The 57671-nt window shown below is 45.1% G+C and carries 54 protein-coding genes and 2 pseudogenes (1 of these 56 cut by a window edge); 23 read left to right on the top strand and 33 right to left on the bottom strand.

Going from position 1 to position 57671, the window contains the following annotated elements; genetic code table 11:
* Positions 1-410 precede the first annotated feature (410 nt).
* The gene (locus H5T41_00855; GenBank protein MBC7107336.1) at positions 411-812 is read left to right on the top strand and encodes a DUF2111 domain-containing protein; all 402 of its coding nucleotides are present in this window, start codon (positions 411-413) and stop codon (positions 810-812) included.
* Between the two features lie 235 nt (positions 813-1047).
* On the opposite strand, the gene H5T41_00850 is transcribed toward H5T41_00855, so the two are convergent.
* Entirely contained in the window at positions 1048-1983 is a 936-nt protein-coding gene (locus H5T41_00850) for a dihydrodipicolinate synthase family protein (protein MBC7107335.1), read from the bottom strand.
* A gap of 56 nt (positions 1984-2039) precedes the next feature.
* On the opposite strand from H5T41_00850, the gene H5T41_00845 reads away from it, so the two are divergent.
* The 9 genes from H5T41_00845 (at position 2040) to H5T41_00805 (ending at position 10637) form a co-directional block, all read left to right on the top strand.
* Positions 2040-2354: a hypothetical protein gene (locus H5T41_00845; protein ID MBC7107334.1), complete on the top strand. Its 315-nt coding sequence runs from the start codon at positions 2040-2042 to the stop codon at positions 2352-2354.
* Positions 2355-2881: 527 nt separating this feature from the next.
* Positions 2882-5050, top strand: a complete 2169-nt coding sequence (locus H5T41_00840) for a PAS domain S-box protein (protein MBC7107333.1) — start codon at positions 2882-2884, stop codon at positions 5048-5050.
* Positions 5051-5459: 409 nt separating this feature from the next.
* Positions 5460-5678, top strand: a complete 219-nt coding sequence (locus H5T41_00835) for a hypothetical protein (protein ID MBC7107332.1) — start codon at positions 5460-5462, stop codon at positions 5676-5678.
* Positions 5679-5840: 162 nt separating this feature from the next.
* On the top strand, positions 5841-6071 hold the full coding sequence (locus H5T41_00830; GenBank protein MBC7107331.1) for a hypothetical protein: 231 nt from the start codon (positions 5841-5843) through the stop codon (positions 6069-6071).
* Between the two features lie 27 nt (positions 6072-6098).
* Positions 6099-6410, top strand: coding sequence for a hypothetical protein (locus H5T41_00825; protein ID MBC7107330.1), 312 nt, complete (start codon positions 6099-6101; stop codon positions 6408-6410).
* A 715-nt stretch (positions 6411-7125) separates the two neighbouring features.
* Positions 7126-8067: an ABC transporter substrate-binding protein gene (locus H5T41_00820; GenBank protein MBC7107329.1), complete on the top strand. Its 942-nt coding sequence runs from the start codon at positions 7126-7128 to the stop codon at positions 8065-8067.
* Positions 8064-8795, top strand: coding sequence for a radical SAM protein (locus H5T41_00815; GenBank protein ID MBC7107328.1), 732 nt, complete (start codon positions 8064-8066; stop codon positions 8793-8795). The genes H5T41_00820 and H5T41_00815 overlap by 4 nt, the downstream gene beginning before the upstream one ends.
* Before the next feature lie 24 nt (positions 8796-8819).
* Entirely contained in the window at positions 8820-9851 is a 1032-nt protein-coding gene (locus tag H5T41_00810) for an iron chelate uptake ABC transporter family permease subunit (protein ID MBC7107327.1), read from the top strand.
* Positions 9852-9857: 6 nt separating this feature from the next.
* Positions 9858-10637 carry an ABC transporter ATP-binding protein gene (locus H5T41_00805; GenBank protein MBC7107326.1) on the top strand — a complete coding sequence of 260 codons (780 nt, stop codon included), beginning with the start codon at positions 9858-9860 and terminating at the stop codon, positions 10635-10637.
* Between the two features lie 475 nt (positions 10638-11112).
* Here the strand turns inward: H5T41_00805 and H5T41_00800 are convergent, their stop codons facing one another.
* From H5T41_00800 to H5T41_00780, 5 genes are all read right to left on the bottom strand, one after another.
* On the bottom strand, positions 11113-11316 hold the full coding sequence (locus H5T41_00800) for a 4-oxalocrotonate tautomerase family protein (protein MBC7107325.1): 204 nt from the start codon (positions 11314-11316) through the stop codon (positions 11113-11115).
* A gap of 351 nt (positions 11317-11667) precedes the next feature.
* Positions 11668-12684, bottom strand: a complete 1017-nt coding sequence (locus H5T41_00795; protein MBC7107324.1) for a radical SAM protein — start codon at positions 12682-12684, stop codon at positions 11668-11670.
* The gene (locus H5T41_00790) at positions 12681-13571 is read right to left on the bottom strand and encodes an NAD(P)/FAD-dependent oxidoreductase (protein ID MBC7107323.1); all 891 of its coding nucleotides are present in this window, start codon (positions 13569-13571) and stop codon (positions 12681-12683) included. The genes H5T41_00795 and H5T41_00790 overlap by 4 nt, the downstream gene beginning before the upstream one ends.
* Positions 13568-14221, bottom strand: a complete 654-nt coding sequence (locus H5T41_00785; GenBank protein ID MBC7107322.1) for an isochorismatase family protein — start codon at positions 14219-14221, stop codon at positions 13568-13570. Before H5T41_00785 ends, H5T41_00790 begins: the two co-directional genes overlap by 4 nt.
* 410 nt (positions 14222-14631) lie before the next feature.
* Complete coding sequence (locus H5T41_00780; GenBank protein ID MBC7107321.1) at positions 14632-14850, bottom strand: hypothetical protein; 219 nt, start codon at positions 14848-14850, stop codon at positions 14632-14634.
* Between the two features lie 402 nt (positions 14851-15252).
* Here H5T41_00780 and H5T41_00775 point away from each other — a divergent pair, with 402 nt between their 5' ends.
* The 5 genes from H5T41_00775 (at position 15253) to H5T41_00755 (ending at position 19533) form a co-directional block, all read left to right on the top strand.
* Complete coding sequence (locus H5T41_00775) at positions 15253-17088, top strand: DUF262 domain-containing protein (GenBank protein ID MBC7107320.1); 1836 nt, start codon at positions 15253-15255, stop codon at positions 17086-17088.
* A 612-nt stretch (positions 17089-17700) separates the two neighbouring features.
* Positions 17701-17859 (top strand): hypothetical protein, encoded by a 159-nt coding sequence (locus H5T41_00770; GenBank protein ID MBC7107319.1) that lies wholly within the window; start codon positions 17701-17703, stop codon positions 17857-17859.
* A gap of 111 nt (positions 17860-17970) precedes the next feature.
* Positions 17971-18444 carry a hypothetical protein gene (locus tag H5T41_00765; GenBank protein MBC7107318.1) on the top strand — a complete coding sequence of 158 codons (474 nt, stop codon included), beginning with the start codon at positions 17971-17973 and terminating at the stop codon, positions 18442-18444.
* A 344-nt stretch (positions 18445-18788) separates the two neighbouring features.
* Positions 18789-19094 (top strand): hypothetical protein, encoded by a 306-nt coding sequence (locus H5T41_00760; protein ID MBC7107317.1) that lies wholly within the window; start codon positions 18789-18791, stop codon positions 19092-19094.
* 25 nt (positions 19095-19119) lie between these two features.
* Positions 19120-19533 carry a hypothetical protein gene (locus tag H5T41_00755; GenBank protein MBC7107316.1) on the top strand — a complete coding sequence of 138 codons (414 nt, stop codon included), beginning with the start codon at positions 19120-19122 and terminating at the stop codon, positions 19531-19533.
* Positions 19534-20295: 762 nt separating this feature from the next.
* Here H5T41_00755 and H5T41_00750 read toward each other — a convergent pair.
* The 6 genes and pseudogenes from H5T41_00750 to cmr1 all read right to left on the bottom strand — a co-directional run bounded on the left by H5T41_00750 (position 20296) and on the right by cmr1 (position 27439).
* Positions 20296-21318 carry a hypothetical protein gene (locus H5T41_00750; protein ID MBC7107315.1) on the bottom strand — a complete coding sequence of 341 codons (1023 nt, stop codon included), beginning with the start codon at positions 21316-21318 and terminating at the stop codon, positions 20296-20298.
* Positions 21302-21665: pseudogene (locus H5T41_00745) on the bottom strand (hypothetical protein). The gene H5T41_00750 and the pseudogene H5T41_00745 overlap by 17 nt, the downstream one beginning before the upstream one ends.
* A gap of 10 nt (positions 21666-21675) precedes the next feature.
* The gene (cmr4, locus tag H5T41_00740; GenBank protein MBC7107314.1) at positions 21676-22560 is read right to left on the bottom strand and encodes a type III-B CRISPR module RAMP protein Cmr4; all 885 of its coding nucleotides are present in this window, start codon (positions 22558-22560) and stop codon (positions 21676-21678) included.
* A gap of 1 nt (position 22561) precedes the next feature.
* Positions 22562-25456: a CRISPR-associated protein Csx11 gene (locus H5T41_00735; protein MBC7107313.1), complete on the bottom strand. Its 2895-nt coding sequence runs from the start codon at positions 25454-25456 to the stop codon at positions 22562-22564.
* Positions 25457-25458: 2 nt separating this feature from the next.
* The gene (locus H5T41_00730) at positions 25459-26319 is read right to left on the bottom strand and encodes a hypothetical protein (protein ID MBC7107312.1); all 861 of its coding nucleotides are present in this window, start codon (positions 26317-26319) and stop codon (positions 25459-25461) included.
* Positions 26320-26329: 10 nt separating this feature from the next.
* A complete protein-coding gene (gene cmr1 / locus H5T41_00725) occupies positions 26330-27439 on the bottom strand; it encodes a type III-B CRISPR module RAMP protein Cmr1 (protein MBC7107311.1) in 1110 nt (369 codons plus the stop codon).
* A gap of 278 nt (positions 27440-27717) precedes the next feature.
* Here cmr1 and H5T41_00720 point away from each other — a divergent pair, with 278 nt between their 5' ends.
* Positions 27718-28872 carry an ATP-grasp domain-containing protein gene (locus H5T41_00720; protein ID MBC7107310.1) on the top strand — a complete coding sequence of 385 codons (1155 nt, stop codon included), beginning with the start codon at positions 27718-27720 and terminating at the stop codon, positions 28870-28872.
* A gap of 20 nt (positions 28873-28892) precedes the next feature.
* On the top strand, positions 28893-29549 hold the full coding sequence (locus tag H5T41_00715; GenBank protein MBC7107309.1) for a PHP domain-containing protein: 657 nt from the start codon (positions 28893-28895) through the stop codon (positions 29547-29549).
* 101 nt (positions 29550-29650) lie between these two features.
* On the opposite strand, the gene H5T41_00710 is transcribed toward H5T41_00715, so the two are convergent.
* The 4 genes from H5T41_00710 to H5T41_00695 form a co-directional block, all read right to left on the bottom strand.
* Complete coding sequence (locus tag H5T41_00710; protein ID MBC7107308.1) at positions 29651-30304, bottom strand: polysaccharide deacetylase family protein; 654 nt, start codon at positions 30302-30304, stop codon at positions 29651-29653.
* A 20-nt stretch (positions 30305-30324) separates the two neighbouring features.
* Positions 30325-30666 (bottom strand): hypothetical protein, encoded by a 342-nt coding sequence (locus tag H5T41_00705; GenBank protein MBC7107307.1) that lies wholly within the window; start codon positions 30664-30666, stop codon positions 30325-30327.
* A 254-nt stretch (positions 30667-30920) separates the two neighbouring features.
* Complete coding sequence (locus tag H5T41_00700; GenBank protein ID MBC7107306.1) at positions 30921-31661, bottom strand: nucleotidyl transferase AbiEii/AbiGii toxin family protein; 741 nt, start codon at positions 31659-31661, stop codon at positions 30921-30923.
* The gene (locus H5T41_00695; protein ID MBC7107305.1) at positions 31658-32449 is read right to left on the bottom strand and encodes a hypothetical protein; all 792 of its coding nucleotides are present in this window, start codon (positions 32447-32449) and stop codon (positions 31658-31660) included. The genes H5T41_00700 and H5T41_00695 overlap by 4 nt, the downstream gene beginning before the upstream one ends.
* Positions 32450-33257: 808 nt before the next feature.
* Between H5T41_00695 and H5T41_00690 the strand changes: the two are divergent.
* A pseudogene (locus H5T41_00690) lies at positions 33258-33792 on the top strand (hypothetical protein).
* Between the two features lie 72 nt (positions 33793-33864).
* Here the strand turns inward: H5T41_00690 and H5T41_00685 are convergent.
* From H5T41_00685 to H5T41_00675, 3 genes are all read right to left on the bottom strand, one after another.
* A complete protein-coding gene (locus H5T41_00685; GenBank protein MBC7107304.1) occupies positions 33865-34110 on the bottom strand; it encodes a hypothetical protein in 246 nt (81 codons plus the stop codon).
* Between the two features lie 55 nt (positions 34111-34165).
* Entirely contained in the window at positions 34166-34357 is a 192-nt protein-coding gene (locus tag H5T41_00680) for a hypothetical protein (GenBank protein ID MBC7107303.1), read from the bottom strand.
* 128 nt (positions 34358-34485) lie between these two features.
* Positions 34486-34734, bottom strand: coding sequence for a hypothetical protein (locus H5T41_00675; GenBank protein MBC7107302.1), 249 nt, complete (start codon positions 34732-34734; stop codon positions 34486-34488).
* A 502-nt stretch (positions 34735-35236) separates the two neighbouring features.
* On the opposite strand from H5T41_00675, the gene H5T41_00670 reads away from it, so the two are divergent.
* Entirely contained in the window at positions 35237-37084 is a 1848-nt protein-coding gene (locus H5T41_00670) for a hypothetical protein (protein ID MBC7107301.1), read from the top strand.
* 15 nt (positions 37085-37099) lie between these two features.
* Positions 37100-37777: a hypothetical protein gene (locus tag H5T41_00665; GenBank protein ID MBC7107300.1), complete on the top strand. Its 678-nt coding sequence runs from the start codon at positions 37100-37102 to the stop codon at positions 37775-37777.
* Positions 37778-38158: 381 nt separating this feature from the next.
* Here H5T41_00665 and H5T41_00660 read toward each other — a convergent pair whose 3' ends face one another.
* Entirely contained in the window at positions 38159-38740 is a 582-nt protein-coding gene (locus H5T41_00660) for a hypothetical protein (GenBank protein MBC7107299.1), read from the bottom strand.
* Positions 38741-39714: 974 nt separating this feature from the next.
* Between H5T41_00660 and H5T41_00655 the strand changes: the two genes are divergently transcribed.
* On the top strand, positions 39715-40179 hold the full coding sequence (locus H5T41_00655; protein ID MBC7107298.1) for a hypothetical protein: 465 nt from the start codon (positions 39715-39717) through the stop codon (positions 40177-40179).
* A gap of 598 nt (positions 40180-40777) precedes the next feature.
* On the opposite strand, the gene H5T41_00650 is transcribed toward H5T41_00655, so the two are convergent.
* From H5T41_00650 to H5T41_00625, 6 genes are all read right to left on the bottom strand, one after another.
* Positions 40778-41041, bottom strand: coding sequence for a hypothetical protein (locus H5T41_00650; protein ID MBC7107297.1), 264 nt, complete (start codon positions 41039-41041; stop codon positions 40778-40780).
* Between the two features lie 386 nt (positions 41042-41427).
* On the bottom strand, positions 41428-42954 hold the full coding sequence (locus H5T41_00645) for a hypothetical protein (GenBank protein MBC7107296.1): 1527 nt from the start codon (positions 42952-42954) through the stop codon (positions 41428-41430).
* 734 nt (positions 42955-43688) lie between these two features.
* On the bottom strand, positions 43689-44771 hold the full coding sequence (locus H5T41_00640) for a glycosyltransferase family 4 protein (GenBank protein ID MBC7107295.1): 1083 nt from the start codon (positions 44769-44771) through the stop codon (positions 43689-43691).
* Positions 44768-45937: a glycosyltransferase gene (locus tag H5T41_00635; GenBank protein ID MBC7107294.1), complete on the bottom strand. Its 1170-nt coding sequence runs from the start codon at positions 45935-45937 to the stop codon at positions 44768-44770. The genes H5T41_00640 and H5T41_00635 overlap by 4 nt, the downstream gene beginning before the upstream one ends.
* A complete protein-coding gene (locus tag H5T41_00630; GenBank protein MBC7107293.1) occupies positions 45934-47031 on the bottom strand; it encodes a DUF354 domain-containing protein in 1098 nt (365 codons plus the stop codon). The genes H5T41_00635 and H5T41_00630 overlap by 4 nt, the downstream gene beginning before the upstream one ends.
* Complete coding sequence (locus H5T41_00625) at positions 47028-47921, bottom strand: glycosyltransferase (GenBank protein MBC7107292.1); 894 nt, start codon at positions 47919-47921, stop codon at positions 47028-47030. The genes H5T41_00630 and H5T41_00625 overlap by 4 nt, the downstream gene beginning before the upstream one ends.
* A 446-nt stretch (positions 47922-48367) precedes the next feature.
* Between H5T41_00625 and acs the strand changes: the two genes are divergently transcribed.
* Complete coding sequence (gene acs / locus H5T41_00620; GenBank protein MBC7107291.1) at positions 48368-50419, top strand: acetate--CoA ligase; 2052 nt, start codon at positions 48368-48370, stop codon at positions 50417-50419.
* 149 nt (positions 50420-50568) lie between these two features.
* Here acs and H5T41_00615 read toward each other — a convergent pair whose 3' ends face one another.
* The 7 genes from H5T41_00615 to H5T41_00585 form a co-directional block, all read right to left on the bottom strand.
* Entirely contained in the window at positions 50569-50964 is a 396-nt protein-coding gene (locus H5T41_00615) for a response regulator (protein ID MBC7107290.1), read from the bottom strand.
* 435 nt (positions 50965-51399) lie between these two features.
* Complete coding sequence (locus H5T41_00610; protein MBC7107289.1) at positions 51400-51894, bottom strand: hypothetical protein; 495 nt, start codon at positions 51892-51894, stop codon at positions 51400-51402.
* 161 nt (positions 51895-52055) lie between these two features.
* Positions 52056-53000, bottom strand: coding sequence for a dihydrodipicolinate synthase family protein (locus tag H5T41_00605; protein MBC7107288.1), 945 nt, complete (start codon positions 52998-53000; stop codon positions 52056-52058).
* A gap of 218 nt (positions 53001-53218) precedes the next feature.
* Positions 53219-53593, bottom strand: a complete 375-nt coding sequence (locus H5T41_00600) for a DUF3303 family protein (protein ID MBC7107287.1) — start codon at positions 53591-53593, stop codon at positions 53219-53221.
* A 223-nt stretch (positions 53594-53816) separates the two neighbouring features.
* The gene (locus tag H5T41_00595) at positions 53817-54020 is read right to left on the bottom strand and encodes a hypothetical protein (protein ID MBC7107286.1); all 204 of its coding nucleotides are present in this window, start codon (positions 54018-54020) and stop codon (positions 53817-53819) included.
* 262 nt (positions 54021-54282) lie between these two features.
* A complete protein-coding gene (locus H5T41_00590) occupies positions 54283-55683 on the bottom strand; it encodes a cobalamin B12-binding domain-containing protein (protein ID MBC7107285.1) in 1401 nt (466 codons plus the stop codon).
* A gap of 203 nt (positions 55684-55886) precedes the next feature.
* Complete coding sequence (locus tag H5T41_00585; protein ID MBC7107284.1) at positions 55887-56672, bottom strand: CPBP family intramembrane metalloprotease; 786 nt, start codon at positions 56670-56672, stop codon at positions 55887-55889.
* Positions 56673-56937: 265 nt separating this feature from the next.
* Here H5T41_00585 and H5T41_00580 point away from each other — a divergent pair, with 265 nt between their 5' ends.
* Positions 56938-57671: the 5' portion of a DUF1616 domain-containing protein gene (locus tag H5T41_00580; GenBank protein ID MBC7107283.1), read on the top strand. It continues 250 nt past the right edge of the window; 734 of the gene's 984 nt are visible here — the first part of the coding sequence; the start codon lies at positions 56938-56940; its stop codon lies beyond the right edge, outside the window.

Here is a 57671-nt window from a genome sequence, read left to right as displayed (position 1 = left end):
TCGGTATAGGAGTCGGGAGCACAAGGACGATAATCACGCAGATCGTTCGTAAAGGCCATGCAACAACCAGCAGAAAAGGCATACTCCTCACCAGTGAGGGAAAGAAGTACTTTGATAAGACAGGAATTTTGATAGAGCACATTCGGCTCGATGATAAACCTAAAAAATACTGTGCCGCGATAATAAGAGGCCAGAGTCGATCTCCTGCGTCCCCGAGGTTCACGATCGGATCTGTTACAATGAAAGAAAACGAATCAATCTACCATGTTTGGATTGAGAATGATTCATTGCATGTGATAGAAAACGCGCACGACGAATTGATTGAGGCTGGAAATATTCAAAAAATCCTCAATCTCCAACCTGGTGATATATTGATTTTAGCAACGTCGTTGTCGGATCAAAGAGCCGAAATGCTGGCGGTGACGGAGGCCTTATCCATCATTAAATCATCCAATCCTTGTGGAAAAGAAGGAAGGGTGCAAGAAGAGAAAATTGACCTCAGGTGCATGGCCCTCATCATCCACGAGTTGATGGGCAGACTCCCCGTGACGATGAGATATAGAGACCAGCATGGAGTGCGGGTTGAGAGAGGCGAGATCATCGATGACAACTACACAGGTCCGGTACTCGAAGAGGCCTTGCAGCGCGGCTCAATCGTCAAAAAAGTGGCGACATCGGGACCGTATAAGGGCGTGCCTATCATTGCCGTTCCAGTTAGAAGAAATAATGAGATCATTGCAGTATTTGGTGCAGTCGATATCACCAAAGGAGCTGTATTCGAATTGATGAACAGATTGGTGCCAAGTCGGTGAAAGCAAGAAAGTGATCGGTAACCTGCAGAAGCGCTCTTTTTTTCAATTTTGCAAATCACTCAATCTTTTTTCTGGAAATTGTTATTGTGAGTGTAATGTGTCGCGCTCATCCTAGAAAATCTATTTCTCGATAATCACACTCCGGAGTAAAATAGATTGAAAATTGAAAAATAAAAAAAAAGGAAGACGCATCTGCATTCATTCGTTGTCGATCGAGGAGATCGACGCTCCTTCCTCACATGAGACCCATTCTGACGAGCGCCTGCCTCAGCTCCTCAACCTCGTTCTCCCTCAGCGGCTGGGCGGGAGGCCTCATCGGGAGTCCGCATGGTCTTCCGAGAAGCGTGAGCGCATGCTTAATCAGATGGAGATACGCCGGTATTCCCTTTTCCATGATCAGCCTGTTCATCAGCCTGTTGAAGCCTTCGAATTTATCAAGAATCTCCATGGCCTTCTTCGCATCTTTCTCGAGATAGGCCGCTTTCCAAAGTTCGATCGATTCCTTCGGCGCGATGTTGGAAAGAAGGGAAATCGTACCGGGACATCCCAGCAGATAACAGAGCATCGTGTGCTCGGTCTCGGCGTACGGCAGGATGGCAATCTTCTTCCCCACCCTCCGCAACAATTCGAGAACATAAGCTGAATTGCCTGTCACGTCCTTGAGCGCGGTGATGTTTGGGATTTCTTTTGCAAATCGTTCAACGAGGCGATAGCTGTAAATCACGCCGCTCGTCACCCACGGATTGTTATAAGGCATGATGGCGATGTCCACGCTATCGGCTATCATCTTGTAATGCTGGAAAATGCCCTCCTCAACCTCTTTGAAATAATAGGGCGTGACGATCATTGCAGCGTCGCAGCCAACGTCTTCCGCGTACTTTGTCAGTTTGATCGTTTCATGGGTTCCGCTGTGAGCGGTTCCCGCGACCACCATGGTCTTCCCGTTCACTTCATCGACGGTGGCGGAAATCACTTTCTTAATCTCCTCCTCGCTCATCGAAGAAAATTCTCCCGTGCTACCCGCCGGGATCACTGCCGTCACCCGATTTTCGACGAGATACCTCACGTGTTCCCTGAGAGACTCAAGATCCAGTTCGTAATTCTTCTTAAAAGCGGTGGGTACCAAGGTAAGGACACCCTTACACCGTTCTCGGAACTTTTCGGGATCCATATTTTTCACCAATTAAATGATCAAGGTTAACTATATTAGAATTCTCTTAACAATTGATGGAATACGTAATTTTTTTCGGGGCGTTAATGCATTTTTCGAATAATAATTGTGTTTTTTCATTAGTTTGTGAGAGAAATCTACCTGATGGAGAGGAATCTAAAAAAAAGCTTGCTTCAATCAATGCCGAAAGCTATGTTTTCTTAAAGCGGTCAGTACCAATCGATCAGATCACTGGCATGATATGTGATGAAAAGATTTCATTAAAACAAGTCTGCAATTTTTTAAAATACAAAAAGGAGTTTATCTCATTTCCTGATTTCGTGCCAGCGCTTGAATATGTCATGATGGATACATTGGTACTCGAGATTTAGTATGTCTCATTGTTTATATCATTGTAACATCAAGCAGATCTCAAACTGCCTGTAATAATCATTCGAAAACACAGTTTTGTTGATTATAAAAAAAATTGTTGGATTCAGTAAAATGACGGGTTCCTTTTCTTTGAACCCTTGACCGTTATGGTACTTCATTAGAAATCGATGGCCCTTCGTGAATACTGAAATAAGAAATGATGAAATGGTGCCTAAGAGGGAAATTTCCAGGCAGATCATCCATGATTTCGGGATGGACAAGGATTTCTTACAATAGTAGCAGAGAAAGAGGACTATATACATCTAAGAGCAATATTTACACACCAAATATCCAAAAAAGAGGCGGGTTAACCCCGCGTAACGCTCAAGAACAATTGCATTCGTACTCTCCCTCGATTTCACACGATTTTACATTATTATGCCGCCTGAATAATTTTTATCAAAAGAGGTAAATAATACAAGATAAGGGATGATAATAGAACGATAGAAACATATTTTTAAAATGCGAAGGAATATCACGGTAAAAAATGATTGAGAGTGAAACGCTGAAAGGAAATAAACAAATAGAGTCTATTTTCAACAATTTGAAAGAGCACGTTATCTATCAGGACAAAGAAAACCGCATCATCTGGTTGAACAAGGCGGCGGCTGACTCTGTTGGAAAGTCACAAAACGAATTGATCGGGAAATTCTGTTACGAGATCTGGCATCACAGGACAACACCGTGCGAGAACTGTCCTGTAAACAGGGCGATAAAAAGCGGAATATCGTGTAGCGGCGAAATCATGTCCCCCGATGGGCGATGGTGGGCTATCTCGGGATGGCCGATGAAGGATGATAAGGGAAATGTCATCGGCGCCATTGAATTGACACTTGAAATCACGGAGCTGAAGAAGACGGAACTCGCATTGAAGGAGAGTGAAAAGAGATACCGCATGATTACAGAGAATTCCGCCATGGGCATCTATATCTTTCAAGATGGAAAGCTGAAATTCGTTAACGATACGATGTGCAGGATTTCTGGATACTCTGAGGAGGAATTGTTGACATCAGACTACCTCAAATTTGTCCACCCCAAATTTAGGGAAGAGCTGAGAGAATTGACAGAACTAGCCATGAAGGGTAGATTCGGATCGTTGTTGGATCCTTATGATTTCATGTATTTGACGAAGAGTGGGGAGGCGCGGTGGGCTCGACTGTTCCCTCGTGTAATTGAGTATGAAGGGCGCCCAGCGATACTCGGCAATGTACTCCACATCACTGATTATAAGAAAATTGAGGAAGCGCTCCGCGAGAGTAAAGAACGATACCGCACGATCTTTGAAAACAGTGCCACCGCCACGATGATCGTCGATGAGAACATGACGATATTGCTTGTAAACGAAGAGGCTGAACGTCTTACCAGTTATTCGAAGGAAGAGATGGAGGGGCGTTTGACCATCACCGACATCATGGCCGTGGAGGATAGGGAAAGAATTGCGGAGCGTCACGCTCGGGTAGATTGGGATAGAATCAAGGAGTTTCACAGAGTTGCCCCTCGCAGACACGAATTTCATCTTTTAACGAAAAAGGGCGAGATCAAAGAGTGTGAAGCGATAGTCTCTCTGATCCCTGGAACAAAAGAAGCCGTCGTTTCGATCATCGATGTAACCGAGTTGAAGAAGGCAACGAGGGAACTCAAGGAAATGGCTGAGGAACATATGATGCTCCTTGACAACATCGACACGATGGTATGGTATGCAATCGATCCAGAGACCTATGGACTCGTAAACAGGGCTCGTGCGGAATTCTTGGGGCTGAAGAAAGAAGAGATCATCGGGAGAAAGTTGCGCGAAGTCTTACCAAAGGAAATTTGTGAGAGATGCATCGAAGGAAACAGGAGGGCGTTCTCAGGCGAAAGGGTCGCTCAGGAGGAGTGGATGCTCGGGCCAGATGGGAAACCACGGTGTGTATGGATCACCAAGATACCCAGATTTGGCAAGGATGGGGCGGTTGAACGTGTCTTCTGTACTGGGACGGATATCACTCAACTTAAGGATATGGAAAGCGCATTGCGTCTGGCCAATCACAAGCTCAGTCTGTTGTTTAAGGTGACGAGACATGACATTCTAAATCAGTTGGCGGTTATCCAGGGATATCTCGATCTCATGAGAACGCCGTCAAACAAGATTCCATTGGATCACTATCTTGATAAGATCGAATATGCCACGAAACGGATCGGGAAGCATCTGGAATTCACAAGGGAAATGGAGGATTTGGGCAAGGAAGCGCCTGTATGGATGAAACTCTCTGATCCGATTGAGAAAGCGCTCTCCCAGCTCGATTTTGAGGGAATTGAGGTCCATCTTGATGAAAAACTGCAGCACATCCTCATTTTCTCGGACAACATGATCTGGAAAGTCTTTTACAATTTGATGCACAACACACTGGAACACGCTAAGACAGCAACCCGTATTTCGATATCGGCGAACATTTCGGATAGGGGGTTGGATATCGTCTACGAGGACAACGGGCCCGGAATCAAAAAACAGAAGGACGAGGATATCTTTGAGTCCTCCCTTGTCAGGAGCACTGGAAAGGGACTCTATCTGATCAGAGAAATCCTCTCGATTAACAGTATGCGCATCGAGGAAATCGGTGTTGAGGGCGTGAGATTCGTCATTCACGTGCCGCCGCATCGATTCAGAGCTGGATGACTGAGCGCTGAAAATATTAACGCATTGACGAATCATCAGATTCAATTTGAAGTCAGAACGCCATTTGCGTCACGACTCTGATTGCTTCGTTCTCAGTGCTTCGTTCTCAGTAAATGCTCAGTAAATGATAGGAATGTATTCTGTGAGATCCTCGGTGCCCTGCGACATCCGTTTTAGACAAATTATTAACGCGATAAGATGCGACTATCAATAATCTTTGAAACTCGAGAAACACTTCATCTCTCATTAATTTGGATTATTATTGGAATTAGGTACGCTTTCCTGTACCATCAGAATGATGTAACACTTTTGCGTCGCATTTTGTTGTTAATATATCCCTCTTCGTAATAACATAGACTTATTGAAAGTGTGCTATTGGTAATAGCAGACTTTTAGAGATTCACTCATAGTGTCGCCTGTGAATGTCGAAGAGATCAAGAAGGCCATCGGTGATCAAAGGGAAGAGACCGATGAGAAACTCAGGAGAACACAAATTGGCGAGAGGGACGTGCCGAAAGGTGATATTGTCTACCTATCAGCCCCAACATACTGGCAATGCGCGGCGTACGAAGATGCGGAAAGAAGACTTTTTCGGTTCTCCTCATCAAGGAAGAATTTGGACATTTGAATCTTGATGGTGAAAGACTTTACCGCATAGAGGCAAAGGTCTGGACGTTTTTGAATGCGAATTCATTCATGTCAGAATCGTTGAATGGAAAACACAAATTATATAATCGAAAAGATCTGCAAAAAACTAAAGTAAAAAGGAGATGGGGGTTCACTGGTAGCTATGAATCAATTGCCATGCTCCCGTCCTTGCGGGCTGGACTGCACCTGGTGCGTTTACAATAAGATCAAAGAAATCGAGGGATATGGTTACCCGGGATGTTCTGAGAAAGAGAGCTGTGCGATTCGGGACTGTTGCAGGAGAGAGGGAGTGTCGTGCGAGGAGTGCACTTCTTTTCCCTGCATCAATTTCATCAACGGTTTCGAGTGCATGAGGGCTTACGAATGGTACTGATTCTCGAGCACGCGATCGGGTGTTAACTTGACAGAAAAGGACGAAACTTTAGAGAATCTTCGTGTCGGTAGCGATGTTCTGATCGGAGAAAAATTGATGGCAAGGCTCGAGAAAACTATGGAGGAGCACGGTTATCAGAGGAGTGCTTTGCTCGAAGTACTCCAGAAAGCGCAGGAGATCTTCGGATACCTTGACAGGAAGATCTTGATCCTGATCGCCGAGGATATCCGTGACCAGCTATTTCGATTTTTCATGAAGGGGATCGCATACTTCTCATATCGACAATCTGATAGATTTTATCAAACAACGAACTTCCCATCGTTTCACGGCAGGTTTTAATTTCTTGCGTTTCAGGAAAATTGCAGAATCTAAGGGTAAAGGACAATTAGGGAAGGACCAAAGGTTTGAAATCAAGCAGAAAAGCGAATTGTAAGAGAAAAGAGCGATTTAATCAGAACGCTATGTCAGATTCGAAGCTTATCCGAGAAGATTTATGAAATAAGATAGAAAAGGCCAGGGACTCCGCATCCCGACGGCAAAGGGGACAGGAGGAAGCGAAAGCTTGCGACGGGCCGGAGCCGCGATGGCCTGATCCTCGGGTTCATCGCAATCGTTGATCGATGCGTGAATATTGATTGAGAGACTGAATAGTGAATTTTTTCGGAATCGTGTGATCCGTTGACTTCATTTTCGGAACATTCTTATTACTTTTTTTATTTTCGTGTTACGGATAATGTGATTACCCGTAATAAAACTTTAGGTGCCCCCGTCGAATGACAATCGAATCACAAGATTTCGTTTGAGGTGATTCATCTAGAGAAAATTGCAGCGAATTGTTGTAAGAAGATGAATATGAACATCGAAGAATTTCATTTAAGATTGAAAGTGTTCGTCCAATAATTTGCCCGAAGGTCAACAACCGCGATCGACGGTGGCGTATAAAGCAAAGATTTATGAAACGGTGTTACTATTCCGGAAAAGGTGTTATTCATGCCATGGATAACATTCTCATACTGGCAAAAATAACACTCAATCCTTTCATAGGTGGCGATATATGAATAAAAGCAGCGCAAAAATCGTTTATGCCGTCGTCATCGTCGCGGTGATCCTGGGTTCATTCGGTGGCGGATACCTTTTTGCAAAGGTCTTGACCCCTGAGACAGGGCAGGAGAGGACTTCTATCGACCGTATTGTCTCGCTTTCCGCTGCCTGTACCGAAATCATCTACGCCGTTGGCGCTGGTGACAAACTTGTGGGGGTTGATCAATCGAGTGTCGATTATGCCCTTGCGGGCAATGAGACATTTAAGGGGGCACCAGGCCAACTCGAAGATTATCCGGTCGATATTTTCAACAAAACCAATGTCGGAAAGGCTTCGAACCCCAATATGGAGCTCATTGTCAGTCTCCACCCAGACATCGTGTTCGCATGGTGGTATAACACGGATGTGAACAAGAGAATTGGAGACCTGGGAATTCCAGTTGTCACTGTTAACCCGCAAAATGTTTCCGACGTATTCAATCTCATAAAGACGGTCGGCGCGCTCGTTGGAAAATCCGCAGAGGCGGAGGCGGTGATCTCGGAGATGGAGATGAGGATCGACGCCATCGCAGAAAAAGTCTCGAATCTCATGGAAGAAGAGAGACCTCTGGTGTATTATGAATTGGGCACCGCCCTTAAAACGGTCGGCCCCGGTACGTTCACCAATGAACTGATTTCGATGGCGGGAGGCATCAACATCGCCGCCAACGAGTCCGTCAGATATCCCCTGCTCAGCAATGAATATATCATGGAGAAGAATCCCGATGTCATTGTCGTGGTGAGCTACGGCGCCTCCGTCGATGAAATCAAGAACAGGGAGGGTTGGCAGAACATCGACGCGGTGAAGAACGACCGTGTTTATGCGATCGAAAGTGGATGGGTCACGGCGAGTCCGAGGCTTGTGTTAGGGCTAGAACAGTTCGCCCAATGGTTCCACCCTGAGCTTTTCGGTTGACAGAGGATCGCCGTATGGCCATTTACAGGATCACGTACTCCCGGGAGTTCAAGAGAGTAAGCCTCTATAACTGGGGCTGCAATTTCCACTGCAGAGGCTGTTCGTACGGCCTCATGGAAACACGCGGACAACACAATCGATTCATTGGGATGAAAGAGATAAAAGAAATTCTGTTGAAGCTCAACCCGGAGAAAGTTCACTTCCTGGGGGGCGAGCCGACGACGAATCCCGATCTTCCGGAGCTAGCACGGTTCTGCCACGACGAACTCCACGCATATACGAAAATCGGTCATTCCAACGGCTCTATCATGCCACCGGCGAACATAGACGCGGTCTCGGTGAGCATCAAGGCGCACACGAACAGGATCCACATTGAATACACTGGCGTCTCAAATAACGAGGTATTGAAGAATTTCGAGAGAATGTACGAAAGGGGAATTAGGATGGAGGCTAGCAGCGTTCTCATCCCCCAGTACATCGATTGCGACGAAATAGAAAAAATAGCGAAATTCATCGCAAACATCGATCCGACGATTCCTTATCACATCGTAGGCTACGTTCCAGTGCCAAATGCTCCGTGGAGAAGCGCGAGACAAGAAGAAGTGGAGTACGCTGCCCGCATCGCCAGTAAATATTTATCAAATGTGACCTTTTCCTGTCTGACCCCCGAAAAGTTGCGGGATTTGAGGGCCGTCGATTCGCGCTTCAAGAGTGCAGTGGTGGCCTAGGTGAAAGGACCTGGCATCGAGGATTTGTATGCCCGGAGACGACTCCGACGATCGCTGATACTCCTCGGATTATCCGTGGCGCTCTTCCTGACGATTATCTCATCGATCTGCATCGGACCAGTCAAAATAGCGCCGCTGACAGTCATAAAAATCCTCTTCGGCGCGACCCATTCTTCCGAATCATGGCCATCGATTTACAACGTGATCGTCGTCGATGTGCGATTGCCGAGGGTCCTCATCAGCGGACTCGTCGGGGCCGCGCTCTCGGTCGCGGGGACCGCGATGCAGGCGTTGTTCAGAAACCCGATGGCGAGTCCCTACATCCTCGGCATCTCGTCGGGCGCGGCCTTCGGCGCATCACTCGCGATCGTCGCAGGAATCACACTCACCGCCAGCATCTATTCGATCCCGTTGATGGCGTTCATCTTCGCCCTCGTAACGATCTTCCTCGTCTACGAAATCGCCAAAGTCAACGGAAGGACCCCTTTAGAAACTCTGTTACTCACAGGCATCGCCGTCGGCTCGCTCTTTTCTGCTCTCGTCTCCTTCATGCAATACGTCGCGGGCGAAAAATTGAGCACGATCGTTTTCTGGCTGATGGGAGGATTCTGGACAAGCGACTGGGATAAGTTCGCCGTCGCAGCTCCTCTAATCCTCTTCGGCATCATCGCGATCTCCCTGTTCAGCCGGCATTTGAATCTGATCTTGATGGGGGAGGAAACGGCGACGAATTTGGGACTCGAAGTGGAGACTTTCAAGAAAATCATCCTCGTCCTCGTTTCCCTCGTCACCGCCGCCGCAGTATCCGTTTGCGGAATCATCGGTTTCGTTGGCCTCATCATACCACATATCATGAGAATCGTCGTCGGGCCGGATCACCGCATTCTGTTGCCATCCTCCTGCATCGTCGGCGCGATCTTCCTCATCTGGGTCGATACGCTTGCGCGTACGATCATTGAGCCAACGGAGTTGCCAGTCGGCGTGATCACCGCGCTCCTCGGTGTCCCCTTTTTTCTCTATCTCTTGCGCAAGAGAAAGAGAATCACAGGATGGTGATTTCCTTTGCTCCTCAACATCAAGAATATCAGCTTTTCCTACGAAAGTATTAGGGCCTTGGAAAATGTGAGCTTCGAAGCGAGGGAGGGCGAGGTTCTCGGCGTCATCGGCCCTAACGGATCGGGAAAGACCACGCTGCTCAGGTGCATCAACCAAACGCTGAAGCCGAAGGCGGGAACGGTCTTGATCGATGGGGAAGATTTATCTCGACTGGAAAGGACGGAAATCGCGAAGAAAATCGGCGTCGTTCCGCAGCGCTTCACCACCTTCCCCTTTACGGTGTTCGACGTCGTTTTGATGGGAAGGTTTCCACATGTCGACGTGTGGAGCGGGGAAAGTCCGCATGATTTTGAAATTGTCAAGAATGCGATGGAGATGACAGGCACCCTTCATCTGTGTGAGAGGGCGATCGATGAATTGAGTGGAGGGGAGTTGCAGAGGGTGATCATCGCGAGGGCACTCGCGCAGGAGCCTGAGGTCCTCCTCCTTGATGAGCCGACACTCCATTTGGACGTCAATCACCAGCTCGAAGTGCTGGAATTGGTCAAAAGAATCACGAAGGAAAAAGGGTTGATAACGATTCTCGTCTCGCATGATCTCAATTTGGCCGCCAGATACTGCGATCGGCTCCTCCTTCTCAGCGCCGGAAGGTTGCATTCGGCCGGACAGGTACACGAGGTCTTGACGCCCGAAAAAATCAGGGAGGTCTTCCACGTCGATGTTGACGTCATTTATAATGAGAGAACCCAATCGTACAACGTGATCCTCGTCTCGCCTCTTGGTTGACTTTTTTGATTTTTCTCAAAACATGAAATTTCTCATTTCTTTCGTACAGGAATGCCCTCTTCCCTGACATTGAACTCAACGAAAAGTTGTGATTTTCAAAAGAAGTCTTCAGAAAAAGCATCCTGAGTCGTGATCATCGTGTTCGAACAGAATGTCAAATAGAATCGCTGATCCTCCCATTGACCTCGGAGGGCCCGATTGAACGATCGACAAAAAGAAGTGAGTTTATGTCTAAATCTTTCGTAGGCGTGCCTCTCGCACGGGAACAAGATCACTTTCTTGATCTTATCCCTAGTATTGCCATAGATTTTTCACTCTTTTCAGCGGTTCATTTTCTATGCAAGGTTGGGATTTCTCTTAGCATTTTGAGGGTGTGCGGATCCGCTAACAATTTTGATCATGGAAAGCGAATGGCGAGTCACTGTTGTCCGAGTGGATTATCACTGAAATGCATCTTGATAAATTGAGGTTCTGTCTACGGTATTTTCGTCTGTTTGAATTTTTCACTCGCCTGTTCCCCGCCCACTCCCCAGTTCTCCATCGGAATTTCATGGATCACGATTTCAACCGCCTGCGCGGGAATACCCAGTTTTACGAAGACTTCCGTTATGCCCGAGATCACCTTTTGCTTTGCCCCTTCCGAGAATCCTTTCCACACGTAGACGTTAACGATCGGCACGTAACGACCTCCTGTTTTATTCGATATAAAACAGAGGATTGGTAATATGAGAACTTGTCGATTTTATTATTCCTGTTTCGTTGATTGATTTGTAAATGAAGAAATTAGTAAGGGATTTTGAATGGTGTGAAGCAGCACGCTTTCAGAAATCAGGGGATGGCGAAGAATTGTAAGATCCTGATCGATCGCAAGACACGCCGTAGGGATGCTTGAGATGATTTTGTGAAGAAGAATAATGCAAGCGCGAGGGATGAGGGGACGATGAGAGATAATAGATATCTAGAAAAGGCTTCAAGTTGAAGGTCGAGAAAGAGATCAGTGATGATTACCCGCATCCCATATCAAAAATTCTCACGGCCGATCGGAATCTCGCGATGAAAAAATCCTCACACCGTATTTCTCGAGGTCGTAGCTGCTCTCGGGTTTCACGCCTGAACGGATCACTCTCTGAACATACTGACCGCAGTTGCTTCCAATCTTGTTTTCCTCCAGTTCCCCGATGCTGAGAATGACCTCAAATCCCTCCCTCTCAAAGCTCTCAACGATGCAACGGGAAGTGGCGAAATCATACGGGTCAATCAGAGATCGAAGGGATTTCTCGTGTGATCTGACAGTTGGATTCAGAGGCGTTATCTTGATGATAAATTTCGAGGGATCAAAGTGTTTCCTGATGATCTTCGCATCGAGGGGATATCCGACCGCGGGTGCGAAGTTGAGTGTCACTTTTTTATCTCCCTTTTCCGGTGAACAGAATCGATCACCGTAGGCAGCGATCTCTTCAAATGACCGCTTCTTGATCGGAATCAATTCATCCCGCTTGTCGATATCGGTTGTGTGGATCGAGAACTGCAACTGGAATCTTCCTTGAGAATAGTATCGCTCCTTGATTTCGATGAGCTCTTCAAAAAATTTGTCGGCGATACCAACCTTCGGTGCAACTGTTGAGAGAGAAACATTTAATCCAGGGGCGTCGAACATCTCAGGAAGACGACGCATCGCCTCGAGGACCGCTGGATTCAGCGACGGTTCTCCCATCCTTGCGAACTGAATCTTGAATTTGAGGATAGGCACACGATCGTTGGGGAATCTGCGACGCACCATGTAAGCGATTTGCGCGAGGATTTCCTCTGCTGTCAGCTTACCAGCATAATCGCCACCAGCGTCGCAGAATTTGCATTTGATTGGACACCCAAACATCGTCGAGACGATGAGAACCCATTTCTTTTCCCTCGGAATCGGTGGCTGAACCGACTCGACGCATTCAACGACGAATTTCTGGGAATCTTCGCTTTGAACCCCCTCTTCCCTCAGCTGCGCAACATAGACCTTTGCGAGATCATCATTCCCGTATTCCGCAAGGATTCTCATATCATTCCCCCTCTTTTCAGATAAGAATCGGCCATCATAGCGGCCAGTATACCATCGCCGACCGCAATACCAATCTGACGATATCGCTTCCGCGCGACGTCGCCTACCAGGTAAAGGCCAGGTATTCCAGTTTCTGGCAATCCCTTTCTGTCAAGATTTTTTCGCAGCTTCGAATCAAGTATCTCGAGATTGGGCACTCTGCCGCAGGCGATCAGAATCTTTTCTCCCTCGATTTCCTTCACTTCGCCACGAAAATTACACAAAAGAATGAGGGAGCTGTTTCTTTCAAGAACTTCAAGAGGTGAATGTCCGACGAGCACATCGATTCCCTTTTCTTCCGCTCGCTGCCAGAGCAGCGGCAAGCACCTCGGCGTCGATCGTGATACGATATTCACCCTGCATCCGCGTTCACGGAGGTTAATCGCATAATCGAATGCGATATCCCCACCGCCCACGACGATGATCCTTTCATCAATGCAATTGCTCGCCTGCACTTCTTCTAAATTGTAGAAGACCTTCTTCCCCTCGAGCGCTTTGGTCCCTTTCATTCTTATTCTCTTAGGATGAGTGCCTGTGGCGACGATGACGACGAGGGAATCATCAATTCCCTTGTCTGTCTCGATGCGAAAAATCCGAGAAATGCGACTTATTTTTTTCACATCTGTTTGAATGACAGAGATCCCAAAAGATTGCATCTGTTGGACAAAACGATTTCTGAGAGAAACACCATCAATACCACCAGGAAAACCGGGATAGTTCTCGATGAGATGTGCATTGACCATCAAACCCCCGGCACCTTTTTTATCCAATAACAAAGGATCATGACCCGCTCTTTTCAGATATATCGCTGCTGCGATGCCACTGGGTCCCGCTCCAATGATCGTCACTTCCTTTGCTTCAACCAGGCGATCACCTCCTCACTTTTGACAAGAATTGCGAATCCATCGCACAAGTTTTTCAAACTCGAGAGATGAAGGTCTTCATTCCTCGTCGCTGTGGCATCGATGACGAAGAAGACATCGAAATCGCGCACGAAGGCGTCGCGGGCCGTTGTTTCGCAACAGAGGTGTGTCATGACACCGGTGATCACCAATTGCGTGACGCCGAGATTTCTCAATACTTGATCGAGATCAGTGTTTGCAAACGCGCTGTATCTCGTTTTTCTTATCACAATTTCATCAGGTAATGGCTTCAATTCCTCAACAATCGAGGACATCGCGTCGTCCTCGAAAATGATATCACGCCACCACCTGCCCATCGCCCCTGGATCTTGTTTTCGCAGGAGCGCATGCCTTGTGAAAATGATGGGGAGCGAGGATGCGCGATAAGCGTGCAGTAGTTTTCGAACATTTTCAAGGATTTGAATTCCATCGGGAAGATATGCATGGGATTTAGGATCAAGGAAGAAACGCTGCATGTCAATGATCAAGAGGGCGGATTTTTCGGGGACAAAGCTTATTTTTTCTCGACGAAATCTTCGCAGATAGGGGCGAAGAATCTCTAGCCATTTATCAGCTTTGCTGATATGATCCAACATCAAATCCCCGCTCCACCGGTTTCCTGGTTTTAGAGGCTGGAAACCGAGAAAAAACAATGCCTCCGAATTCTGAATTGAAAGATATCGTAATGAATCTTTCCTTTGAAAAACGACCTTCTCGATTGAAAAACAATGGAAAGATGAAGAAATCTAAAGGTTGGTGTTAAAAGGATCTCAAAGGGCGATACGACATCAAAGTTTCAGGAGGAGAGGCTGTTAATGGCATGGGCGATGTGTGAGAAACATCATTCAATTAAGCCCATCGATGCCCTCATTACCTGCAGACAACTCCTAACCCGATGCTTAGAAACGAGATTTCAGATTTTTTAATTGAGGTAATTCAAAAATGAAAAAGAATTTGCAATGAAGAGATTGCCAATCGAATCTTCTCGTGTCTCAATTTCTTGAGATCACTTCTTCCCAGGCGTCACACGCCATATCCAGTATTCCTGACCGTTGAAATTGATCTTCTCTGGGTTCGCACGTGGATCGCCTGCTGCGTAGTATGGTGGATGTCTAGGATTGGGCAGTGTGACGCGAAGGTTGTTTTCCCTCTCCTCCTTGAACTTATCCATCACCACGGGGATGATTTCATCAGGCACCCCAAATGTGAGTTCAACCTCTACCATCTCACCTCACCCTTCTCTTTGTTATAAATAAAATAGTTGTGATCGGAGAAATAAGCTCTTCGTTCACAATAGTGAACTTCATCCATACGGCATGATTTCGAAATGGTGATTGAACCGCTCTATTGAGATGACGATGATCTGGCGAGTATCTTCTCCAATAGAAATCACACGATGATTCATCAATGAAATTTGTAGTATTATTAACTGACGATAATGCGGATTCTTCGCTATTTCGCATTGACTAACTATCTAAGAAATCATAAATTTCGATGGGAATTATCGACAACGAGGCAAAATGCTGATAATGCCAAAATTGATATTACAAGAGATCGTTATCTTTTTTAAAAAGACGCTGGTGGGAGTTTAACACTTTGTCTTTCCCGAATGGATCAGGGGATTTGAATGGATCAAGTGTGTTTTAGAAAAGTGGATTATACGGTGAAGAAAATAGTAGAGGATATTCAGATGGGCGAGATCGCCCTTCCCGATATTCAGAGACCATTCGTCTGGAAGAATACGAAGGTAAGGGATTTGTTCGACTCGATGTACAGGGGATACCCCATTGGATATTTTCTCTTCTGGGAAAACGCGACAGATAAGTCTCCAAGGAAAATCGGTGTTGAAGAAAAACAAAAAATCCCCCGCTTGCTAATTATCGACGGACAGCAACGTTTGACCTCGCTTTATACCGTTATTAAGGGGAAGAACATCATTTTGAAGAATTACGAGTCCCGACGAATCTACATTGCCTTCAATCCGCTGGAAAGAAAGTTTGAGGTGACCGACAGCGCGATCATCAAAAATCCCGATTGGATACCTGACATAAGCAAGGTCTGGTCAGGTTCATCTGGCCAATATGCTCTTGTCAAAGAATATCTCAATCGGCTTAGGGAGAAAAGAGAGATAAACGACGAAACTGAAGAAAAGATATACGAGGCGATAGACCGATTGTATAACCTGTTGAATTATCCCCTCACATGTCTCGAACTGGCATCGAGCATACCGGACGAAGAGATGTCTGAAATCTTCGTGCGAATAAACAGTGCCGGCGTGATCCTCAACCAGTCAGATTTTATACTCACCCTTATGTCTGTGTACTGGAGCGAAGGAAGGGATGAACTGGAAAAGTTCTGTGAGGATGCTAGAAGTCCTAAAAAGACTTCTGTGACTCCTTTCAACCGTTTCGTTGAACCTGCCCCAGACCAGCTTCTTCGCGTCGCCATCGCGTTAGGCTTCAGGCGTGGAAGACTCGATACAGTTTATTCGCTGCTGAGGGGCAGAAACCTGCAGACGAGAGAGTATTCTGAAGAGGAGAGGATCAAGAACCTTGATTTGCTGAAAAAGGCGCAGAAGGATACACTAGACCTTCTGAACTGGCACGAATTCCTGAAAACGCTCATCTACGCGGGTTACAGGAGCGGTAGCTACATTTCGTCGCCCAATACGATCTTCTTCGTTTACGCCCTCTGGCTCATTGGAAAGAGAGATTTTGGTTTGGAACCAAGAAGCCTCCGAAAAATAATCGCGCCATGGCTGTTCATGTCACTTCTTACCGGCCGGTATACAGCCTCGCCAGAAAGCCGACTCGAGCAGGATCTGGGGTATTTGAGGAATATCGACGACCCAGATAAATTTGGCCAGGAGCTGAAGAGAGAAATGGATGCGATTCTCACCGATGATTTCTGGAAAATCACGCTTCCAAACGAACTCGCAACAAGCGCCCCGAGAAGCCCTGCGAGATTCGCGTACATCGCCGCCCTTTCGATCCTTAATGCTCCGGTGCTTTTTTCCGAGATGAAGGTCAATGATCTGCTGGACCCATCGATGAGGGGACCAAAGTCCTCCCTGGAACTTCACCATCTGTTCCCCAGGAAATATCTGGAGCGTGAAGGTATCCTTGAAAGAAACGCGATCAATCAGACGGCCAATTATACCCTTTTAGAGTGGACCGATAACGTCGCGATTGCAGATAGACCGCCAAAAGAATACGTTCCAGTTATCGAAAAGAAGTTCACCGAACAGAAACTCAAGGAGATGTATAATCATCATGCCCTCTGGGAGAGATGGTATGAGATGGATTATTTCGATTTTCTGGAAGAGCGAAGAAAACGCATAGCGGATGTGATCAGATCGGGATTCATGAAGTTGGTGGATACTGGAGACACTGATGCAGAGAAAATCGTGGCTCTCGCTGAAAGAGCGGTGGAGCCGGCTACCCCGTTCAGGTCCTTCGACTGAAATGAATTGTATTTCCGTTTGACTGAGTGGTTATGAAGTACTCACCGGGTCAGCTCTCTAAAACGGAAATAGGTGACCTCACGTAGAAATATATCTGCTGACCGGTCGTTCGGTACTTTTTTTCATGAGGATCGGCATGTAAGGAGTTTTTGACCTTGCGACGCTACCCCTTCAGATCTTCCACGAACCAACCTCTTTTGCCGCCCCTGAGACTATTATCGACTTTCTGGCATGACCTCGGTGCCATCGAGGGCACCAAGCAAGCATCGCTGATGATTGGCTGTTTATGAAGGCTTTTAGCTTATGATACCATCCGATTATGAATCCATGTGGTATCCTTTTAAAGTATTCAGGCATCCATTCGCCCTGTCTTTCCAGGATATGACAAAATTTACCAGCATAATTTTTGAAGCCCAAATCCTGTCTGATTTGCGTCTTCTTTCGAAAACTCTCAACTCCGAACGGTCCTTACACTCCCGCGGACACGTTCCCTCCGTCTCTTGATTGATGGATTAGAGTACCCCCTCATCTTTCATCAAATCGACATCATCGCTCTTAATGAAGAAAATTATTCAGTGCTTAATTTTCCATTTTCCACCGCAGGGAAGTACTTTGGAGAACGGAGTTAACGAAAAGATAACTGAGCCCGGTCAGCCGAAGAAAGGATCCAATAAGATTCTCATCACGATCTCGATAGTCATCGTCGCAGTGATCGTCCTGCTATACGTCTTTACCGTCCAAAGCAACGAGACCCGGGATTCCGATGGGTGATGGCGTTCCTGATACTGAAGGTGTCATTCCTGAGGACCCGGACTAATGGGCGGAGTCGGATGGCGATGGAGTTGAGGACAATTCCGATGTGTTTCCGTACGACAGTACCCAATGGTCGAATGGAGAGATTCAGATAATGATGGTGTGGGAGACAACGCTGATTTCTATGACCATGGGAACGGAAAAATCAAGATCTCGATAGATTGGTACCAGGGGGACGGGACGGCGGAGTTCTGGACTTACGGCGATCCTTACCTTGTGAGCTTAGTTGAGCTCGACAACGACGGGATATTTGAGCATACTTATACGAGCGACGTGGTTACAGATGACGAGGCACTCGACCATCGGTATTACATCACGATAGACGTGCCCGACAATCACAATGTGCTGAAATTCGAGATAGAAGTGTTCGATCGCGATCTACGAGAGTCTGAGATCATTGATCATAATCCGGAACCCGGGTATACGGGCTTCTGTCACACTGTCACTGCTCCTTTCAGTGACTCATGGGACTATGACGGCGGTGATGACCTTCTTGATGAAATCGATTGCGAGCTGAGGCACTCGATATCGGTCATCGGTTGATGATGGGGTTTAAACCATAAAAGGTGAGGGGAGAGAGGCGTTTAAAGGAGGCTTTTAACTTCTCCCCACTATTTTTTAATCTTTGATTTGTTAGTTGTATGAATCTTCCGAAATAGGGAGTACAGACCCATCCGCGGCCCTACCGATCGGGTGTATCCGTCAGATCGTTGCCGCAACCTGGAAAGGTTTAAGAGTTTTCAGGAATTTTAAAAGAAAAACGAGGATGTCTTCATGTTTCAAAGAATCGCGGGCGAGGAGTTAGGGCATCTCAAATCCCTTCTGAGGCAAGATCAAGAAACGCGGCAGAAGATCGCTAAAATGAAGGCCTAGCCGACGGCGTGCCGGTGACACCCGATGGGATACCAACGCCAGCATTGATCACGATGTCCGCTCTTAAACTGGCGGATATCCCATTTCTGGTCGTCAACGCCGGCCTTAAAGTGCCACCGAAAACGCCATTTGTTGACGTCGGAGGAGTCTTTGGCAGGGACATTCGATGTGGTAAAGCGGTTGAGAATGCGAGAGAAGTTTTTCAGAGGGCTTACCAGCTTGGGCTTCAGCTGTCGAAAGTGGTTGATTATCTTGTCGTTGGGAGAGCATTCCCGGCGGGACGACGACCGCCCTCGCTTTACTTCTTGCAACAGGAGTAGACGCCAGGGGAAAGAAAGTGGGAGTATGCCAAACAACCCACATAACATCAAAATTAAGGTGGTGGAGGAGGCCCTGTCTTCCGCAGGGATTACCTTCGGATCGCTGAAAGATGATCCCTTTGGAGCGATAACGGCTGTCGGCGATCCCATGATGCCCGCAGCCGCTGGACTGATTTGTGGTGCGGCCGAGAATGTGCCTGTTTTAATGGCAGGGGGAACGCAGATGGGCGCCGTTCTCAACATCGTGAAATCGATTTCGCCTCGATCACTTGACCACGTTGCCATTGGGACGACCAGGTGGATTCTAGAAGATAAAAGTTCAAGCATCAGAGGCATGGTCTCGAATATAGCGGGAATTCCAATACTCGCGGCAGACCTTGACTTCTCTAAATCCCGATTTGATGGCTTAAAGGCTTATGAGCTCGGCTGGGCCAAGTAGGGTGTGGGGGCAGGGGGCTCGAGCATTGCGGCGATGGTGAAATCGGAAGGTTCGATTGACAAGATGATACTGATGAAAGAGATAGAGGCGAATTATGAAAAGATAATCAAATCAGATTTGAAATGATTTCATCAACCGCTCTTAATCTAGACTCAGATAAACTAAATCCGTGAGCGCTTCGTGATCTCGCCACATGGCTCCATTATCAGATTCTTTCCCTTTTTATTATAGCACTGACATATCTTTCCCAAATTCACGCTGTATTGAGACTGCAGAGTTTGTCTCAATACTAATTTGAAGATCAATAAGTTCTCTCAGGAGGATACTTATTCATGGTCGCTTCCCAGCCAACAGTTTGATAGATTATCCAAAATTTTCAATTATGGATTTTTCCAGAAACACCCCAACCTTCACCGGGAGCATTCTTATGATTCTCGAGAGTAGAAAAGGAGCAATGAACAAAATCGCATCGTGTTTTTGCCATATAATATGGATTGATGATCATTGTATTGATACCTCCAAAACCGCGATGTAGAATTCCTACCAATACACTAACATCTGGTACCTAGCATTGTTGTCAAGACCAAAAGTACCAATGCCTATATAAGATATTATTTTCAAGACAAGAACACCAGTGACGCATGAAACAGTGACGCATCATGTGAAACCGCAAGATAAATCAAGGCACTGATATAGCATGGCTTTCCCGATCACTAAAAACCAATCTCTTATCCGATTATGAAGAGAATGAGAGTGATTCGATCATTCACCTGTGCGATTAGAATTTTCCCTAAGAACGCCGTCCCAGCAACTTACCAGACGAAGATCATTCTCTAATTCTAGTTTGCTTCCTGGGGCTATACAACACTCCGGATTTGCTAATGTATTACTTGACTTATTACTACAGGCAGACGAGGCGGCATTGGATACAACGCTCTCAGTGAGATGACTGGTCGGATAGTAATAACCAATTCCAGAAATGAGCTCTATTTCGCCCTTAAATCTCACTTTTCCGCCGTATTTCATATGGGAAGGCAAATAAACATTTTCATTTTGACTAATCGAATGAGTATAGCTGCTCTTATTCAATTTGATATTATCTGGATCCTGCCATAATGCAGGGAGGAAATCTTTGAGCTCTTGCTTATTGATCGAGTCCAGAATTACGTGTCCAAAACCGTATTTTGATTCTCCTCCAATAATCAATTCCTCCACCACGTTCACATCAGAAATAAAAATCCCTTCTCTATCTAACATGATCTCCTTGTCTCCAAACTTTTCATCTTCCTTGATCCAGATACACCCTGCAATTTTCGAATCCCTCACCTTTCCGCCTGAATCGAGATATTTGTTGTTTATGAACTCTATCTCATGCAATTTGCCTTCCATCGCAGCCTGCGTGTCATGATCTATCGCCGTTGAAACCACGCTTCCGATAAATCTCCGCTCAAATTCAAATCTCGTTATTCCTTTCTCGCCTGCCCCATATCTCAATCCATTTTCGGTGAATCGGGGGAGGTATAGAGTATCTCCATCGAAAAGATAGAAGTAGGAGAATCTGAACGTTTTTGCAACCTGAAGACCAATTTCTTTATATTTTCCTCCAATTTCTTCAGATCTAAGATTTCCCCAAATCGATTCCGTGATTCTCTTCGTGACGGCCCCCCAGAAATTTCGGCCCGGCACATAGTAACGGGTCGGCGATATCACGGAACCCTTGGACGGGAGATATCCTATGTGTAACGGAGATTTTAATTTTAATACCACATTAGCTCTTTTCCACATCCGTTTCACCGATTCTTGCATGATATAGCCCCATAGGTTAAAGTACGCTCAAGCACTTTCTTTACGAATAACAATTTGTCTATGTTTTGCGCAACTTCTCTTAATTTCAAACACAAATCTTTGAAATTACCCTGAGGAAAAGATCCAGTCGTAATAAGAATCTTTTTTATATCATCTTCATTTAATAACTCCACAAGTTTCCTGATGATCTCTTTAGAGTTATCCTTGTTCTCAAGCCACAGGAACATCGCGTAAACACCGTCTTCTCGCAGAATCCCAAGCGCTTTCCTGAGATTGCTTTCCAACGCCGAATCGTTAATGGCACTCAACTCCTGAGAACATTTCATGCAGAGGTAATCAAGGTTGGGCAGCCCCACCACCCCCGTTTTCAATGAATAACTCCAATCTTCCGAAGCCCCTCGTTCCCATTCCGCCGATACCAAGGAGCTTGAAATACGGTTTCACTGCATTCATTACCTTTTCAATATCAGGTACTTGCTTTCTGATTTTTTCACATGCAACCTCAAATCCGATCACCGTTCCCCTCGGAATCGCCTCGTAAGTGAATAACCCACGGTCTACAGCTGCTCCCGTCATAGGGTCGATTCTCACTGAGGTGCGCACCTCAAGATTATCGTTCACGATCTGGGAAAAGAGTTTCTCCGGGATCATAACTACTCTTCTCACCCAGTCATCAACCTCTCCCCCTAAGACGAGCTGTTGACTTAATCCACCAATTTCGAGCAACAACCATCCGAGGTTGAGAAACTCCACCGAATTCAATCCCTTAAGGGCAATAGCTTTGTCAGTTACCTCTGGTATTTTTAATTCCCGTACATTAGAATCTTTCTTGTTAATAAACCAGTACTCAAGCAAATCCTTTGTTGTGATCCACACCGTACCTTGGACGGAAGAGAGAGGAAAGAAGATCACGTGCCCATCATAAAAGCGAATGGTGCCTTTTTTGCTTTCGTCGCCAAAAACATTGCTGACTCCTTCTTCAACACATTCTTTCTTTTCTTTTTCATCAGTTTTATCAGAGCAATTGCACTCGAGTTGATGTAGGAAATAAAAAGCTCTTGCTACGCCTGCTAATGATGTTCCCGGTATTTTTGGGAGATCAGTGGCAGGATCCCTCACAATCGTATTATCCGCCCTCCCGAGCCTGTACCCACCAGATCCAACATGTATTGGATCCAGCGCCCTTCCATAGATTTTTCTCAATTCCACACACACCACCATTTCATTCACCACCTTCCTTCACAGTGTGTTTAAAAAGATCAATCGTGTCGAGCAGAAGCCCATCTATGGCCGATCTCACAACAAAACACCTCGTCACTTCATCAAATTCCTTCCACTTCTTTCCAAAAGCGTCTTTTAATACAACCTCTGCAAATTTCCTGAAAACTATCATCTTGTTCGAATCCTCTAGATTTTTCCAGTCCCGCAACTTGCCTGTGAGACTTTCCTCGATGAAGTTTATCTGGGTGCTTGAAAGGTTGTTATTCAATATGTCCCAGAGTCTCTTTATGTCTTGAATTTCATGAAAATAGTAAGGTCTCCTGGAAAACAACTTGTAATCCTCGCCAGCTCTCCTTCCATTCTCATAAGTTATGTTGCGCACATCGGCTGTGCTGAGGAGCAACTCAAAGTCAAAGTAGCCTGGGTATAAAGCATAGGTCTTGTCATAAGCTAAAGTCTCGAGATCGTCAAGAGTATATCTTTTTTCCATACTGGTTTTTCTCACTGGGTAATAGGCAAAATAGTCATTCGCAAATTCCTTACCACTAAGCCACCATGGGCTCATCATGACCTGTTCCCTGAATTTCTCATCCCTGAACAGCCTTTCACTTGCTTCAAGCAGAGCGTAAAGCGGGAATTTTCTCTTTGCCACGAGGAGACCTACGTACAATGGAAGCTTTCCGATGACCTTTTGGAATCTCTGAGCGTATAAATCGGCTATGAGGCAAATGATTTTCATCGAGTCACTCGCAGGAACAAGAAAACGCATTGATAACGGAGATTTCATCAGAACGATAAATGGATAATATTCTTCGAACTCTTGGTTCTTAGGTTTTGCTGAATTTTTCAACAGATCAATCGATTGATCAGACTCTAGCACGAGTCGATTCAGTCCTTTTTCGGTAAGGGCATCTCTAACTGCCTTAACGCCCTCAAGGCCGCCGTATTTGTACTTGCCAAGCGATTCGATCGTATAGAATTGTCCATCTGAATCATAGAACAAAAGAATGTCCTTTGGCTCAAGTCCCTCGATGCCTCCGATGCATACTGAGTTCTCATTGGGTTTTTTTATAAATTGGGAATCCTCGATAACGAAAGCAATTCTTTTCCAACTGTGCGAATAGATCTTTTGACTTATTTCCTGAAGAAGAACTTCAAAGAACTCCTCTGTCTCTTTCCAAATTCTGTATAGCCGTGCAGGAGAGGGATTCTGAGTGAAAAGATAGGTGGCTAGATCTTTCTCATTTATCTTATCTTTACCGATCCTTTCCTTAATGTTATTGAGATGGTTTTGATAATTCTTTAATATGCTGACTTCCTCAAAAAAAGTGTTCAAGATTGTTGCGGCTCGATCATCTGAACACTCTTGTGATCCATCGACGCAATTATGTAGCAACTCATATACGGACTTCTTGTCAGGACGAATTTCATTCTTCACTCCCGCTTCCCTCAATAACTGGGGAGTTGTCTTTTCATCTTTCATTCCATTATACCAATCCTCAAAGCTCTGCGAAAAAATCGTCCCTACCATCGTTCCATCTTGCCACATACTGATATTAAAATAGAGAGAGATCAGTGCGATGCGGTTGTTTTTATCAGCAACCTCATCGATCCAGATCGTCTTTTCTCTGTCCTCAATCCAGTTTTGCAACCGTCCCTTTCTCCTCTCTTCGCAAATAGCGCATCTTTCCTCAATAGTTCGCTTCGTCCTTAACCTACATACAGGACAAATGTCCTTCTCAGTTTCATCAACAGTTCCTTTACGCAAATCTCCAGAATTGACCGAGAAGTCTAATTCTTTCACCAACTCTTTTTGCTCTTCATTTCTTCTAATGATTAATATCGGATTCAGTTTGGGAAAATTCATCTTTTCAGATGCGATCTTCAATTCTTTGGCAAGAATTGTTAGGGTTTTTGACTGCTCACTCAACAAGAAAAAAGGCCAGATTTCCTCTCCACTTTGAGTTTTTATGATCGTGAGGGCCTCTTCTGCACATGTTTTAGCAAGTTTCTCTGTCATGCCACTGTCGTCCATAGCAGGAAAAGTGAAGAAAATTCCATCAAGATCTTCATATATCGCGTTGCCGATCGGAATCTCGTCTTCAAATTTCTTTTTCAATTCGCCCCTTATGCTTTCTATAATCTCGCTTCTCTTTAAAATGTCCTCGGCCTTTCTTCCCTTATTGATGAATTCGATCCCATTCCATCTACAGCCGAACAAACGCCATTGTGCATTTTTTGCGTTAACTTTCTCTCCAGGTGTGATCGCACACAGTAAAGATTTGAAGAGCGATGCCGTTGAAAAAGAATGGTCGAACAACGTCACGTCATTTGATGGTATTCTTGTTTCACCAAGACAGTGTGAAAATGATGATTCAAGTGCCCTGATAATATCTCTTCTAAGACATTCCAAATTGAAGTATTCATTATCATAAACATTAAAAAGACGTATGAGTTCATTTTGTAAATTGTCAAATCTTTTCTCGAGACATTCAAGATCAATCTTTTCCTTTGGATATCCGAATGGAGACGCGATAATCGTATTTCCAACGGGTTGCTTCATTCTTACTATCCCTTTGTCATCAGCAGAATCTTTCCTGTCACACACCTTTAAAAATTCCACGAGAGGGGTTTCCCCACGATGATGCTCTTTGATGAGAGTATCCACGTTTGCATTGAATTTCTCTAACCTCTGTTTTTTCAACAGCTCAACCAGATCCCTATTTAGGAAACCATCAATTTTAGCGTGATCGAAATCTTGACCAATTTTTTCGATCGATTGATGTCTGACAAAATCGGGATGCATTTTTCCTATATCATGAAGAAGCGCCGCAATCTCTCCCATCAAGATCTCTTCTCTCTTCGCCTTTATGACCTCGATGGGGTTCTTCGTCATGTTCATTGCCAGATTTCCTCCATTCTAGCTTCTAGATCGAACAATGTTGAAAAACATTTCTTACAAATACCTTGATCGCAGGTCTTGCGACGAACCCATAATTCACCATCTTCCAATTTTTCCTCAACTACACCGAATCCGGAGGTCTTCTTTGCAGAAAAACCGTAAGTGTAAAACATCAAAGTCAGGGCTTTAGCGACAAATTTCAGATCATCGCGGACTTCTTTTTCAGTGAAATCATTGCCACGAGGATACGGTAAATACAGAAGGAAGAATTTTCCTTTTCTTCCAGTCTTCATGACTTCAATTCCTATCGGCCCTCTAACAGGTTTTCTTGAATCCCGCGAGAGAGGTGTAATTACATCATAATCAGCTTCTTCCTCAAAGAATGTCGGGTAGAGGTACAGTCTTCCCCTTAACATATTTTTATCTTCAGGTCCAGCTCCAAAAAGCCTCCGAACAATTCTCTCCTTCTCACCATCATCCCAGTCTACCCTATCCGCCGCAAATCTCAAATGCCCTTTCCATGTTGAAGGTCTCACCATTGGTAAACCTGTGAATCGATCTCTGACAATCGGGTTTTCATGAATCTTGGTCTCATTTTTTTTCTTGTTAAGATAAAATTCACCCTCGTTTTTACTCGTGAAAGACTTTTTCAGTGTGAAAGTGAATTTTGTCAAGGTGGTATTAATTGGCAACCCCGAGAGATCATTTCTCGAAGGATAGAAAATCCCCAAATTCCCCTCTCTTTTCGCCAAAACGTTCTTCAAAACTTCCATTTTGAGTTCTCCGACCTTCTTTAATGTTAGCGCTTCTAGCCCAGTGTCGAGGTTTGATTTTTTGAGGTAGTAATCGTGTATCATATCGCTCACATCAATCCCCTAGTATGTCAGCACCCGCTTTCTCTTCAACCAGTTCACAACACTGTAGGAAATTGTCGTGTGCAAACAAAGTACCTTCCAGTGCATTCTTGATACGATGTTTTATGCGGTCCTTGACCTCATTGCCCACCCCATAACCCCAGATCCTCATTTCCACCGTTCCGCTATCAATTTTATATCCATGGGAAACGAACAATTTAGAACCCATTCCTATCTTCCCCAGAACATTCTCTGATATCCCATTCTTGCTGAGCGAAATCCTCAACGCATCTCTAGCATGAAATGCGATCGGCAAGATACTAAAATCTTGCCACAGCTTTTCCCAGTTTCCCCGTACCCTAGTAAAAAACTTATCATCTGATGCATGGGTCCAGAAGACTTCTTTGTTGATCAGATTCGAAATCACGTCACGGAATCCAAGCTTGAGCTTGAAAAAGAAGAAATTCTTCATATTCGGGAAATTGTTTAGATTTTGTGAAGAAGCCTTCTTATGGCCTCGAAATTTCACATCCTTAACGCTGCCACCACCAAACGGTAGATCACTCTCCACTATACTTACAACACCGCAACCCTGCGATGTGCGTGCACCAAGCGCACCGTAGTTAGCAATAATATCCAGTGTCCTGTTGAGCAATATCCATTCGTCTTCTTCAATCTTCCTCAGGGGCACCACCCTCATGGCGATTGGATCACTAGACATTAAACCGCTGGTCTTACGAGTTAGGTATTTTCCATTCCGCTTCTTGCGCGTTCTCACAGAAACCTCTGGAACAGCGATACCGCCTTCAACTTCAATCCTGAATTTCCTTGCCCAACCCGTACAACCAAACAACTGACATGCTGGACAGATTGAACCATCAATGACATCATGAATGCCCTGATCAGAATCCTTCGTTTCTCCCGACTTCTTCTTGCCGAAATCGCACCTCTGATCTTTATCGGTAGGATCACACACATAGCCGCCTAAGCCTCGTACCAAAGCTTCATACCACCATCGCAGGCTCCCAAGTATTCCTGTTTCTCTTAATCCATTACATTCTCCAGCGGCATCTCCGGTCCACAGCGGAGTTAAAGTCTTAAACATTACAAGGTATTCACACATTCCCATCTCTTCTTTAGCAATGGTATTTGCATTCAATCGCTACCTATGGCACCTTCTCCATACTATGCTAAAGTTATCATTTCAACCGTAGATAATAAAGATTTCCATCTTCGTACGCTTCATATCGATATATAAAATCAAAATGCAACCTTTTAAAATCGAACAGGGCTCCATTTTCAACAGATATCAACATTTAAACTCCTCAATTGAGTCAAGAAACACCAAAGATGACAAGGAGTAATTTTATCCCCTAATTTCAATACACGGTTTGGTGATGGATGAGTAATTCAATCAAGATTCTTATCACTGATGCGAATTACAAGCACACGCTGGGGGCGGTGAGATCGCTGTCGAAGGCCGGGTTCATCGTCGACGCGATAGGAAAGAAGATCAGCCTTGCAGGTATGTCGAGGTATCTGAACTCGATCGCGTATGATGACAGATTATTCGATGAGAACCACATCGACGAATTTCTCGATTTCCTTGCGAATAAATCATACGAAGTACTCTTGCCCATAGGGGCGAGATCAGTAAGGCTGGTTGCAAAATTCAAGAAAGAAATTGAGAAATACTGCAGGACGCCTGTTTCTGAGATTGAAAAAGTCGATTACTGCCTTGACAAAAAGAAAACTTGCGATTTGGCCAAATCTCTCGGGATTTCGGTGCCAGAGAGCTTCGAGGTCGATTTCTCGAAAGAAAAAATCGATTTACCATCAAAAATGAGATATCCCGTTTTTGTGAAGGGCAGCCATGAAATACACAAGAGGAGGCCATCCATCGCCAAGAATGAGAAGGAATTGATTGAAATACTGAGAAAATGGCAGAACGATGCCTTTTCGAGAGATCATTCCCCGCTCATCCAAGAGTTCATACAGGGTCATGGCTTCGGATACTTTGCCTTGTATAAGAAAGGTCGTTGTATCCAGTCATTCATGCACGAGAGAATAAGGGAGTCCCCTGCGATAGGGGGACCAAGCACGTGCGCTGTGAGCATTTTCGATGAGGAACTGATGTCCCTCGGCCAGAAGCTTCTTGACGCGCTTGAGTGGCACGGGGTGGCGATGGTGGAGTTTAGAAGGGATGGAAGAACAAAAGAATATTATCTGATGGAAATCAATCCAAAGTTTTGGGGTTCATTGGATCTTGCGATTGCCTGCGGCGTTGATTTTCCAACAATGGCCGTCAACATGGCTTTGGATAAAGAAATAGTGCCAATAGAGAAGTATGAGGTGGGAGTGAAATTTCACTGGCCGTTCGATGGTGAGATTGCGCATGCGATTGAGAACCCATCCGCGATACCTTCAATTATGAAAGATTTGCTGAATCCCGATGTCAGGTCGAACCTCTGGCGAAGCGACCCCTTGCCTTCTTTCCTCTCTTTCTTCGAGGAGATTTATAGGGTGGCAAGGACAATGCAGGAGAGACTTCAGTGATGTGAGAGGAGTCGAGCATAATGGCCTCGCGGACAGCGTTTTTGTTCCATGTGCACACGAACCGATCCGTAGACTCCATCATGTCCATCGAAACTGTCATGAACTTCTGCAGGAGAAGAGGAATCAATCTGGTCGCACTATGCGAGCACAATTATTTGATGCCCGCTGAACAGAGAGAGCAGCTGGAAAAGAAGTACAAGTTGAGGATCATCCCAGCGATTGAATATGCTACAGATTGCGGTGACATTATTGCGCTTGGAATTGAAGAAGTCAGAAAATCAAGAGATTGTGCTGAGTTAATCGATTTTGTGAAAGAAAAGGGAGGACTCGTCGTTCTTCCCCATCCAATGAGGGGTCATAAATTAGATCGCATACCGATGGATAGGGTAGACATGATCGAGGTCTTCAACGGTCGCTGCTCTGATGTCGAAAATAATGCAGCAATCAAACTTGCGGAGGATTACAAGAAAATCGGGATCGCGGGGTGTGATGCTCATTTTCCTTGGGAACTTGGTCTTGCGTTGAATGAGATTCGAATTGAGATTGGCGGTGATGTTGCATTAGATTCCATTTTGAGTTCAATTAGGATTATCCACCAAAAGAGAGGCTACCCGGAGATCAACACATTCATGTCTCAATTGGTCAAACTCGTGAAAACAAGGTTCAGATCATTTTGAGCACAAAGACATCAGATCGTTCACATCGCTTCATTTCGAAAGAGATTCCGAGAGAATCCTCTTGACTTCTTTATCATATCCAGACTTTATCCAGTAGTTGCCTATTTCTTTGCAGGATGTGAGCCATGCGTTTTTCTTCGAACACCGATCAAGAATTTTTTATAGAGTTCAAGATCTTTTCCAGAGAAATAAGTGTTGTGCCAAAGAACAGTAAAAACGCCATTGACTCGACGGACTTCTTCGATTAATTTCTCGATAACAGTCCAGGCCTGAGCGTGGTCAAGCTTCATGTAATCCAGTACGGTGCCGTCCATCACCGTCAGTGGTATTTCGAGCATTGGAATGTAATCTTGTCTTTCAAGATCATAGGGCTCAAATGGGTAACACATGCCATTTCGGAAGCCTGCGCAATCCGCGTATCCGAGTGTGCAATCGTAACTAAAACCTGCCTCATGAAGCAAACGCCAGGTGCTTGGCAGCGATATCACAAGATAGTGATTTCGATACGACTCTATGTTTTTACCCACGCATTTCTCGACCTCGTCCTTTTCCCTTTTCATCAGCGAAACGGAGTTGTGTGCGCCCTTGCTACCATGGAGTCCGACTTCACCGCCAGAATCTTTAATGTATACCAGTTCGTTCGCGAGGTCCAATGTGGTGTAGTTGCTGTCCTCGGGATCGATATTCGTTGCCATGACGAAAAAAGTTGAGTTGCCGTCATATTCCTTTTCAATTTCGATGATCTTTCTTATCACTCCACGACCGTATTTCTTCTTTAAAACAAAAGAGAGGACATGACCCCTGATTTCATGATTTCCTTTTTGAGCAATGATCTGGCAGCACGTCCTGCGATATCGCTGAAACTCGTGAAAATACGGTCAATGTCGTGTGTCAGACACACCGCAAAATCATGGCCATCAGGCCAATCAGGACGAAATCCGCTGTCGTAAAGGAATTGAGAGACCAGAGGAGAAAAGATTTCTCGAGATCGACTCATGTAAAAAGGGAAACGGTTGTATCTGTCTCTGAAGCGCAATTCATATTCTTCCCTTCTTGTGAATACGTCCCAGAGAGAACCAAGATCCACCGACGATTCTGAATGTGAAGAATGGTCCATGCATCTCGCATGATTTCTTAATAAAAAATAACTTTCGAAGATTGATTTGAGTATTTGGTTCTGATTCCTTGAGGATCGACGTACATAATGTTCATCATGCTCGCAATTTGTAGTAGGCTTCATGTGTTCGCATTGAGTGTAAATTGAAAAACCGGCGCAGACAACAACGAGCAATTGAAGAAATGTGCTGCATCAATAATGTGCCCTGGAAGAACATAATAATTCTTTAATTCGACGCAGTGACAGATACTAATTCAAATTGCCAAAGCCTTCTTAACATCGCATAGCACCTGAGAATAAGGGACGAATTTTTTCATCAATCTCTTCATATCTCGTTCGTACTCTTCTTCGGAAATGGATATTTCGAGCTTTTGAGTCGAAATGTTCTTTTCTCGCAGAAGATCCTCATCTACCTTAACACCCTTGTTGATTAGAAACCAGACATCGTAGAGATCTCTTCCCTTTTTTCTTTCATTCAGAGCGATGATCTTCTCAGCCATCATTTCTTCCTCGTTCATTGCGAGAACGAGAAAATGTTCTCGAGTCTCAGGATACTCAGAAATGATCATTCTCCATTCTGGTTTTTTCAAGACTCCCGTTTTCTTGCCAGCATCAATGCGTATCTTGTTCCTGGTCAGCGGCGTTCCTTTGTACAGCGGGCCGTTGAAGCCAATTTCACAGGTGTAGGCATTCTCAAACTCCTCTTCTTTAATGAAATACGACTCGATGCCTACAGTACTCAACAATACTCTCATTGTCGCTCTCACTTCTTTCTTGAAGACATCTGGTAAGATTAGTAAGTTGAAATCAAGGTCTTCACTGAAACGATCAAGGCCGAAGAGGTACCGCATACATGTTCCGCCTTTGAATACGACGTCATCATATCTTCTGTAATAGTAAAATAAGAAAAGTTTTAAGAAATAATCCTTCTCCTGCTGATAGATCGTCAGCCCATTTTTTCTCGCAGCCTCTCTCAACTGTTCTGTGGAGATCACTCGGATCCCTCTCTTCCGATTTCGGCATTGATGATTATATGCCATTTATTGTTGTAACAGTTCGTTCTCGTTGCTCTCGGATCAAGGCTTGTGAAGCTCGAGGATCTGTATGGAAGCAGCCTATCGGCCTCCGGAAAAGACAGGCCCATATGCTCAGTAAGAAAACCAATCCTTGATATGACAGATTTATTGCCAAATTTGATCAAATACTCAGCAAACTTCTTTTTGTCCAAAGATGGCCAAGCATTCTTCAGAGATTTTGCATATTCACTCAGCCCGCCACAGAGATCAAGGCGTGAAAGCGAGTCGATCAGAGCCTTCTCCTTTTCAGCAATCACAAACCTGTCGATCTTTCTGTAACCGAAGAATTTTGAGATTTTGAATTTCACCACCTCGCATCTGAAAGGGGCTGCATAAAACGGCCTGAATTGTCTAGTTGACACCAGCTGCACAACCATCACTTGTTGTTCTGTGAATCCGTAATATGAGAGGGCAGTCCAGAAACTTATATAAGATGGCTTTATTGCCTCAGTCGCAACGGCGAATATATTTTTTGGTAGATCATTAGAGAGTGCGTAAGCATTCCGTCTGACCCGAGCGATGATTCCCTTCCTTTCAAGAGAAGCTAGCGTGTTGCAGACCCTATCTCTGCTCCATCCTGTTAGCGAAATAGCTTCGCCCACACCAAAGACCAGAAGTTCTTTCTCGTTGATCTTTGATAACAGAAAAGACTCGTTCTTGGATACGCTCGTTCCATTGATGTTATTATCGTCTTTCTTATGTTTCATATTGAATTGTTGTAATTTTTTCACAATTACGCAATATGATTTATAGCAGTATATAATTTATTTCTAATTAACCCGACTAGTCGGTTAAATTCGAATGGATTGGATTATAATTTGAGAGACCAATCATTTCTCCAAGGATTAGAATTTAGCCACAACCGCAATTTTTTGTTGAAGAACCTTCCAGACAGCCAAGTGTGAGTGAATCTGAATATAAGATCTTAATGCTAGTGCCGCTTTGGATGGCAGGATGCAATGAAATTCACATCTTTAGTCTTTGTGGTTTTTCTGACATTCTGTTCAACTCCTTCGCCATGTATTCATAAGTGACTTCAAGGGGATAGCCACACGAAGAACAATTGGCTGCCTTCAATCTGAAAGAGTACTGATGAGAGATAGATGCTGAGTGCTTTCAGAAAATAATTGAATGAAATTCATGAATCTGTTGAGTATTGTGAAATCGATATTTCTGACAGTAACGAAGAAGTCTCAAAATCGTCCTTATCTTCATTTCATTAAACTAGTTAAATCCAATCAGAACACGAAGAGCACGATGACCTTATTAACCACTCTAACCTTTTTTGCAGTATGATGCAGATGGGAAAAAATGATTTAAACGTGGAGCTGAGGAAGTTGATAAGTGAGGCTGAGAACCAACCAGGGATCGCAGACTTGATGGCAGTTTATTGTAGATTGAATGAGGTTTATCTAGTAGGCCAACAGATAATGCGCGCCCTGCAGCCACGGATGATTGTTTATTCCAGCAATGACACTAGCCAGCGCTGAATGAGGAGGCCATTGAGTTGCCCACATGGGTGAGATACTAGAAGAACTTAGAAGGGATGGTGAAAATCCATTTGATAGGGTTAGACGGCGATATATGGCCAAACTCTATGATTATACAAAAAGAGAGACGATTCCTTATGCAACGCGATGGACCCAACTGGAAAGGGTTGATCCCGAACTACTATCGATATCTGAGGAAGATATCCAAGGCATGATGGAAGTGGTTCATGGTCTTAAGAGGACCATCACTAGATCTCATTTTGCACAGCCCGGGTGGCTCAGCTGAGGCTATTGAAGCTATTGTGTCCTATCTGAGAACCAAGTTCTCTGATATCCGTGTTATAATTCCTCAGTCGGCGATGTCGGCTGCGACAATGCTAGCCTGTGCATCAGATAGAATAGTGATGGGGAAACATTCGTTCATCAGTCCCATCGATCCACAGATGATACTATCCACTCAGGTTGGAGTACAATCGGTTCCTGCTCAAGCGATATTAGATCAGTTTGAAATGGCTAAGTCCGAGTGCGAGGATCCTCGAAAACTTGGCTCCTTTGAATAAATTTACTATATGCCCAGAAGAACTTCCATATATCCTCCATTTGACCATGTTATTAATTGTTATTTTTTGTCACTAACCTTTCATTATCAATGTTCTCTGTGAAGATATTACGCTAACAAACTGCAACCCATCAGCCAAATAACTTTCAAGCTCTTTTTCATGGACTATTCTCTGAGGATTATGCTTACCCTCTCTCAGTTTTTTAAGCTCATTTTCAAAAAGTTCCATTTTTTCATCCTTGGTTAGCTTTCTTCCCAACTCCTTTTCTTTAGCAACTTTAACCTCAAGTAAATCTATTCCAAGAAGACTTTTTGCCATGCAAGGATTTTCAGGCTGTACGCCTTGTCGCTTGCGCCTTCATAATGGATTTTGGTTATGTGGGGCTGTCAACGTAGCCTTTGGGCTCGACTGTGAAGGACAGCCATTCTCCACATGAATCTGGCTTATCCCTCTTGTAAAACGACACGTAGATCTTCATTATCTCGCCTTTGACGCTGTATCTGAACTCTAAGTCGACAACAATGCTTTCTGATCGGACGCGTATCTCGTCTATCCTCTGCATCATGCCGGTAACTTCGTGGACGAACCTCTGAAGGGCAGCTTAAAATTACTCAATAGAATACTCGCTCCTGATTGTTCCCATAGCTTCACCCCCTGACAGAAAGAAGGGGGCTATTTACGTGTGAGCTTGATTCACTCTGCAAGATTGAATTTGTCAGCGGTTATTGGCGGTGGCTTAATGTAGAATTTTGAAACGTCCGCTGGCTCCCAAAGGTTTCCATAATCCCAAAGAAGGCTTGATGGTCCAGCGTATTTTTCATCTGTCAAAAGCGAGTTCGCACAGATAATACTGTACGGGTGACGGCTGAACAAGGCCATGTTAACCAAGCAAGCCCTATACATCCAAACGTCAATATCTATGCCGAATAGGATTAGGGGCATAGAAACACGCCGGAGAAAGAAAAGGCTATACCATGTGGGCTATGGGTTTGAGCTTTTTCGGTTCATAGGCAGTTTTGCATTTTGGGCAGAGCCAAAAGTCAACCCACAACGTTTTAAGGTCTAATGGATAGATCCCTTCAAGCTCCGTTCCACACTTTGGGCATTTACGCACAGAAACACCCCAAATAGAAAAGAGTGAGCCTCCTGCATTCTCACTTTAAGTAGACTTTAAGCCTCTCAGCCAGCTTGGGGTTTTCATTAAGCATGGCTATGCTTATTTCAAATCGGATGTCTGTTAGTTCTTCTGACAGAAATAGATTTTTGGAGCTTTTAGACTGCAAGCCAATGAGTTTGGTTACTGTAATTTTTGTGCTGGTTTTGGCTTTTAATTTTTAGCTGGAATTTTGATGAATTTTTAGGATTTGTTATACAAAACTGAGGCGCATAGGTTTTTTATAGTATGCTTTCATAATAAACACTAAAAAACTCATGAGGGAAACCCATGTCAACGACTAAGTTTTTCTCTGTCGCTGTAGTGGGCGTTCTCATGGCCTCAATTATGCTTGGTCTATTCCAGGTTTCTGCTTCAAACGCTTTTGCGCCTACCGCAGAGGCTAATCCAAGACTTATTTATTGGCCGCCTGTTAGCGTTTGGCAGGACCAAAGAGGCAACGTTGTAATTGACCGTGGCTGGATTCAACCTATGAGCCTTGCTTGGTCGCCTTCAGGAAAGTATTTGCTGATTTTCGGAAGAGTTCAAATGAGCGCAAGCATGGCAACACCGGTCAATACGTTGATCATTGACATGGAAGATGGCTCATTAGTGCACAGCTTTGACCTTGACGTTGGATATGACCTTTCACAGGACACACTCGTTAGTTTTGCCTTTTCTTCAGACGAAACAAAAATATTCTATGTAACAATTCCAAACACTGATTGGCGTCCAAGGATATATTCTGTAAACTTGGACGGAACCAGTCCATCCTTTATAACATTTCCTAATAGTACGGCAGTGACTGATATACGAAATCCTTACCTTATTGATGTAACCAGCGATGGTGCACTGGTTTACACCTCTTGCGAGACCGTATATAATTGGACCAGTGGCCAATATGAGTATACAAGTTACATTTGGAAGCATCAATTAAGCACAGGTGAGAAATCGCTGGTTTTAGAACTTGAAGGGATGGACGAACTGATTACGGGTTTGAAGGTTTCTCCGTTAAATGACAAAATAGCCTATGCTACTGGAAGCGAAATATGGGTTGTGGATATAAATGGTGCTGAACCGCCGACGAAGGTCACAAATACTTCTAATGGGAGAATCGCCGCGTTTATTAGTTGGACCTCCAACGGAACAATGCTAACTTATTCTGAATTTAACGGCACCATAACTGAAAGTGGCTGTGTGGTGTATCACTCCATTAGCAACGACATAATGGTCGTGAACCTAGACGGAAGCGATAAACGCGTCATTCTCACCGACGGATATAGGCTAACGTGGTCGTCAGTTAACGCTTCAGTTGCAACATATATCAAAATCTTCTCGCCTACCACATTGAGTGCCCCATACTTAATAGACCTCAGCAAGCCCATAACGCCTAATCCAGACACAGACGGAGATGGTCTATCGGATGCTGAAGAACTCAATGATAAACTTGGGAATTTCCTCAACCCTTTAGACCCCACGGACATATACCAGGATTATGACGGGGACGGACTAACAAACCTAGAAGAAATCAATTACGGAACGTACTATGGGCGTGAAGATTGTGACGGAGATGGGTTGAGCGATGGTGTTGAAGTAAAAGTTTTCCGAACAAATCCAACAATGGCGGATACCGATGACGACGGCGTAGCTGATGGTCTTGAGGCTGCGGCGACTGGTTTGAACGCTTTTGTTTCTGTTTTGCCTGAAGGGTGGATTCGTATGACGCTTCAATGGTCTAACAAGACAATGTATGTTTCAACAAATTCTTCTGTGCTTGGCGTTGTTTTCAACTCCACAAGTATGGCTTTAACGGTTAACGTTGGCGGTCCGGATGGAACAACTGGCGTAGCAAACATAACCATACCTGTCGATATGATTAGTTCTCTTTCGTCTGTCACAGTTACATTGGACAACCAGCCTATAGACTTTCAGATAAGCCAAGTCGGCGGCTACGTCCAAATCTATGTGCAGTACCACCACAGCTTCCACGAGTTAACAACGCACTTAAGCGGTGGAGGCGGCGGAGGTACTGGCGGCGTCGATTTGACGGGCATATTGAGCTACTGGTGGCTGATACTGTCAATAGCGATTGTGGCAGTGGCTTCCGTAATAGCAGCCATAATTGTCAAACGCGGGTGATGGGGGGACAATGGCATGAAGATAACCGCCTTTGGAATTATTATCGTGGCGCTTCTGCTCTGCCTAAACTTTGCTCATGCAGAAACGCAGGTAGGCATCAATGTTGGCCAGTGGATGAAGTATGAACTGGCTGTTAGCGGCAACGCTCCTCCATCGGACATGCCTAGCTGGGTTAAAGCAGAGTGCACATCCATATCCGGAACAACGGTATCTTTTAGCATGACTATGCACATGAGCGATGGAACAGAACAAATGACAATGTGGACTATTGACGTTGCAAGCGGTTCTGGAAACGCATCCTTCCAAATAATCATTCCGGCAAACTCGATAACAGGAGACACCATTCAGTTAGTAACAAACGACAGCGTAACAATCGCCGGGGAAGCGGTTGGAACATATGCTGGAGCAAGCAGAACCTATGTCTATGCAACTCAAACCGCAGAAGACAGACAGATCACTTACCGCTGGGACAAACAAACAGGAATCCTCCTCGAGGTAAGCCTCACTCAAGGCTCAACCTCACTAGCCTACAAGGCGACCAACACGAACATATGGCAAGCATCATCGTCAAACCCGTTTTCAATGCCAAGCCTGCCAATAGAAATACTCTCAATTGGCGTCTCAGTGGCAATGGCAATGGCCATAGTGGCGATAGCAGTAATCTACACCAAACATAAAAGAGGCAAAAACTAGTTATTCCCATTTTTTAACCACCTATGTTCGAAAGCAAAGTTTCTAATGAAATATTAAGAAGAGAATTGCCATACTTCCCGCTTTCTGTAAAGCTTCTAAAACGAGCGTGCGCAAGCCAAAATTGCTGAATGAATAGCCACTGTTAAACCTGTTGGTCCAGCTCCAACAATAATATCATACATGTTAACTTCCCACTTCATCATTAATGTTATGTGGCTAACATTTAAAGAATTGACTATTTCTTTCTCAAGAGCACCATATTAATGTTAATTTGAACTCTTTGTCAACCATTTCAGTTCCCTTGATGTCTCTTAAGAGAAGAAATAGAGGGTGCAGTGAAAATCACGACTGGTAGCATGTCTTTGGGGATATCGTTGTTTGCTATGATGCTTTTGTTTTCCAGTTGCATATGTCGTTTGCGCATATTATTCCGGAGATTACGGCGGCTTCTATTCCTCCTCCTGGGAAGGTTGACGCGCCGACCAGATATGATCCCTTAATTGGCGTTTTGAAGTATGGCCTCTTGACTCCTACTGATTGTTCGAAGGAGTATAGGGCTCCCTCAGGCATTGAAATATATCTTTCCAGGGTCTTTGGGGTCGTGGCGTCCTGGACTATTATGTGCTTGCTTAGGTTGGGTATGCTGTTCTCTGCTTTCCATATAAGTGCTTCAGCCATCTCCCCCTCCCATTTCGTATATTCTTTTGTTCCTCTTTCTGGGTAGTCGTAGTAGTTTGCTTGCGGTATTATCGTGACGCTTGTCATGCCCCTTGGCGCCAGAGTTGGATCGGCATTAGAATTAATGACTATTCCATATCCCTCATCTAAGTCTTTAATGAGCGTTTCGAAATTCAAATTCAGAACAGGCAACGATCGGCTAAGGTGTTTCGCTGAAGGCATGTTCAACCCGATTAACATATTTTCTAAATTATCCGAAGTTGAAAAGGAAAATGAGAGACTCAAACAAGAGAACTCGTTCCTCAAGGGTCAAATTGTAAGCCTTGAGTTTGAACGGAATTTCTATAAGAATCTGGTGTCCTCGTATATAAAGAAAATCGACACATTGAACGCCATTGTCGAGAATTCTTACGAAAACACCAAAAATATCGTGTATTCAGTGTCATCCGTGATCATTGATCAGGGATCTGACCAGATCAAGACATTGGCGAAGGTTATTAGGTTTTATAGTGACTACAATCAAGTTCTCAAATTCTTGATATTCAGCTCAGCGCCTAAAGAAAGGCGAGGGGAGATCATTAGCTTCATAATGGACCTGGAGCGTATGGCGTGGAATGAATCTATGAATCATCAGAGACGCCAGAATTGCCTTGTGAACGAGAGAACGATTTGCAATAAATGATGAAAAGGAAATGGTCATGGATTTGCAAGATGGTTCGCTCAAGCCATTCTCGATCCCAATGGTGAATACTTTATGGCGGAGCATATTAACCTTCAATGATGAAGACTTTTCATTTTTTTTCCGCTTACTTCTGATGATATGTCTCTTCTATCACCAATAGAAAATCAATTGCAGTTCAAGTCACTCGAAATTTTGTCTCGTGGAAAATACTAGTTTTTTGCGAAGCAAGAATACCACCAGCTTTTGAAAAAAGGGTTCTCCATAATATCACATCGAGGGCATTGAGATCTGTATCAATGTTGCTTGGAAGAGGTCATCCTAGTGCATTAGATGGGCCAGAAGATATCTGAGCGGGTGCTCCGATCATTTTTCATGTGATGTAAGTGCTGGGGACGCCGAAACAACACAGATTTTGGTTCTTCGATATCGAGTTCATAAGAAGGTTTCATGCCCATGAGCGGTGGTGATCATCACTCGTGCGGCTCATACTGTCAAAGTAGCCGATAGCTTGATACGAAGTGTCGTGCGGGGAAAAAGTTTAATTGAATTAGCTCCCTGATCAAATTGGTGAATTCCTATGAATCCGCCGCTGGCGATAAAGCCTATAGGTGAATTAGAAGAACTCAAGTCTATGCTTGAGCCGAGCGAAGAAACGCAGCGAAAGATAGCGGAGTTGAAGAAGCTCTTGGGAAACGGAGTGCCGGTTTATAAGGCGGTGGCGAAGGTCAAGCTTGGCTGGAAAAACTATTACAAGTACGCTCCTTTGATCTACGATGACATATCACTTGAACCGATGAAACCAAAGAAGTGGGTGAGAAGCATCGAGATGAGAGCATTGAAGGTAGAGGAATTAGAGCCGATCATAGAAGATCTTGCGAAGAAGTACTCGGCGAGCATTGTTCTGGACATCCTCAGACAAAGAAGAAAGGTGAGTAAAGAAACTGCGAAACAGGTTTTTGAAAATCCGGGCAGAGAATGGATCAAGATTTGCTGCGACCTTGAAATCAAATGGATGTATGAGATCTGGCTCTCAAGCTTGTGACATATTTGGCAACATGGGAAGCGATAGGGCTTGATGGCATTCTTTGAACGCTGATTTTTATTCCAGATTTAAAGTGAAGGTCTTGCACAAATGAGTGTTCTCCACTCAAGACCCGCTCCGTCAATGATAGGATCTCATGGGATGGGGCTACTTCGACCATGGAACTTCTCAACGCCGTGGAGTGCGAAGAAGGTGAGGATGAAGTGAGGAAAGAACTATCGTTGAGTGAGCATGAGGTGCGATTAGAATGCGTGCTTGGTGAGTGAGACGAGAGCGGGCATGCTGCACCAAATGATTTGAACTTATTTTTGAACAGATCTTATAAGGCTGGTCGACAGTGCCCGTTCATGCTCAATGAGCTGGCTTTTGATATTCGTATGAAAAATGCGAATCGATAGGAAAGAGTTAAAAAAAAAGAACAGAATCGCAATATGATTACCGCAGATAGAGGGTGAGGACGAGGAGAGACGCAGTGATTAGCCTCCGAAACTATGGTGAGAAATTTGACGATCCATTCATTACAAGAGCGTGATTCTATGGATTTGTCAATGCCTCGATTTTTCGGGCACACCCCTCATCTTTTATATATTATGATGAACTATGATGGGTGCAACCTTGCTGTCTGACCAAGCGCAGCGACCTCGGTGCTAGAGGATGACATCTTCGCTCCGCCAAGCTTATCGATCGCCTCTTGAAGATTCAAAAGAAATGATTTCTGTTCTTGCTTAGATGTCTCAATTCCGTAGTGCTCCTTGATGATTTCCTTTAATAACGAGCTCAGGATGACACCCTTTGCTTTCACCTCCGCTTCCATCATCTTTATGATCTTCGGCGGGAGCCTCGTCGAGACCGTTTCTGCCAAGTTGAACACCTCATTATTACAATTTTCAAGCGTCGCATAGGATGTTCTGTTGGTATTATTATCTTAGCGTCTATCATTCCTAGAATAATTTTTATCAAGGAGACTCGAACATTTTTGAGAATTGATTGAACGACACATTAGATTATTTTTCATTATAGGTGAGCTACCGCAATGTTGGATATTATTGAAAATTCAGATCAATAGGATTACTAAAATAATTTTTCATACGGGTATTTGTAATAATGTTTCTCGATAAATATTAGAGATTGTAATATAAGCTCTCGGCCGGAACGACCTTACTACGATTTTTGTTCTTGTTACATCTAAGTTGTTAATAAAATTTGGACGATATAATATGATCGAGGGTACAAGACCAAAGACTATGATCAATTCAGTATCCAGATGATGCGGCTGTTATATACAACGTTTAGATCATTTCGTATTGCTATGGATGGTGGTAGTGGCTCATATTTATTCCAAGATTGCAGGGATTCAAATAAGAGGTGTTTATCAAAGAGATCGTAGTTGTACATAAACATGGTGTCAGAAGACTTGTAAGCAGACGCCGTACCATTCATCAGTTTTGAATAAGAATTTTCTCCGATAGATCTAAAATAGATATTTGTTTTCTCATAGAGTCCATATTTTCCGTACCAAATTGCGATGTATCCCATTGTATTTGCATCTGACAATACCGTGACATTATCCACATGATTAGCAAGCCATACGGATGGGTTGAAGTAATTTGTAAAGTCTTCATTTAATTGGGGATTGGTCTCAGACGCATTGTAAAGTCCGAATATAGAGGTTACCAGCAAGGATCCCGTGATTACGAAAAACAAAGATAGAAAAATAATGTCTCTTTTAACTCTCTTCTTTTTATAAAATCTGTAGCGACAAATTACATAACCAAGCAACCAAGGCAATAATAAAAGGATGATCGGGCCAGGCCCGAAGGACTCTGTAGCAACATAATAAAGAAAGAGAAAAACCACAGTACCACCAAGGAAAGAAACACCAATAATTTCATGCATTTCCCCATTCCGATTTAGAAAGATCTTTACTGTAACAAAGATCGCCGAAAGGATCACGAGTAGGTATAAGAGATATCTTGTGCAATCTATGACGATTTCCGGCACGAAGGAAACAAAATTGTATGCATATTGTGGGTTGACGAATGAACCTTTTAAGAAGAGACCGCGATAAATTGTGGATGGGTCCAAGTAATAAGAGATCTTAAGCAAATTTGATATTAAAGGAATCTCCCTAATATATATCCAGACTGCAATTGAAATAACGGTCAGCAATATCAACGTGTTCCCTAAATATTCGTGGCTCGGAACTCTCTTTTCCGATGATATCCTGGGTGAGAGGATAAATCCAAGTAATAGAAATATTGAGGATATGAAAAAGATCATATGAGCCGAATGCCAGTAGAGCGAAATTGTTGCAAAAACCAAAATCATCGCGATTTTACTTTCAATTCGTTTAGGGAAGATTATGAAAAACAAAACGGTCATGCCCAATAATAATGCAAGCGAATTCCAGCCGATGCACAAAGAAAATAAACCTCCCAAAAAAATTCGATATTTTTTATATTCTTTAATCGCACTGAAAAAAAGAATAAAAGCAAAAAAGTTAAATAACGGTGATATAACATGATAGATCTGGTGAAATAATAGCGGATTGTCTTGTGCTACAACGAGCATCATTTTGTCAAGAGTATACATTGTTTGAAGCGTCCTGAACGCATTCGGTAATACAGAAATATCGGAATTGACACCAAAATCCGGTAAATACAAATTATAATAATGACTTGGATCATAAAAATTGCCAGGGCATGTGGGCAGAAAAATAATTCCTATGACTGAAGCAATGATGACCAATATAAGACCAATCTTTGAGTGCTTCAACACTTTATCGCCTCTTATCTCTTAACGGAAGCTAGAGCATAATTGAACTTCTAAGTATTCTGCGAAGATACACCACGTGGCTAGAGAGGTACGTACTCACAATAGCAAGAAGGAAATTTATTAGTTTGGGATATTCGCTTTCCCTCTCTGCTATAGCAAATAGCTGTGATGGGGGTCACCAGCTGTCTATTAGTCGAAAGTGTAATGAGGACAAATCCTTGTTTGGGCTAATAAATACGATCAATTCTGAGGGGGAGAGGGGGCAGGAAGAGATGAAAACAGTTTATTTACGGATATCGATTGGAAAGTGATTTTAATTGATAATTGTGAATATTTATTTGAAGATGCTTGCCAATACATTTCATTTCTGATTAGAATTCCAAAATAGTGCCATGTTTGAAGCATTGCAACCGTCCTAACGGAATTAACCCGCACACGCGGTCTCTCCTAAAATGCTTGCCTCATAATACATGAATATGTTTGGAAAATTCGATAAAAATGCGACTTGGTTTTTTCCAGAATTTGAAAAATTCCATTAACGCGCTCATCGCACTAGTTAGAATTCCTGCAAGAATCGGATTACTGTGTGTTCTCTAGATTTAATCATATACGGCGCGATTATGAACGAAATTTGCAGATTTTCAAATACCTTGTCATAGAGAGATCAACGAATTGATGTAATTGCAGCGAATGGTTGAACATAGCCAATCACAACGTCAAATCAAAAGATTAGATTATTGATATATTCTCAAAAATTCAAATGACATCGCCTCCAAGCTGAACTTTTCTTTCACAGTCTTCTGCGCATTCCTCCCGCACCTTTCAGCGAACTCCTTATTCCTCATCATCCGGATGATTGCGTCGCAGATCTCATTTTCTTCATTATCAACAAGAAGACCGTTATATTCATGCTGGATCGCTTCGGGAATCCCACCAACTCTAGAGGCGATAATCGGCTTGCCCATCGCCATCGCTTCCAAAATAGACAAAGATAGACCTCCCTCCCCAAAAACAATGTGCGCATAAATGTCGCACACGGCAACAGCCACCATTGGGCTCTCGATATCACCAGTAAACACAACGATATCGTCCATGCCGATCTCCTTGGCAAAATTCTTCACTTCGCTAGCATACTTGCCTTCGCGTGTTGCGATTAACTGAATATTTGGATGAATCTGTCGAACTTTCTTGAGCGATTGAATGAGAAGTTTCAACCCTTTCGCTTTCGCTTCAAGAGCGGTCAGACCCAGCGCAAGCAACACAAAAGATTCTGGCCTGATGCCGAATTTTGCCCGGAAGGCATTGATTTCCTCATCGCCTATTTTCACCGCTCTAATGCCAGCATGGGTTACCGCTGTTCTACCGAATCTCAAGCCGTAGATCTCCTCGATTTTTTCTTTCAACCGGGCCGACACGAATGTGACACAGTCCGCGTTATTGATTAGATACTGCATGAAGAATCGAGCAAAAAGATTCAGCTTTTCCTTTTCTGTCGGCTCTGTGTGAAATGTGTGCACCAGTCGAACCCCTCTGAATTTCTTGTAGATAACGCCAGCGAGAAGGCAGTACCAAGTGCCGTGGCTGTGCACCACATCTGGCTTCAATTTGAAAAGCTTGAAAAATGCCCTAAAAGGAAAAAGAAACCTGCTCCCCTGCACCTTGACATTCTCCCTATCCTCTCCTTCTTTGAACACGACACGCACATCAACGCCTTTGTCCCTCAATGCTTCGTACAAATTGACTAGAAAAGTCTTCACCCCGCCGCCCGGGCTGTTCTTCCAGTAATGCGTGACGATTGCGACGCGCATCGCATTCACTTCCTCAGCACCTCTTCATACACGGCCATCACCTGCTTCGCGATGTTGTCCCATGTGAACTGCTCCGCGTATTTCCTTATTTTTTCATGATCCCATTTCTTGTCGAGGGCGATGAGTATCTTCTCCGCGAGGTCTTTTGGATCACCGGGGTTGCAGAGAAGTCCGTAATCCTCCGAAGTGATGATCTCAGGGATTCCGCCGACTCTCGTCGCGACGACAGGTTTCCCACAGCCGAGGGCTTCGAACATGACGGTGGGGTTGCCTTCGGATAGACTCGGAATGACAAAGAGATCGCAGGCGTTCATCCACAAATGAAGTTCCTCATCGTCGATGAAGCCGAGCAATGTCACATGATCTTGGAGGCCGAGTTCGCGAATTCGCTTCTGGAGTTCCTTTGCAAAAGGTCCGCTACCACCTATGACGCATTTGATATCTTTGTCGTTCTTCAGAATTCTTCCTATTGAGTCGATTAAGAAGTGAAATCCCTTTCGAGGAATCAGAAATCCAAGAGAAAAAAGAAGCTTTAAAGATCTATCTAAACCAATAATTTGCCGAGCGTCATCCTTTGCTATAATCTTTATCCTATTGTAATTAAATCCATTGGGGATTGAATATATATTGGAATTGAATTGGGAAAGTAGAGGCACATCCCGCTTGTTAACTCTTATTAAAGCATCGGCATTCTTCCAGACTTCATATGTTTTCTTGTTCTTGGAATCAAATTCCCTAATTAACCAGTTTTGGTTCTCATGTATCGTTACGACCAGAGGGCATTCAAATCTTTTCTTTAGTACCAAACCAGCATATCCACACGGCCATGTGAAATGCGCATGAATTAGGTCAAATTTCGATTTCTTTTTCATAAGAAATTTTTCGACTTTCCTCGCCATCCTATTTCCCAAGAACTTATTTCTGCCATCAGGAACGAAATAAAGCATCGAAATTAGTTGAACTTCGATGTTAGGAGGTATATTTCTCAAATCGACGATGTTTTTCCGCGTGTATTTCTTCAAATATTCGAAGTAGCTACTTGAAAAGTAATTTGATATCTCTACCATGTAATTGTGACGCACCACTATATCCATACTATTGACAAATTTTGCCATGGATTCAGCCCAACCTTTTATGAAAGTATTATAATGCGGAGAGATGACCAGGATATTCATGCTCTCCCCAGATGGAATCCCGGTTTCTCCTTCGCAACCTCAAAGCTCTCAGGATAATTCTCGATGAACCAAACCATGAACCCCGTCATGTCGATTTTCTCTTTCAAAAGCTTCTCCCGCTTCGCCGCCCATTCTCTTTTGACATTTTGCTCCTTTGCCAATTCTATCGCCTTTGCTATGGCATCTTGCGAATTTTTGTTACAGCCGAATATCAAACCATATTTACCTTCGAGCTCGACAAAATTACCAAAATCGTGCACTTTTGGATGAAACATCACTGCAGGAGTTCCCAAAACCGCCGCCTCAGTGACCATTGTTCCAGTATCGGCAACTAAGAGTTTTGAAAAAAATAGCACATCATGGATCCTGCTCTTCGGTATCCTCAGCACGCGATCCTTTATTTCTTCAGGAACGCCTGCCTCAGAAGAAATGAAGACCTTCAAATCCTTTTCCAGTTCCTTGACCAACTTCACCTTGTCTTCGGGCGAAAAACCCCTTATACCAGCATCATGGACCGCGTCAAACGCATTGAAGCGGAGTACGGCGTATTCCTCGCCTTTCTCAATGTCCAAAAGATCAAATATGCTGTCATCAGGCTTGAAATAATTCGGGTGGAGATAGGCGAGTTCCTTGTAGCTATTTACACGGATATGCTTCTTGCCGAGATTCTGAAGGAATGAAGAAGGTGTGATGATGGCGCTGATGAAAGGTGAATAGGTGCGGAATTGAATTGAATAAGTAATTTTATTTGAGATGGGTTCTGAATCGGTAAAAACAATACTCGGAATTTTCATGAATATCGATGAGAATGTTTCGTATATCCCAAAACCAGCAACGATATCGATGGCATTCGCACGGAGATATTTTGAAGCTTTACCGATCGAGGATGGCAACGCCAACAGCTTACCTATCTTTGAAATTGGAGCTGAGGAATAAAGATGACCTGGCAATTTCATTTCATTAATGAGGCTTTTCGTTTCTCCATAATCACGGTAAAGGATGAATACCTCGTGTCCATCCCGTCCAAGGCACCTACAGATATTCTTGAAGAAATGAACCTGTGCGGGTGTATTTGCGAAAACTCCGACTTTCACCTGATGCCACCCCCAAACATCTGAGCGATCGAGTTCAGCGTTACGGCGCTTATCCCCAAGACCATGCCAATAATGAACAGGAAGAGAGCAAGCGATGTCTGGAACATCCATCCCCAGCCAAAGAGTGTATGCTCGAACAAGCTGAGAATTCCAAGCAGTAGACCAGCAAGAAATATGACAAAGCCTGGGACACCAATGATCAAAAGGGGTCTCTTCTGAGTCACCAGCCTCAGGACCCTTGCGAACACCTCCAACCCGTGGGCAAAGGGCTTCTTTTTATGTCCTTCCGGCACGTCGTATCTCGAGGAGATTGGCACCTCCTTGATCCTCATCCCCTTTCCCGAAAGATGAAGGATCATGTCCGACTCAATCGCATAGCCACGGGAGTGAAAATTGAAATTCTCGATCGCCGAGGCGCTCAACGCCCTGAACCCAGATTGCGAATCGCTGATCTTCTGCTTCACGCCCATGTTCGTCACGATGTTGAGAATCCTCTGCCCCACCTTACGATACGAGGGAGTGCTGCCGTTCGAGTTAAGAAACCTCGACCCTATGACAAGATCGGCCTCTCCCCTCAACACAGGCTCGATAATCCTCGGAATCTCATCGGGGTCATGTTGCCCATCGCCATCGAGGAAAACGCATGCATCATAGCCCTGAGATCTTACGATTTCGATCCCTTTCCTCAACGCGGCCGCCTTTCCTCCGTTTTTCGGAAGATCGACGACGTACGCACCAGCCAATCTCGCAATCTCTGAGGTTCTGTCGAAAGAGCCGTCGTTGACGACAATCACCTGATCAACATGCTTTCTCGTCTCAAGCACAACGCTGCCGATCGTCAGCTCTTCGTTAAACGCGGGGATGACCGCAGCCACGCGATTCGCCGACATGATGTTCCCCACCAATTCGTCCACATGAAACCGTTGGGTTATGCCCGGATTCGTATACCTCATTATCAACGCTTTGTTTATTCTTTTCGCTGCCTTTCACCCTTGATACCGAGGAGTTTGAAAAGAAACGAGGTGGCCGCATATCTTTCTCAAAAATATTGGAGATAAAACCAGACACTCGCTAATCGCTACTCTTGTTGACCAGAAACAGAGATTCAAGCGTTCAATATTTGCCGATCAATCATCTTGAAAAGCATGAATTTTCTCATAATGACATCATCCAATCCGATATCGCTCTCGCCTCCTTTGATTCCCTTATGATCACAAAGATTCCATTTGTGCTCATATCGACAATTTTCCTTCGATTTTTGTCGAATTCACACGCCAATTGTCGAGGATTTCGCAAAAATTTTTAAATATAAAAATCCGAGGTTATATCTTTCCTCATGGAATTCAAAGAAATAGCCCTCAAGGAAAAAATCTACGAGGAATTCGAGAATTATCTTGTGCCGCAGACATGGAAAGACCGCGTGCAGACTGCTGAAGAATACAGGCAGATGCATCACGAAATCGTAAAAGATAAGGAAAGCGTCGAAGAATATTGGACGCGATGGGCCTCTCAGATCCCGTGGTTCAAAAAATGGAATAAAGTTCTGGACGACAGCAACCCTCCGTTTTACAGGTGGTTCATCGGCGGCGAGACGAATTTATCGTATCTATGCGCTGACTGGCAAATTGAAAAAGGAAAGAAGAACAAGGCGGCGATCATCTGGGAAGGGGAGGGCGTCGACGAAAGAGGAAATCCGAAGGAAGTCAGAGTGTTAACATACGGCGATCTTCACAGGGAAGTCAACAGGGTCGCTCACGCACTGAAGGACAAACTCTCTGTGAAGAAGAATGAGATTGTGACGCTCTACATGCCCATGATTCCTGAACTGCCGATCTACATGCTCTCGTTGCAGAGAATCGGCGCTGCCCACAGCGTCGTCTTCAGCGGCTTCAGTGCTGAAGCCCTTGCGACAAGAATTATCGACGCCGATTCGCGCATTGTTGTCACAGCCGATGCTGTTTACAGAAGGGGAAAGGCGATCAATTTGAAGAAAATCGTCGATGAGGCCGTCGAGATTTGCGAGAAGGCGGGTCATCATGTCGAGAAAGTTATCGTGGTCAAGAGGGCGGGCAGTTCAATCCCTTGGGACACAGAGAGGGACGTGTGGCACGACGACCTCGTTGAAAATATCCCGAAAAATGTCTTCGTCGAGTGCGTCCCCCGCAACTCAAACGATATCAGCTTCATCCTTTACACCTCTGGCACCACTGGGAGACCAAAAGCGGCGCAGCACAGCGTCGGCGGGTACGCCGTTGGCGTATTCGCGAGCATGAAGCTCGTCTTTGATATCAACGACGATGACATCTACTTCTGCACCGCTGACATCGGCTGGATCACAGGACATTCTTATGTCGTTTACGGCCCGATGATGCACGGCGCAACGATCATCATGTACGAAGGCGCTCCAGATTTCCCTTCGATCGAAAGATGGCCGAGCATCATCGAACGCTACGGCGTCACAATCTTTTACACAGCCCCCACGGCGATCAGAATGCTCATGCGCTTCGATGAAAAACATTACAGAAAATATGATCTCTCGACGATTCGGATCTGCCACAGTGTCGGGGAGCCGATCAATCCCGAGGCGTGGAAATGGTACTATCGTGTGTTCGGCAATGAAAAAGCGGTGTGCTCGAGCACCTGGTGGATGACCGAAACGGGATGCATCATCACCGGTCATTTTCCTGGCATGGGCAAGATATTCCCGATGAAGCCTGGTACAAACGGCCTTCCGTTACCCCCTGTGAGCATGATCGTTCTCGACGAGGACGGCACTCCCGTTCCGCCTGGACAGAGGGGATATCTTGTCATCGCGAACCCCTGGCCCTCGATGCTCATGACACTTTACAAAGATGATGAGCGATTCCTCGAAACTTACTTCAAAAAATACAGACACAAGGGATGGTATTACTACGCGGGCGATTTTGCCGTCGTCGACAAGGACGGATACATCTGGGGTCTTGGTAGAGCGGACGATGTCCTCAAGGTCGCAGGACACAGGATCGGATCGGCGGAAGTCGAATCGACGATGATCAAGCATGAGGCGGTGGCGGAGGCGGCGTGCGTCGGCAAGAGCGACGCCATTAAAGGCGAGATTCCGTTGATTTTCGTCGTTCTCAAGAAAGATTATGATCAAGGCAACGGCATCCATGAATCCCTCAAATTTCATCTCAGAGAGACGATGGGCTCCTTCATTGCGTCGGATGCTGCAATCACCTTTATCGAAACGCTTCCAAAGACGAGAAGCGGCAAGATCATGCGTCGATTGCTGAGGGCAGTGGCGGAGGGTGCTCCTCTGGGCGATGTGACCACTCTGGAAAGCGATGTGGCGGTGGAGGAAGCGATAAAGGCGTATGAGATGGTGAGGAATGCCCTGTTTTCAAAATGAAGATTCATCGCGCGATTGATCGCGATGATCCCCCTCCTCTTTTTCAAAATCTTTTTGAAAAGGTCAAAATGGGAGAGGATGTTCACTCATCGACTGAATTTTGAAATGAAAGAAAATCATCGTGGAATGATTGAGATCTAAGAGTAAATTCAACTTCCTTTACATCCCGAGTCTGTGTCATTGGGCATGTATTTCTTAACGATTTCAATGAGCTGCTTCACGGTGAACGGTTTCCTGATCACCTCGCGCGCACCAGCATCGAGCATTTCCTTGCTCTTCGATGTGTAATAGGCCGTCACCCCGATGATCTTTGCCTCTGGATTGAACTTGACGATCTCCCTCGTCGCTTCGATGCCGTCGAGGACGGGCATGACGATGTCCATGAAGACAAGATCGGGCTTGTGAGTCCTGTACTCATAAACCGCTTCCGCACCGTTCCTCGCTTTCAGTATCTGGCGACCGTTTGAAAGCATCATAGCCATGAGCTCGAGGATCTCATCGCTATCCTCAACGAGAAGAATTTTGCCACTGCCGCTCAAGTGCATCCCTCCACAAATTTTCCCTCTTCTCTCGTGAAATTCCAACCTTGCCATCTTGACCATGAACCATGGCGCATCGCCTGTTCGCTCTGGTTGACAGACCGTAGGACTCGATGCCGAAACCAACTCGCGATTCTCCCGTTCTGAAAAAATGTTCCCGCAAAAACGGCGTTTTCAAAAAAGTCATCATCACCAGAAAATAATGAAAGCTCGATATCTAAGCGAACAGACTGGCCTCGATCCTTTGATGCACCCCATCTCATTGGTCTTCCTTTTTCATTACCCCTACATAAACTTATGGTGAGCATGCTCAATTCGAATCGATGAATTGATGAGAATCCAGCGGAGCCATCTGCTTTCGAAAGAGACAAAGGTTCATGCCATTCAATCATCAAGCGTCTCGAGGCGCAAAGGATCTCATCGAGCATCGTCTACCCAAAATCACTGGGATGATGATTGAGCGATGAGAGATGCAAAATCCTCTACGCGCCTCTCCCATCCCTCAACGAGCGTCCCTCTAAGATTTACACCTGATACGAAGAACATCATCGCCGCAACTTTCACCATGCCCTTGCCCTTCAGAATCGCATCGATCTCGGGAATCGTTCTTCTCCACCTCGCCATCTCCTCCTCCGTTGGCCTTTTCCCCGTTTTTTTATCGGGCACGGCTTCCCCATGAGTCGCAAAGACGGCGTACCTCGTGCCCTCTGGAAGATCGATCTTTTTGAGAAAACGACGCATGCTGCCTATCGGTCTTCCTATTCTCGTAGGCGATCCAAAAACATAGAGATCCGCAGGCGCGATGGATTTTGGTCTTGAATTCTTTATGTGATGAAGATTGACGACATGTCCCCTTTTCTCCATCACTTTCTTGAACTCCTCGGCCACCCTTTGCCCGTTGCCGAACCTCGAGGCGTGATACAATTCGATGATCATGTACTCCCATCGCACCTCCCACGATAAAAAGGCTCGCACAACATCTCATCACACATCCCTCCGAGAGAATTTCCAAATGAGGGAAGCTTGAGAAAAAAAAGGGGGAAAGGAGGAAATGAATGGCGTGTCGCTGCAATAAATTCATTCTCACTCATGCAATTTCACATGAATCCCATCTTCCCGAGCGCTTTCCTCAGCTCATCCACCTCTTTGTCATTCAGCGGCTGTGCCGGCGGTCTCATCGGCAGTCCGCACGGCCTCTTCAGCAGGGTGAGGGCGTGCTTGATCGTGTGGAGATATGCCGGAATGCCTTTCTCAAAAATAAGACGGTTCATGAGGCGGTTGAAAGGCTCGAATTTCTCGAGGATCGCCATGGCCTTCTTCGCATCCTTCTCAACATACGCCGCCCGCCAGAAATCGATCGACTCCTTCGGCGCGATGTTGGAGAGAAGGGAAATCGTGCCGGGGCATCCGAGGAGATAACAGAGCATCGTGTGCTCCGTCTCCGCGTAAGGCAGGATGGCGATGCGATCACCCACCCGCCTCAATAACTCAAGTACATACGCCGAATTCCCCGTGACATCCTTCAGCGCCGTGATGTTTGGGATTTCTTTCGCAAATCTTTCGACGAGGCGGTAGCTATAAGTCATGCCACTCACCCAAGGGTTGTTATATGGCATGATCGCGATGTCCACCGCGTCACCAATCATCTTAAAATGCTGGAACAGACCTTCCTCGACCTCTTTGAAATAATAGGGCGTCACAATCATCGCCGCATCGCATCCCACGTCCTCCGCGTATTTCGTCATCTTTATTGTTTCATGCGTCCCGCTGTGGGCCGTGCCCGCGACGACCATCGTCTTCCCGTTCGCCTCATCCACGGTCGCCGATATAACCTTCTTGATCTCCTCCTCGCTCATCGACGAGAACTCCCCGGTACTTCCAGCGGGAATCACCGCGTTGACCTTGTGCTCGACGAGGTACCTCACATGCTCCCTCAGCGCTTCAAGATCGAGCTCGTAATTCTTCTTAAAGGCTGTTGGAACCAAGGTGAGCACCCCCTTTGCACTTCTCCCTGAACTTACCGGGATCCATAATCTCACCATGGAGTTGTTCGACTTAACATACTTAAGATTTTTCTCAAATAATATAATGTCCCCTCGGCATTCTGAACATTTGTCCAATTTTTTCCGCATTTTTCTCGAAATGTGTGCACTTCGATGCGACAAACGCAAAACAATAAGAATGGTGATGCCGTAAAGTAATTGAAAGCATCGCATCGACAAAAAAAGAAAAAAATGGGGAATTTTTCCCCAAAAATTCTTTATTTTTTCTCTTTCGAGAGAACGATTTGCACGGCCTCGAGCGCGGTCACGGCCGGCATGATTTCGAATTCCGTGAAGATCCCGGGCAACTTCTCAGCCCACAGGAGCCAGTTCCTGTAAGCGACATCACCCTCGTCACCCTTGTGCTCGAGGATCGATACACCCTTGCCACCAGGACACATGTACCAGCCGAGGACCTGAGATCCCTTGACGGGGTAGGCACCGCTTTGCATGAGCGAGGCGGCAACCTTTGCGATCGTCTCAGGGCTGATGGCAGGGTTGATCTTCCAGAATACGACGTATTTGACTACATTCTCACCCCCTTTTAATTCGCCAAAAAGCAGCAAACCAAAAAAAAGGCAGGCTATCTGCAAATTGACACAAAAAAAAGATTCTTTCCTCTTTAAGTATTTTTTCTTGATGCAAGGGAGAATTATTTCGCATGCATCCAATCAATTTCCTCATACGATGTAAGATTCATTCGCGATGATTGCGACCTTAATCAAATATGATTGAGAGAAGTGCAAAAATCTCTAATGGAATTCTAAAAAAATTCATTTTCGATTCAAATCATGCGCAAATTCATCAAAGAAAAAACTAGACTGACAAGACTTCCATCACTTTGAAGACGACAGTCAGCGCGAAAACGACGAGCAATGGAAGGATAGCTGTATTCAGGGAGTCCAGAATCTTCCTCGTGCGCAGCGAGGAGACGCTGATCAATTCTTTTGAGGCGAGGAAGAGAATGAGAAAGATCGCGATAAGTGCTCCACCTACACCAATTGATACGGCGGTGGTCATCGAGATAGCGCTCGACAATGCGCTCGTGCTCGACGAAGTGCTTGTGACGGTTACGACAGTCGATAACATCCCTTCTCCCCCAAGTGTATATATCGATCCTATAAAAAAGATTGCGGTGTTGTTATCAAACGCGACTTGGACAAGACGACATTCATTGAAAGATAAATCGATGCTCGACGAATTGTTTTTTAATAGAAAAAGAAGCGTATTCCATCGTGAATTGATCAACTCATCGATCACGAAAAGCCAGTCAATGAAATCTTCAAGAAGAGTGCGTGACCGAGGAAATCGCTCCAGCGTTTTTCAAATAATCGAAGGCGCCACTGATCGCGCTTCTGATGAGAGGGAGTTGTTTGTTGACCAGCCATTTCATGATGACTTTTGGCCTCAGATAAAAACTGAGATACGCCTTCTGAATGAAAAGGCTCAGCTTTTTCTGCGACACCGAGGCAATTTTCACGATCGGATCGAGTGCCGTGTACTTCGACCAGTCCCTGACAAGGAGGGTGTTCTGGGCGATCGAATCATCGTAAATCGGCGTTCCTGGGTAAGGAGTGAGGATCGAGAATTGCGCGTAGTCGAGATTCAATTTTTTCGCGAATCGGATCGTTTCCCTGATCGTTTTTTCATCATCCTGAGGAAAGCCGATGATGAACGACCCTAAGACTTGAATTCCCGCCTCGTTGATCATCTCGACCGCCCTTTCCGCCTTTTGGAGGGTGATCCTTTTCCCGATCGCATCGAGGACTTTCTGCGATCCCGATTCGATTCCAAGGTAGATAATCCAGCACCCCGCCTTCTTCATTTTCTCGAGGAGGGAGGGGGAAAGCGTGTCGACCCTTGCTGAAGCACCCCAGACAACATCCAATTTTTCTCTGATCATCCCTTCGCAGATCGCCTCCGCCCTTCTTCGATTCAAAGAAAAGGTGTCGTCGACGAACTCGATATTCCTGATCCCGAAATCCTCGTAAACTGATTTCAATTCAGCAAGAACATTTTCTGGGCTGCGCCCCCTCCAATATCCGCCGAAAAGACGGGAGGAGACGCAGAAAGAGCAGCGAAAGGGGCAACCCCTGCTCGTCAGCATCGCCGTGTACCTTTGACCGTTGAACTCGTATTTATCGATCGGCAGAAGATCTCTGCTGGGAAAAGGGATTTCGTCGATGTTCTCGATGATCTCCGCCATCTCGTGTTCGATAATCTTTTCTCCCTTTCTGAACGCGATTCCCTTCACCGAATCGAGCGATTTTCCCTTCTCAATCGTTTCAATCACAGCGGCAAACGTTCTTTCCCCCTCGCCCTTGACGACGAGATCCACCGCTTTGCATTCCTCAAGCGTTTGCACCGGCAGAAAGCTCACATGAGGACCGCCCATAACGACGAATAAATTTTCGTCGATTTCTTTCGCCGCTTTCGCGACTTCGTAAGCCTGGAAGATCGAAGGGGTGACGGCAGTGATCCCGACGACATCCGGTGAAAAATTCTTGATCTCGCGTTTCACATCGTCCATCGTGTAATTGAGGACGTTCGCGTCGATGATCTTGACTTCGTGATTATTTCTTACCATCGAGGCAAGATAGGCAAGACCGAGAGGTGGCGAGGTGACGCCGAGGACCGACTTGACGGCGGAATTGTATGGTGGCGAGATGAGGCAGATTTTCATCTTCTGCACCTTATTAGATATTCATGACGAACATTTTAATTTTTTTTGAAATTCTTTTTCGAGCGGTTTTGGCGAATGACTTCTTGAAAGCAGTAAATACAAGAGGTGATAAAGGGGGGGTCGATTATTTTGAATTTTCCGCAAGATCATTTTGAGGCATGGGACATCAGCGATTCCTGGCGATCATTTTTCGAATTTAAGAATCAGAAGAAGGTAAGATAGCCGTGGGGGATGAAAGAGAAGAGAAAGAAGTTGATCGAGCCATGGATGATTGTGACAAAGAAAAGGCTCCGCGTCCTATAAAAAGCGTACCCCAAGATAAGGCCGACAAAGAAAACGAAGACGAGGTACGGAATTGAAGAATAGCCGGAGTGCATCGTCATGAAGAGGAAGGAGGCGAGAAAGATACCTGAATAATTCCCGATTTCCCGCTGCAGCCTCGTTTGAAGGATATAGCGGAAGATCAATTCCTCGCCAAAACCGACGAAAAAGACCATGACGACCGCGAGGACGAAAAGATTGAAAAGATTAAGCGAAGGAATAAGACTCTCGGCCTTCAGAACTGAAAACTCGGCGTTCGCGAGGACGAGGCCGATGGCCACACCAGCACAGAGATAAACTGGATATTTCTTCTTACGCGAGTGAAACGCCTCCGCGATCCCTTTGATTCTTTCGCTCAATCTGATCCTTTCTTCCCTTTTCACAACGAAATACGCGGCGAGGATCGCCGCCCCGTAAATGAACGGGAGCCAGTAAATCGTCAACGGCCAGAAGACAGGCATGCCGATGTTGAGGATTCTCAGTACTGAGATAAGAGAAAAAGGCTGGAAAAGTGAGGCGTCCTTTTTTGCAAAAAGCGGGAAGAAGATGCAGAAGAAAAGGTTGATCCCGTGTATTTCGAGCGTCGTCTCGAGGTTCCTGAAAAAGAAAAATGACTCTGCGAGCGTGATGAGAACGACCGGGACAAAAAGAAAGACCTTCTCTCGCATGCGGATTGCCGAATCTTGTTCATCATAAATAAACAATCCTTTTCGTTGTAAGGAATCGGGAAAAGCGATTTCATTTCAAAGGAGGCCAAAAAATTCGACAAGAACACAGATTCATCGATTGACGGAACCCCGTGATTCCGTGGTCTTCGCTCCTCGCAAATCATCATCGCTGGCTTTCCGCTTTCTGTCGATTTGTTTTTAAACGAAGAAAAACAACTAACCCGATTGACAAAGGATAAATATTTGACCCGGAGTTTCCAGTCGGATGAGGGCCGATCTCGCAAAACACTGGGATTTGATAACGATCGTCATCCTCACGCTGATCCTTGTCCCAATCATTTACCTTCTGCCGGACAATCCCATGAGAATCGTCATCGGCCTCCCCTTCATCCTCTTCTTCCCCGGCTACGCGCTCATCGCCACTCTTTTTCCAGAGAAGAAGAGTATCGATATCGTTGAGAGAATCGCTTTGTCCTTCGGGCTGAGCATCGCCGTCACGCCGCTCATCGGGCTCGGTCTGAATTACACGCCCTTCGGGATCCGGCTCGATCCGATTCTCGCGAGCATCGGAGCCTTCAACATCATCTTCTCCGCCATCGCTTTTTATCGAAGGAAAAGAGCGGAAGATCCATTTCTACCAATTCAGCTGCCCCCGATCCTCGATGCCATTAAAATCAATTTCAGGCAAGGGAATAAAATCGATCGAGCCCTCAACATCATCCTCGTCATTTCGATCGCGGCGAGCCTTGTCGCCTTGGTTTATGTGATCGCCGTGCCGAAGCAGGGGGAGAAGTTCACCGAGTTCTACATCCTCGGTCCCGACGGCAAGGCGCACAACTATCCGACGAATCTGACCGTCGGGGAGAACGCGACGCTCATCATTGGCATTGCGAATCACGAGTACCGCGAAGTCAATTACGCTGTCGAGATCTGGCTCGTCGACTCGAGCTTCGTCAACAACACAACGATCATCAACCACATGTACTTCTTCGATTCTTT

It is taken from the genome of Methanomassiliicoccales archaeon (assembly GCA_014361295.1).
Taxonomy (GTDB): domain Archaea; phylum Thermoplasmatota; class Thermoplasmata; order Methanomassiliicoccales; family JACIVX01; genus JACIVX01.
The sequence above is the reverse complement of the archived record's forward strand: the minus strand, read 5'-3'. Positions and strand labels throughout refer to the sequence as shown.

Coding starts and splice junctions, on each gene's coding strand:
- H5T41_00855 (MBC7107336.1), top strand. CDS start 411: ATGCTGGCGGTGACGGAGGCCTTATCCATCATTAAATCATCCAATCCT.
- H5T41_00850 (MBC7107335.1), bottom strand. CDS start 1,983: ATGGATCCCGAAAAGTTCCGAGAACGGTGTAAGGGTGTCCTTACCTTG.
- H5T41_00845 (MBC7107334.1), top strand. CDS start 2,040: ATGGAATACGTAATTTTTTTCGGGGCGTTAATGCATTTTTCGAATAAT.
- H5T41_00840 (MBC7107333.1), top strand. CDS start 2,882: ATGATTGAGAGTGAAACGCTGAAAGGAAATAAACAAATAGAGTCTATT.
- H5T41_00830 (MBC7107331.1), top strand. CDS start 5,841: ATGAATCAATTGCCATGCTCCCGTCCTTGCGGGCTGGACTGCACCTGG.
- H5T41_00820 (MBC7107329.1), top strand. CDS start 7,126: ATGAATAAAAGCAGCGCAAAAATCGTTTATGCCGTCGTCATCGTCGCG.
- H5T41_00795 (MBC7107324.1), bottom strand. CDS start 12,684: ATGAGAATCCTTGCGGAATACGGGAATGATGATCTCGCAAAGGTCTAT.
- H5T41_00785 (MBC7107322.1), bottom strand. CDS start 14,221: ATGTTGGATCATATCAGCAAAGCTGATAAATGGCTAGAGATTCTTCGC.
- H5T41_00780 (MBC7107321.1), bottom strand. CDS start 14,850: ATGGTAGAGGTTGAACTCACATTTGGGGTGCCTGATGAAATCATCCCC.
- H5T41_00775 (MBC7107320.1), top strand. CDS start 15,253: ATGGATCAAGTGTGTTTTAGAAAAGTGGATTATACGGTGAAGAAAATA.
- H5T41_00765 (MBC7107318.1), top strand. CDS start 17,971: ATGGTCGAATGGAGAGATTCAGATAATGATGGTGTGGGAGACAACGCT.
- H5T41_00755 (MBC7107316.1), top strand. CDS start 19,120: ATGCCAAACAACCCACATAACATCAAAATTAAGGTGGTGGAGGAGGCC.
- H5T41_00750 (MBC7107315.1), bottom strand. CDS start 21,318: ATGTGGAAAAGAGCTAATGTGGTATTAAAATTAAAATCTCCGTTACAC.
- cmr4 (MBC7107314.1), bottom strand. CDS start 22,560: ATGGTGGTGTGTGTGGAATTGAGAAAAATCTATGGAAGGGCGCTGGAT.
- H5T41_00735 (MBC7107313.1), bottom strand. CDS start 25,456: ATGACGAAGAACCCCATCGAGGTCATAAAGGCGAAGAGAGAAGAGATC.
- H5T41_00730 (MBC7107312.1), bottom strand. CDS start 26,319: ATGATACACGATTACTACCTCAAAAAATCAAACCTCGACACTGGGCTA.
- cmr1 (MBC7107311.1), bottom strand. CDS start 27,439: ATGTGTGAATACCTTGTAATGTTTAAGACTTTAACTCCGCTGTGGACC.
- H5T41_00720 (MBC7107310.1), top strand. CDS start 27,718: ATGAGTAATTCAATCAAGATTCTTATCACTGATGCGAATTACAAGCAC.
- H5T41_00715 (MBC7107309.1), top strand. CDS start 28,893: ATGGCCTCGCGGACAGCGTTTTTGTTCCATGTGCACACGAACCGATCC.
- H5T41_00705 (MBC7107307.1), bottom strand. CDS start 30,666: ATGGACCATTCTTCACATTCAGAATCGTCGGTGGATCTTGGTTCTCTC.
- H5T41_00695 (MBC7107305.1), bottom strand. CDS start 32,449: ATGAAACATAAGAAAGACGATAATAACATCAATGGAACGAGCGTATCC.
- H5T41_00685 (MBC7107304.1), bottom strand. CDS start 34,110: ATGGCAAAAAGTCTTCTTGGAATAGATTTACTTGAGGTTAAAGTTGCT.
- H5T41_00680 (MBC7107303.1), bottom strand. CDS start 34,357: ATGATGCAGAGGATAGACGAGATACGCGTCCGATCAGAAAGCATTGTT.
- H5T41_00675 (MBC7107302.1), bottom strand. CDS start 34,734: ATGCCCCTAATCCTATTCGGCATAGATATTGACGTTTGGATGTATAGG.
- H5T41_00670 (MBC7107301.1), top strand. CDS start 35,237: ATGTCAACGACTAAGTTTTTCTCTGTCGCTGTAGTGGGCGTTCTCATG.
- H5T41_00665 (MBC7107300.1), top strand. CDS start 37,100: ATGAAGATAACCGCCTTTGGAATTATTATCGTGGCGCTTCTGCTCTGC.
- H5T41_00655 (MBC7107298.1), top strand. CDS start 39,715: ATGAATCCGCCGCTGGCGATAAAGCCTATAGGTGAATTAGAAGAACTC.
- H5T41_00635 (MBC7107294.1), bottom strand. CDS start 45,937: ATGAATATCCTGGTCATCTCTCCGCATTATAATACTTTCATAAAAGGT.
- H5T41_00625 (MBC7107292.1), bottom strand. CDS start 47,921: ATGTCGGCGAATCGCGTGGCTGCGGTCATCCCCGCGTTTAACGAAGAG.
- acs (MBC7107291.1), top strand. CDS start 48,368: ATGGAATTCAAAGAAATAGCCCTCAAGGAAAAAATCTACGAGGAATTC.
- H5T41_00615 (MBC7107290.1), bottom strand. CDS start 50,964: ATGCACTTGAGCGGCAGTGGCAAAATTCTTCTCGTTGAGGATAGCGAT.
- H5T41_00610 (MBC7107289.1), bottom strand. CDS start 51,894: ATGATCATCGAATTGTATCACGCCTCGAGGTTCGGCAACGGGCAAAGG.
- H5T41_00605 (MBC7107288.1), bottom strand. CDS start 53,000: ATGGTGAGATTATGGATCCCGGTAAGTTCAGGGAGAAGTGCAAAGGGG.
- H5T41_00595 (MBC7107286.1), bottom strand. CDS start 54,020: ATGACCACCGCCGTATCAATTGGTGTAGGTGGAGCACTTATCGCGATC.
- H5T41_00590 (MBC7107285.1), bottom strand. CDS start 55,683: ATGAAAATCTGCCTCATCTCGCCACCATACAATTCCGCCGTCAAGTCG.
- H5T41_00585 (MBC7107284.1), bottom strand. CDS start 56,672: ATGCGAGAGAAGGTCTTTCTTTTTGTCCCGGTCGTTCTCATCACGCTC.